This window comes from Geminicoccus sp. (assembly GCF_036263595.1).
Classification (GTDB): Bacteria; Pseudomonadota; Alphaproteobacteria; order Geminicoccales; family Geminicoccaceae; genus Geminicoccus.
This window is the reverse complement of the sequence record NZ_DATAGQ010000070.1, coordinates 1-40786: the sequence shown is the minus strand read 5'-3', so window position 1 is coordinate 40786 and position 40786 is coordinate 1. Positions and strand designations below refer to the sequence as shown.

Annotated in this window: 39 protein-coding genes; 26 read left to right on the top strand and 13 right to left on the bottom strand. The window is 66.5% G+C overall.

Annotated elements, in window-relative coordinates; genetic code table 11:
* From VHL31_RS06085 to VHL31_RS06060, 6 genes are all read right to left on the bottom strand, one after another.
* The coding region (locus tag VHL31_RS06085; RefSeq protein WP_329660316.1) for a hypothetical protein at nucleotides 1-245 on the bottom strand (245 nt) is incomplete at its 3' end.
* Complete coding sequence (locus tag VHL31_RS06080; RefSeq protein WP_329660315.1) at nucleotides 242-469, bottom strand: hypothetical protein; 228 nt, start codon at nucleotides 467-469, stop codon at nucleotides 242-244. The genes VHL31_RS06085 and VHL31_RS06080, both read right to left, overlap by 4 nt.
* Nucleotides 466-876 carry a hypothetical protein gene (locus VHL31_RS06075; RefSeq protein ID WP_329660314.1) on the bottom strand — a complete coding sequence of 137 codons (411 nt, stop codon included), beginning with the start codon at nucleotides 874-876 and terminating at the stop codon, nucleotides 466-468. The genes VHL31_RS06080 and VHL31_RS06075 overlap by 4 nt, the downstream gene beginning before the upstream one ends.
* The gene (locus VHL31_RS06070) at nucleotides 873-1073 is read right to left on the bottom strand and encodes a hypothetical protein (protein WP_329660313.1); all 201 of its coding nucleotides are present in this window, start codon (nucleotides 1071-1073) and stop codon (nucleotides 873-875) included. The genes VHL31_RS06075 and VHL31_RS06070 overlap by 4 nt, the downstream gene beginning before the upstream one ends.
* A gap of 199 nt (nucleotides 1074-1272) precedes the next feature.
* A complete protein-coding gene (locus VHL31_RS06065; RefSeq protein ID WP_329660312.1) occupies nucleotides 1273-2505 on the bottom strand; it encodes an AAA family ATPase in 1233 nt (410 codons plus the stop codon).
* Nucleotides 2502-3524 carry a hypothetical protein gene (locus VHL31_RS06060; RefSeq protein WP_329660311.1) on the bottom strand — a complete coding sequence of 341 codons (1023 nt, stop codon included), beginning with the start codon at nucleotides 3522-3524 and terminating at the stop codon, nucleotides 2502-2504. Before VHL31_RS06060 ends, VHL31_RS06065 begins: the two co-directional genes overlap by 4 nt.
* 131 nt (nucleotides 3525-3655) lie before the next feature.
* Between VHL31_RS06060 and VHL31_RS06055 the strand changes: the two genes are divergently transcribed.
* The gene (locus tag VHL31_RS06055; RefSeq protein ID WP_329660310.1) at nucleotides 3656-4087 is read left to right on the top strand and encodes a hypothetical protein; all 432 of its coding nucleotides are present in this window, start codon (nucleotides 3656-3658) and stop codon (nucleotides 4085-4087) included.
* Between the two features lie 142 nt (nucleotides 4088-4229).
* Here the strand turns inward: VHL31_RS06055 and VHL31_RS06050 are convergent, their stop codons facing one another.
* Both VHL31_RS06050 and VHL31_RS06045 read right to left on the bottom strand, forming a co-directional pair.
* Nucleotides 4230-4892, bottom strand: coding sequence for a hypothetical protein (locus tag VHL31_RS06050; protein WP_329660309.1), 663 nt, complete (start codon nucleotides 4890-4892; stop codon nucleotides 4230-4232).
* Nucleotides 4889-6151 carry a tyrosine-type recombinase/integrase gene (locus VHL31_RS06045; protein ID WP_329660308.1) on the bottom strand — a complete coding sequence of 421 codons (1263 nt, stop codon included), beginning with the start codon at nucleotides 6149-6151 and terminating at the stop codon, nucleotides 4889-4891. The genes VHL31_RS06050 and VHL31_RS06045 overlap by 4 nt, the downstream gene beginning before the upstream one ends.
* Nucleotides 6152-6286: 135 nt before the next feature.
* On the opposite strand from VHL31_RS06045, the gene VHL31_RS06040 reads away from it, so the two are divergent.
* The 10 genes from VHL31_RS06040 to VHL31_RS05995 all read left to right on the top strand — a co-directional run bounded on the left by VHL31_RS06040 (nucleotide 6287) and on the right by VHL31_RS05995 (nucleotide 16349).
* Nucleotides 6287-7369: a flagellar basal body P-ring protein FlgI gene (locus VHL31_RS06040; RefSeq protein WP_349262371.1), complete on the top strand. Its 1083-nt coding sequence runs from the start codon at nucleotides 6287-6289 to the stop codon at nucleotides 7367-7369.
* Complete coding sequence (locus VHL31_RS06035; RefSeq protein WP_329660306.1) at nucleotides 7369-7686, top strand: rod-binding protein; 318 nt, start codon at nucleotides 7369-7371, stop codon at nucleotides 7684-7686. Before VHL31_RS06040 ends, VHL31_RS06035 begins: the two co-directional genes overlap by 1 nt.
* Nucleotides 7683-8117, top strand: coding sequence for a hypothetical protein (locus VHL31_RS06030; RefSeq protein ID WP_329660305.1), 435 nt, complete (start codon nucleotides 7683-7685; stop codon nucleotides 8115-8117). The genes VHL31_RS06035 and VHL31_RS06030 overlap by 4 nt, the downstream gene beginning before the upstream one ends.
* Before the next feature lie 3 nt (nucleotides 8118-8120).
* The gene (gene flgK, locus VHL31_RS06025; RefSeq protein WP_329660304.1) at nucleotides 8121-9989 is read left to right on the top strand and encodes a flagellar hook-associated protein FlgK; all 1869 of its coding nucleotides are present in this window, start codon (nucleotides 8121-8123) and stop codon (nucleotides 9987-9989) included.
* A 14-nt stretch (nucleotides 9990-10003) separates the two neighbouring features.
* The gene (locus tag VHL31_RS06020) at nucleotides 10004-10903 is read left to right on the top strand and encodes a flagellin (protein ID WP_329660303.1); all 900 of its coding nucleotides are present in this window, start codon (nucleotides 10004-10006) and stop codon (nucleotides 10901-10903) included.
* 71 nt (nucleotides 10904-10974) lie between these two features.
* Nucleotides 10975-11472, top strand: coding sequence for a flagellar assembly protein FliW (fliW, locus tag VHL31_RS06015; protein ID WP_329660302.1), 498 nt, complete (start codon nucleotides 10975-10977; stop codon nucleotides 11470-11472).
* Between the two features lie 14 nt (nucleotides 11473-11486).
* Entirely contained in the window at nucleotides 11487-13637 is a 2151-nt protein-coding gene (locus tag VHL31_RS06010; RefSeq protein WP_329660301.1) for a tetratricopeptide repeat protein, read from the top strand.
* Nucleotides 13638-13651: 14 nt separating this feature from the next.
* On the top strand, nucleotides 13652-14263 hold the full coding sequence (locus VHL31_RS06005) for a class I SAM-dependent methyltransferase (protein WP_329660300.1): 612 nt from the start codon (nucleotides 13652-13654) through the stop codon (nucleotides 14261-14263).
* A 128-nt stretch (nucleotides 14264-14391) separates the two neighbouring features.
* Nucleotides 14392-15543, top strand: a complete 1152-nt coding sequence (locus VHL31_RS06000; RefSeq protein ID WP_329660299.1) for a flagellin — start codon at nucleotides 14392-14394, stop codon at nucleotides 15541-15543.
* 77 nt (nucleotides 15544-15620) lie between these two features.
* Entirely contained in the window at nucleotides 15621-16349 is a 729-nt protein-coding gene (locus VHL31_RS05995; protein ID WP_329660298.1) for an OmpA family protein, read from the top strand.
* 25 nt (nucleotides 16350-16374) lie between these two features.
* Here the strand turns inward: VHL31_RS05995 and zwf are convergent, their stop codons facing one another.
* The gene (gene zwf, locus VHL31_RS05990) at nucleotides 16375-17919 is read right to left on the bottom strand and encodes a glucose-6-phosphate dehydrogenase (RefSeq protein WP_329660297.1); all 1545 of its coding nucleotides are present in this window, start codon (nucleotides 17917-17919) and stop codon (nucleotides 16375-16377) included.
* A gap of 924 nt (nucleotides 17920-18843) precedes the next feature.
* Nucleotides 18844-19329, bottom strand: coding sequence for a hypothetical protein (locus tag VHL31_RS05985; RefSeq protein WP_329660296.1), 486 nt, complete (start codon nucleotides 19327-19329; stop codon nucleotides 18844-18846).
* A gap of 990 nt (nucleotides 19330-20319) precedes the next feature.
* Here VHL31_RS05985 and VHL31_RS05980 point away from each other — a divergent pair.
* A complete protein-coding gene (locus VHL31_RS05980) occupies nucleotides 20320-21987 on the top strand; it encodes a bifunctional metallophosphatase/5'-nucleotidase (protein WP_329660295.1) in 1668 nt (555 codons plus the stop codon).
* 532 nt (nucleotides 21988-22519) lie between these two features.
* On the opposite strand, the gene VHL31_RS05975 is transcribed toward VHL31_RS05980, so the two are convergent.
* Both VHL31_RS05975 and VHL31_RS05970 read right to left on the bottom strand, forming a co-directional pair.
* A complete protein-coding gene (locus VHL31_RS05975; RefSeq protein WP_329660294.1) occupies nucleotides 22520-24130 on the bottom strand; it encodes a methyl-accepting chemotaxis protein in 1611 nt (536 codons plus the stop codon).
* A gap of 134 nt (nucleotides 24131-24264) precedes the next feature.
* On the bottom strand, nucleotides 24265-24486 hold the full coding sequence (locus VHL31_RS05970; RefSeq protein WP_329660293.1) for a hypothetical protein: 222 nt from the start codon (nucleotides 24484-24486) through the stop codon (nucleotides 24265-24267).
* A gap of 409 nt (nucleotides 24487-24895) precedes the next feature.
* Here VHL31_RS05970 and VHL31_RS05965 point away from each other — a divergent pair, with 409 nt between their 5' ends.
* The 3 genes from VHL31_RS05965 to VHL31_RS05955 are packed head-to-tail and all read left to right on the top strand — an operon-like array spanning nucleotide 24896 to nucleotide 27938.
* A complete protein-coding gene (locus VHL31_RS05965) occupies nucleotides 24896-25927 on the top strand; it encodes a hypothetical protein (RefSeq protein WP_329660292.1) in 1032 nt (343 codons plus the stop codon).
* Nucleotides 25927-26313 carry a phage holin family protein gene (locus VHL31_RS05960; protein ID WP_329660317.1) on the top strand — a complete coding sequence of 129 codons (387 nt, stop codon included), beginning with the start codon at nucleotides 25927-25929 and terminating at the stop codon, nucleotides 26311-26313. The genes VHL31_RS05965 and VHL31_RS05960 overlap by 1 nt, the downstream gene beginning before the upstream one ends.
* Complete coding sequence (locus VHL31_RS05955) at nucleotides 26310-27938, top strand: DUF3618 domain-containing protein (protein ID WP_329660291.1); 1629 nt, start codon at nucleotides 26310-26312, stop codon at nucleotides 27936-27938. The genes VHL31_RS05960 and VHL31_RS05955 overlap by 4 nt, the downstream gene beginning before the upstream one ends.
* A 65-nt stretch (nucleotides 27939-28003) precedes the next feature.
* Here the strand turns inward: VHL31_RS05955 and VHL31_RS05950 are convergent, their stop codons facing one another.
* On the bottom strand, nucleotides 28004-28903 hold the full coding sequence (locus VHL31_RS05950) for an MBL fold metallo-hydrolase (RefSeq protein WP_329660290.1): 900 nt from the start codon (nucleotides 28901-28903) through the stop codon (nucleotides 28004-28006).
* A 254-nt stretch (nucleotides 28904-29157) separates the two neighbouring features.
* Between VHL31_RS05950 and VHL31_RS05945 the strand changes: the two genes are divergently transcribed.
* The 11 genes from VHL31_RS05945 to VHL31_RS05895 form a co-directional block, all read left to right on the top strand.
* Nucleotides 29158-30258, top strand: coding sequence for a catalase family protein (locus tag VHL31_RS05945; protein ID WP_329660289.1), 1101 nt, complete (start codon nucleotides 29158-29160; stop codon nucleotides 30256-30258).
* 41 nt (nucleotides 30259-30299) lie between these two features.
* Nucleotides 30300-31088, top strand: coding sequence for an SDR family NAD(P)-dependent oxidoreductase (locus tag VHL31_RS05940; RefSeq protein WP_329660288.1), 789 nt, complete (start codon nucleotides 30300-30302; stop codon nucleotides 31086-31088).
* 8 nt (nucleotides 31089-31096) lie between these two features.
* A complete protein-coding gene (locus VHL31_RS05935) occupies nucleotides 31097-31855 on the top strand; it encodes a histidine phosphatase family protein (protein WP_329660287.1) in 759 nt (252 codons plus the stop codon).
* Nucleotides 31852-32757: an NAD(P)H-hydrate dehydratase gene (locus VHL31_RS05930; protein WP_329660286.1), complete on the top strand. Its 906-nt coding sequence runs from the start codon at nucleotides 31852-31854 to the stop codon at nucleotides 32755-32757. The genes VHL31_RS05935 and VHL31_RS05930 overlap by 4 nt, the downstream gene beginning before the upstream one ends.
* A gap of 38 nt (nucleotides 32758-32795) precedes the next feature.
* A complete protein-coding gene (locus VHL31_RS05925; RefSeq protein ID WP_414653648.1) occupies nucleotides 32796-33299 on the top strand; it encodes a DUF1003 domain-containing protein in 504 nt (167 codons plus the stop codon).
* Between the two features lie 188 nt (nucleotides 33300-33487).
* Nucleotides 33488-34594 carry an NAD-dependent epimerase/dehydratase family protein gene (locus tag VHL31_RS05920; RefSeq protein WP_329660284.1) on the top strand — a complete coding sequence of 369 codons (1107 nt, stop codon included), beginning with the start codon at nucleotides 33488-33490 and terminating at the stop codon, nucleotides 34592-34594.
* A gap of 11 nt (nucleotides 34595-34605) precedes the next feature.
* Nucleotides 34606-36630: an NAD-dependent epimerase/dehydratase family protein gene (locus VHL31_RS05915; protein ID WP_329660283.1), complete on the top strand. Its 2025-nt coding sequence runs from the start codon at nucleotides 34606-34608 to the stop codon at nucleotides 36628-36630.
* Complete coding sequence (locus tag VHL31_RS05910) at nucleotides 36627-37748, top strand: glycosyltransferase family 4 protein (RefSeq protein WP_329660282.1); 1122 nt, start codon at nucleotides 36627-36629, stop codon at nucleotides 37746-37748. Before VHL31_RS05915 ends, VHL31_RS05910 begins: the two co-directional genes overlap by 4 nt.
* A 1-nt stretch (nucleotide 37749) precedes the next feature.
* Nucleotides 37750-38877, top strand: coding sequence for a CgeB family protein (locus VHL31_RS05905; RefSeq protein WP_329660281.1), 1128 nt, complete (start codon nucleotides 37750-37752; stop codon nucleotides 38875-38877).
* Complete coding sequence (locus tag VHL31_RS05900; protein ID WP_349262372.1) at nucleotides 38877-39971, top strand: CgeB family protein; 1095 nt, start codon at nucleotides 38877-38879, stop codon at nucleotides 39969-39971. The genes VHL31_RS05905 and VHL31_RS05900 overlap by 1 nt, the downstream gene beginning before the upstream one ends.
* On the top strand, nucleotides 39968-40786 hold an 819-nt coding region (locus tag VHL31_RS05895), incomplete at its 3' end, for a CgeB family protein (protein ID WP_329660279.1). The genes VHL31_RS05900 and VHL31_RS05895, both read left to right, overlap by 4 nt.

The following is a 40786-nucleotide window of genomic DNA, read 5'->3' as shown; positions in this document are numbered from 1 at the left end:
CATGATCGGTATCCGATGTGAAGGGGCCTGCTAGGGCGTGGTGAGTAGAGGCTGCTGTGGCGCCGGCGCTGTTGAGGCGAGCCGCGCACGGGTGGCAGCGAGCCTTGCCGGAGCAGGATGCCCAACAGGCGCCGCGCCTGGCGCTGGTCGGCACCGGCAGCAGCCAGCAGGGCCAGGCCGATGGTAAGAAAGGCGATGCCTAGTAGGGCCATCGGCGCCGGTAGGCGGTTCTGGCGCGTGCTCATGGCAGATCGTCCGGTGCCGAGAGCCGCTTGCGACCATGGCGGAATGGATCCCATGGCGGATCGATCATCGTTTCTAGCCGGTCCACCTGGCCCAGGGCTTGGCGCAGATAGGCGCGCAGGTGCCGGAGCGTCTGGAGGGCCTCGTCGAGCTCGCCGGCCTCCAGCTCTTCCCTCAGGCGCTGCTCGACATAGCGGGTTGCGTGGAGGCGTCGTTGCAGCTTCATGTCGTGTCTCCCTGCAGCAGGGTGGGATCTGTCGGCCGCTCTGCTGGCTCCAGCGCGTCGAAGAGCTTCCGCCAGTTCTGGGGGGTGAGCAGGACGCGCCCCTCGCTGATGGCAGCGATGTCAGCGGGACGCACACGCAGCACCCTGGCGGCTTCCGCCTGCAGTTCCGGACGGGCAGCCAGCAGATGCCTGAGGCGCCCGGCTCGCTGCATCGCCATGGCAGCACCAGTGAGTGGCCTGACCGGATGGCGGACAGGAGCCGCTACCTTGGCCTTGGCGACATACTCACCAAGCTCGGTCACCACCGTCCCTAAGGCACTGGCAGCCATGCTCGTGCGGCCCCGGCTGAGCAGGTTGCCGTTCCCCTGCAGCCGGCCCAGCAGGCAGCTCGCGCACTGGCAGGTCATGGCAGGATCTCGTGAAGGAGGTGGGAGAGGCCCGGGCTGAACTGCAGCAGCCGATCCACCAGTGCCGGGCTCAGGCTCGCCACCGGTGCCAGCAGCATGGGCTGCCCGCCAAGCAGGAAGAGGGACCAGCCGCGGAGCTTGGCTTCGGCCAGAGCGTCGCGTGCAGCCTCGATCGAGGCACGCGAGGGCCGACTCATGGTTGGCCTCCAGCGCACTGAAGCTCGGAGGTTCGGTGCAGTGCACCTCCGCACCGCACCTGACCTAGGGCTAAAGCCCATAGCCCAAGTGCGGTGCAGGTTGCGGTGGTCTGCACCGAAGCAGGTTGGGTGCAAAAGTGAGGTTCGGTGCAAGGTTGGGTGCGAGGTTTGGTGCAGCCACACCGCGAGTTAACGCTGCTCATTCTGCTGCCTCCGAGTAGTCGTTGAGGTCGATGCCTGCGTCCTCAGGCTTGTCCTCGCTGCCGGTGTCCTCAGGCTTCACCACCCGAGCGATGCCAGTGATCACCCCGCGATTGGCCTTCCTGCCTACCTCGGCATTGGCCCGGATGACCCCATCGGCGAAGAGCGCCTCCATAGCCTTCTCGAGGTTCTTCAACGTGCTGCCCTCAGCGAGCCCAGAAGCAGCCATTGCCTTGGGCGCGTAGTTCGGGGCGAACTTGGAGTGGGAAACGGCGCGGTTCTGCTCGGTCAGCCGATCGAGTACTGCCAGAAACACCTTCTTGTGCTTGGCCAACTCCTGATAGGCGCCGATCTTCTCGGCCATCGTCTCGGGAGGATGCTCGGCAAGGTGCGATACCCCGTAGTCGTCGACGACGATCTCGTGCTCGAACTTCGGGGCGTAGTTGGCCTTGGCCAGCTTCAGGTAGCGGCGGGTGAGCCCGTCATCGTCCTTCTCGTGCAGGAGGATGCGGGCCCGGACGGTGCCGTCCCACCCCGTCGAGCCCGAGTACTCAGCCTCGTTCTTCGGTGGGTGGGCCAGCAGGAGCACGCAGCCGTTCAGGTCGAGCGCCAGCCCAGCCAGCAGGTTCACGTAGGCTGTGACCTGCGCCCGGTCGTTCTCCGAGCCGGGGAACGTCTGGGCCACCGTGTCGATGATGACCAGCCTTGCGGCGGTCTCGATCGCGGTTGCTCGCAAGGTGGCAAAGGACTGCGTCATGGTGGCGATACCAGTCCCGGTATCGAGCGCCATCAGCGCGTTGCTGGCGCCGACCCTGGGCGCGAAGAGGAGCCGCCCAGGCGGCTGAGCATGGGTGCCGAGGCTGCGTTGCATCTGGGCGCGGCGCCGGTGGAGCTCCTCGCCGTCGTCTTCGCAGGAGTAGACGAGCACCGTGCAGGCATGGGTCTTCATCCCGAGGAAGGGGTGCCCGCGCCGGATCGTCTCCCCTAGCTGGAGCGCGAGCCGAGACTTCCCGACCCCGCCCTTGCCGGTGAACAACGCCACGGTCTTGGCCGCCAGGAAGCCCTCCACGAGCCATTCCCGCGGCGGCGGATCGAGGCCGTCCAGGTCATCCGCGTCGATCAGCGCCAAGAGGTCTGGCTTGGGAGGCTCCCGCTTCGCCGGCTCTTCATCGCGCACGAAGGCGTCGTAGGCGTCATCAAGGTCGCCGTAGTAGTCAGCCTGGTCGGTCATGCCGCACCGCCCCCAGCCCGCTCCAAGCCGCACTTGATGATTCGGGCAAGTTCCTCAGGTGGGTCAGCGAGGCCGGCATCCTTCGCAGCCTTCCCGAGCACCCAGAAGATCTCGTGGGCGGTCGCTTGCCCTGCATGGATCAGGTCACCTGCACGCCAGGCGCAGCCATGCAGCTTCTTGTGCCGCTGACCTTCATCCGCCCGAGCGACGATCCGAGCCAGAGCGCCAAGGGGGATCAGCTCGTCATGACAGCGAGAGGGGGATCCGGACAGCGCTGCATACTGGATCTGCCGCACCGGCCTGGCCGGCTCGGGCGGCACCTCCAGCGCGACCAGATCCCGATCAAGCCAGGCGAAGTGGACGCGCTTAGCCACCGGGTCAGACATCCCGACGAAGCCGGGTGCGGCCGTGTAGATGATCTGGACAGGCCGCAGGGTGCACTCGTCGATCGGTGCCCCTGCCATGGCCCGCTTGATCTCGTGCCCGTAGAGCGGCCGGTCCAGCAGGAACCACAGCCGCATCTTCGCGCCAGGCTTGACCGCGGCGGATGCGCTGGCGACCACGACGAAGCCGGCACCGTGGAAGGCAGCCGGGAATGTGCGCTCGACCAGATAACGGGTGAAGTCGACGACCCGGTGCGGCCGGTACCAGCCTTCAGGCGCTGGCACGTTGTCGATGTCGAACGCGACCCATTCCCGAGGCACGTCGGTCATCGTCGCCTCAAGAACCGCTCCGTCGCGAGCCCGCTTGTTCAGCACGCGGCGCGCCATGGTGCGATGGTCGATCCCCGGCTTTACGGCAGCCCGGACGACACAGCACCATGGCTGAGCCTGGAGGTAACGCTGAACCTCCGCCAAGTGGTGCAGATCCCTGATCCGCGCAGACCTGGCGCTGAAGGTGGCGGCGTGATCGTAGTTCTTCGGCTTGTCCTGGCCTGCCGTCCAGACCTTGCGGAGGTCGCGACGGCAGCTGGTCAGGATCGTCAGGTCGCGCGGGTGCATGCCCGCAGGTGCTGTCATGCTCATGGCAGCGCCCGCTGATCACGACCGCGACAGACGCCGAAGCTGAAGCCGCCTGCCTCACCGCAGCCGCGGCAGTTCCAGCTCGTCGAGGCGCCAGTGACCACCACCAGCATGGTAGCAGTACGACGGTGGCTCTGGCACTGCCGACAGGAGAAGCTGTGTCGGCCAGTGCTGAGCTTCCTGAGATCAACACCGAGGTCGGCAAGAGACGCCGCGAGCGGCTTGCGAGACTTCTTGCGCCGGTGCTTTGGAAGTTGGGGATGCAAATGGGCGAGGATTGCGCTATACACGCGCTTGCCATCGCCATGGTCGGTCAGGCTACCACCCCTGGCCGACCGATGCGCCATCGCCTTCATCGATCACGCGGCCTTCTGGCCGGTCTTGCCGATGAACCTCGGCAAGCTCTGGATGAGCGACTTCAGGCTCTCGTAATCGACGAGGGTCTTCGAGCCTGCCTTGATGAAGATGAGATCACCGCGGGCATTTGCGCGGTAGAGCGACGTGCGGCTTTGGCCGCTGATGCGCTGTGCATCAGGAAGTGGAACAGCCAGCGGTTCTAGTTCGCTGCTCTTCCCATCTGGCCTGTAACGAAGAAAGTGGTGCATCTATCCGGTCCTTCGCCGTGGTGCGGCTAGGTGTTCCCGGACGTAGCATTAGCTTGAAGGACTTCGTGGAAACGACCCTTAGCCACTAACAAACGTGCTAAAGGCCGATCTCTTTGAGCCAGGGATTGATGGTGTGCCTCGAGATCCCGAAATGGGACCCGACTTCATCGGCTAAACGATTACGGGTGTAGGTGGGATGCTTTAGCTTCAGGGCTCTAGCTGCCTCACATACCTTTGACTTCGTATCCAGCCCCCGCTTTCTTGTATTTTTCTTGCCATTGTCACGGCCGTCAAAGCGTAACTTAGCGCCAGCCGCAGCATCCACGGCAGCTATAAGCCAGTACGCAATACGACTTATGCCAGTTCCAATTGCCATTGCGCGACTGACTACATTGTCATTTCTCCCTGCAGCGAGAGATTCCTCCAGTTCTACTATCATTTTTTGCAGCCATCGCAGCTGATCCCTGAGATCAGGCCAGTGGTAAGGACCACGGGGATTATCAAGATAATTTTTTAACAGTTTTTCGACAATAGTCTTTACTACAACGATGGATTTTTCTCCGGCAGTTCCGTTAAATCTATTGCTGCCTACAATAATTATAGGAACACCAGCCTCTGCTCTTCCTAGAAAGTAGAGATCTTCTCTATCAAGGGCAGATCGTAGTTCTTCCACCTCAGCGCGAACAAGTTTAGTACGATCATTGTAAATGTTCTCTTGCGCCTTGAGCGCCTCGACTAGCTCAGGTCGACGAAACATCATGAGCCTCCTGGCAACGGCATCACCTCAGGCGCTGTTTTCGCGCGTACGTGCTCAGTCCATGCCTCCATCAGCACCCGTCGTCGGTCGAGCAGGTCGCCACGCGCATAAGCTGCCTCAGCCCTATCCTTGATTGTGTGCGCTAGCGCCGCCTCGATGACCTCGCGCGGAAATTCGGTGGCGTCGCCCGCCCAGGTACGGAAGGACGCGCGGAAGCCATGGGCGGTAATGGGGCGGCCATCTTGGTCCACCCATCGGGGGGACTTCTCCTTTCCTTCGCCCGCTCCCATTCCCTGCATACGGCTGATCAGCATCAGGAATGCCATCGACGAGAGCGGCGAGATTGGCCTTGGGCCAGGAAAGACATGATCGTCCGGCTTGCGCCGAAGTGGCGACATCTCCTGCAGAATGGTCATGGCGGCCGGCGACAGCGGCACACGATGAGCCTTGTCGCCCTTCATGCGCTTGGCGGGCACCGTCCAGATGGCATGCTCTTCGTCGATCTCCCGCCAGGTTGCACCCATGACCTCGCTAGTCCGCGCGGCAGTCAGGATCAGGAACTCCAGCGCTCTAGCCGCCGTGGCACGTCGCTTCCGCAACTCCGTCACGAAGGTCGGCAACTGGCGCCACGGCAGCGCCGGCTGGTTTTCTACAGGCTTCAGCTTCCTGGCCGCCGGCAGGTCGTGCCGCAGGTCCCGCCAGCGTGCAGGATTGCCAGCTGAGCGCAGCCCTTTGGCTGAGGCATAATCGAAAATCGTCTCGATCCGCCCCCGCAGGCGGCTAGCTGTCTCCGGCGCCCGCGTCCAAACCGGCTCTAGCACCGCCAGCACGTCGTTGCGGTCGATTGCCGCTACGTCCATCCCGCCAATCCTGGGGTAGGCATAGGTCGCCAGCGTGTTCTTCCATTGCTGGCGGTGTATGCGGTGGCGCCAAGTCGGCTCATGCTTGGCGATGTAGCGCTCGGCCAGCACCCGGAACGCGCGCTGGTCAGCGTCCTCAACCTTGCGCACAAGCGCGGCTCGCTCTGCCTTACGTGCGGTGATTGGGTCATCACCAGCGCGCAGACGCTCACGTGCACCTGCGGCCGCTTGACGAGCCGACGCCAAAGAGACTTCGGGGAAGCTGCCGAGGCCCATGTCGCGCTGCTTGCTCCCGAGCCGGTAGCGAAGGATCCAGCCTTTGCGGCCATCCGGGCGCACCAAGAGATAGAGGCCAGCACCATCGTTGTAGCGACCTGGTCGCGCCTCTGTCTTGGCTCTCACAGCCGATAGCTTCATACTGAAGAATCTCCGTCAAACCGTTTTGAACCCTACTCTGGCCCCAACATACCGGCTTGAATAGAGAGAAACAAGGAGACATGCACAGGATAACTTGTGGACGTAAGTCGCTGCTCAACAATGACTTTGACATCACTGATGCTCTGCCCAGAAACAGCTAGAAACAGCAGCTTTAAGGATGTGGCCGACTTCGAAGGCGTTCGCGACAACATGCTGGTCGGCTACGGCCTCGTGGTCGGGCTGAACGGCAGCGGCGACACGCTGCGCAACTCCGCCTTCACCCAGGAAAGCCTCACGGCGATGCTGGACCGGCTGGGCGTCGCGACGCGCGGCGGCAAGCTGAACACCAAGAACGTCGCGGCGGTGATGGTGACGGCCACCCTGCCGCCTTTCGCCCGCCAGGGCAGCCGCCTGGACGTGTCGGTCAGCGCCCTTGGCGATGCCAAGTCCCTGAACGGCGGCACGCTGCTGGTGACCCCGCTGATGGGCGCGGACGGCGAGATCTATGCCGTGTCACAAGGAGCGCTCTCCACGGGCGGCTTCGAGGCCGGCGGGCAGGCTGAGAAGGTCACCCGCGGCGTGCCGACCACCGCCAGGATCCCTTCCGGCGCCATCGTCGAGCGGGAAGTCGAGTTCGCGCTGGCCCAGCTGGAGAACGTGAAGCTGGCCCTGCGCAACCCCGACTTCACCACCGCGAACCGGATCGCGGCGGCGATCAACAAATGGTCCAAGGGTGCCGGCGCGCAGGCGACCGACCCGGCCACCGTGGTGCTGAGCATTCCCGGCCACTACCGCGAGCGCATCGCGCTCCTGATGAGCGAGATCGAGCAGCTGCGGATCGACCCCGACCAGCCCGCCCGGATCCTGGTGGACGAGACCAAGGGGATCATCGTGATCGGCGAGAACGTGCGCATCAGCACGGTCGCCATCGCACAAGGCAACCTGACCGTACGCGTCACGGAGACCCCGCAGGTGAGCCAGCCGAACCCCCTTGCCAACGGCGAGACGGTGGTGACGCCACAGACCAACGTCCAGGTCGACGAGGAGAGTGGCCGCCGCATGGCCGTCCTGAGTGGTGCAGTCACCCTGCAGGATCTGGTGGACGGTCTGAACGCCATGGGGGTCGGACCGCGCGACATGATCGGCATCATCCAGGCCATCAAGGCCGCGGGTGCCCTGCAGGCTGAAATCGAGGTGATGTGATGGCTGACACGTTATTCATGCTGCCCCAGTCCACCGGCCCTGCCCGGGCGGCCGAGGCCGCGACCCAGAAGCAGGGTCCGCGAGATCTGGCCGCAGCGGAGGAAGCGGCACAAGCGTTCGAGAGCGTCTTCCTCGCGAAGATGCTGGAAGGCATGAGCACCGGCCTTTCCGGATCGGTGATGTCCGGTGGCCAGGCCGAAGACACCTGGCGGTCGTTCATGAACGACGAGTACGCAAAACTGGTCAGCCGCTCCGGTGGCGTCGGCGTGGCCGATGCGGTCCTGAAGGCGATGCTAGATGCGCAGGAGGTCGGATGATGGAAGCGCTGGAACGGGTGGCGGTGATCATGACCCTGATGCGCCAGCTGGAACAGGTGATGGAACAGGAGATCCAGATCCTGCGCGGCATGCGTCTGGACCGGCTTCAGGACATCGTCATGGAAAAGACGACGCTCTGCCATGCCTATGAGGCGGAGCTGCGGGCCCTGCGGCGTCAGCCGGAGCTGATGGCGCTGCTCGACCCGGAGGTCCGCCGTTCCCTGGAACAGGCAACGAGGATCTTCCAGGCGAAGGCGGCGGACAATCTTCGGTCGCTGGAGGCAGCACGGACCGTGGTCGAACGGGTGATGCGTCATATCGGCAGCAGCCTGGAGGCCGGCCCGGCCAAACCGAAACTCTACCCCCAGCAGCGGACGGGCAACGCGATGCGCGGCCAAGTCATCGCGCTGGCCTTCGATCGGCAGATCTGACCCATGTCGCTCACCAGCACGCTCAACAATGCGCTGTCCGGCCTGGCCGCCGCCCAGAACGCCCTGGCAAACACCGCCAACAACGTCGCGAACGTCAACACCCCCGGCTACTCGCGCAAGGTCATCCAGCAGGAGACCCGTGTCATCGCGGGCGAGGGTGCCGGGGTCCGGTCGCTCGACGTCACCCGCGTGGCCGACCAGTTCATCGCCACCGAGGCACGCGAACAGGCGGTCCGACTGGGCCGCAGCGAAGCGATCGCGGCCATCCATCAGCGGGTCCAGGACACGATCTACGGCGAAGCCGGGGACAGCACCCGCGGCATCCCGAGCAGGCTGACCGAACTTTTGACTTCGCTGGATGCACTGACCGCCACGCCCGAGCTGGCAGCCTCGCGCCACGAGGTGCTGAGCAGGATTGACGACGTCCTTCGCACGATCGACGGCGACACGAGCGCGATCCAGACCCTGCGCCACGATACCGACCAGACGATCGGCCAGACCATCGCGTCGATCAACGTGGATCTCGTGGAGCTTGCAGCCGTGAACGACCAGTTCACGCGCGGCAACGGCACCGCCGAGATGCAGGATCGGCGCGACAACCTCCTGCACGCCCTGGCCGGCAAGATCGACATCCAGGTCGGCTGGCACGAAGACGGCCATGTCGATCTGGTCACCCGCGCCGGCACCGTCCTCCTGGACGGCGAGCCCAAGGTCCTTGTCTACGAGCCAGCCTCGTCCGTGGCGAGCGACGCCTCGTTCGGCGCGATCACCGTGGTCGCAGCCAGGGATATCGATCGCGCCACCGGCAAGCCGGTGGCGGGGGCGAGGTCCGAGGATCTGGTCAGTGCCGGCACCCGCACGGTACCGACACCGGAACTGGTGGCAGCCGGTGCCGATCCGATCGTGTCCCGCCTGCGCGGCGGCAAGCTGCAGGGTCTGGTCGAGGCCCGGGACCGCATCCTGCCCGAGCTGGCCGACCAGCTGGGCGAGTTGGCCTCGATGCTGCGCTTTTCTCTCAATGCCGCCCACAATGGCGGAGCGGCCAATCCGCCGCCGGCAACGCTGCAGGGAACGAAAGTGGGGCAGGCCGCCGCTTCCCCGTTCACCGGGACCGGCACGGCCACCATTGCGGTCGTGGACCGCACCAGCGGCGTCACCGCAGCGGCGTTCCAGCTGGACCTTGCCAGCTTCGCCACCGTGGGGGACGTGACGACGGCGATCGTGGCGGCGTCGGGCGGCGCGGTCACCGCGACGCTGGACGCCAGCGGCCGGCTTGTACTCGGTGCGGTCGATCCTGCCCACGGCATCGCGATCGACGAGGGCAGCAGCGCCGTACCGGTCAGCGACGCGGCCGGCCACGCCAGGAGCTATGGCTTCTCCCACTATTTCGGCCTGAACGATCTGGTCGTCGCCGGTAGCGGGGCCAGTGCTGGCCACTTACGGGCCGATATTGCAGCCAACGGCTTCCAGCTCGCCGCCGGCAAGCTGGACGTCACGACAGGCCCGCCCTTGGTGGCGAGGCTGGGCGGGGTAGGCGACCAGCGCGGGGCTGCAGCCCTGGCGGCGGCGCTGACCACACCCACTGTCACGGTCGCGCGCGGAGCCCTGCCTGCCTACGCCCAGACACCGGGCGGCTATGCAGCCGACATGGCAAGCCTGTCTGCGGCGCTAGCCGCAGAGGCGCAGCGGACCGAGGCAGGTGACAAGGCGCTGGCGGACGATCTGGCGAGCCGGATCGGCACGATTGGCGGCGTCAACCTCGACGAGGAACTGTCGCGGCTCGTGCTCTATCAGCAGGCCTACACCGTCTCCGCCCGGATCATCTCGATCACCGACGACCTGTTCGGCGAACTCCTGCGGATCGGCAACTGAACGGAACCTCCCTCATGACTACCCGTATCGGCGATCTCAGCCACCAGACCCGTCTGGCCGACGTGATGGGCAGCACCCGCTCGCGGGTCCGCGATCTCGAGACCGACGTCGCGACCGGCAAGCAGGTGCGACGCTACGCGGAGATCCCGCAGGAGACGGCGCTCCTCCTTCGTACGCGCGACCAGATTGCGACCAACGGAAACTTCCTTGCCCAGAACGAGCGGCTGAACGACGAGTTGCAGGCGATGGACGGCGCGCTCGGCAGCATCGTCTCGGTCGCCGAGCGGCTGCGTACGCTGCTCGTTCAGCGCCTGAACGATCCCAGCGGCGACGACATGCCCCTTGGGATCGAGAGCGCGACGCTGACCGAGGAGGTGGCGGCACAGTTGAACGCCACCTCGCATGACCGTTACCTGTTCTCCGGGACCAGCACCGATACCAAGCCTGTCATCCTGCCCGCCGGGCCGATCACGACCGCCGATCCCGGCCTCTACTACCAGGGCGACGACTTGAACCGCTCGGGCTGGCTGGAACGCGACGTGAAGGTGGACGTCCTGGTGCGTGCGGACGATCCTGCGTTCGCCGACCTCTTCGCCGCGCTCGGCATGACGCTGACCGGCCACCAGGCCAACAGCCGCCCGATGCTCGAAAATGCCCTGGCCAAGGCCGATCAGGCGCTGGCGGGCGTGATCGAGCTGCGCAGCACGGTGGGCGCCACGGCGGCCCGCGTGCAGGACGTGGCCGAGGTTCAAAGATCGGCCGCCCTTTATCTGGACGAGACCCGGGGCCGCATCGAAGACACCGACACCTCCGCGGCCATGACCCGGATGGCGCAGGACAAGGTCGCGATCGAGGCCTCCTACCTGATCGTCAGCCAGATCAGCAATCTCTCCCTGGCGGACTATCTGCGGTGAGCATCAACTCTTTCTTAACCAAGCCGACGTAAGTTTGCGGTCACGGAGTATTTCATCGAGGAACGATGAGCGTGACCGCTGCAGCAGCCTTGCCCGAACCGGCGATGACACCGACCCAGCATCCCTTTGCGGATCCGGAAGGTACCATGCTGGCGACCAGGTTCGGGATGATCCGAATGGACCCGGAGCGACTGCTCTCGTTCCCGTCGGGATTACCGGGCTTCCCCGGGTCTCACCGCTTCCAGCTGGAACGGATCACCGGCAGTCCGGTGCTGCTGCTCCAGTCGCTCGACGATGGCGCCGTCGCCTTCTTCGTGATGCCGATCCCGCGCGAATCGGACCTGGTGAGGTCGGCTGACCGCAGCGCCACCTGCCATGTCCTGGCACTCGACCCGGACCATGCCGACTACCTCGCGGTCGTCACGGCGCGCCAGGGCAGCGAAGGGCTGGAGCTGTTCGCCAATCTTCGTGCACCCATCGTGATCGACACGCAGCGGCGCATCGGCACCCAGATCGTACTGGCTGACAGCAGCTATTCGCTGCGCCACCGCGTCCTGCCGTCGAACTGAACCGGAGCAGCGAGATGATGGGCGGCATCAGCAGCGTCGCGTTGAACGCGCGTGCGCAATCCACCAGGCTTCAGCCGGATCAACGGCGTGCCGGCGCTCAGGCCATGCTGCTTGCAGCCGCCGCTCGGCACCGGGCAAAAGACTACCGGGGTGCCTGCGAACTCTACCGCGAGGTGCTGCGCCGCGATCCGCGCCAGCCGGATGCCGTGCATCTGCAGGGCATGGCGCTGGCGGCGCTGGGCGAGGCCGAGGAAGGCGAACGCCTCGTCCGCCACTCCCTCAGCCTGCGACCGGACTGTGCCCATTTCTGGTCCAACCTCGGGAACCTGCTCAATCGCTCGGACCGAAAGGCGGAAGCCATCCAGGCGTACGAGCGGGCGATTGCGCTGGACGGGCGGTTCGCCGACGCCAGGGCGAATCTTGCCGGCGCACTGGCCTCGCTGGAACACTTCGAAGCGGCCGAGGAAGCCGCGAGGGCAGCCCTGGAGCTGGCACCTGACCATGTGACGGCGCTGGCCAACCTCGCCGGTGCTCTGATCGGCCGCCATCGCTTCGCCGAGGCCGAGCCGCCCCTGCAACAGGCACTGGCCCAGGATCCGGCGAACTACGACGTCTGGTACAACATGGGCCATCTCGCTATGGCACGCGGGCGAGCCGACGAATCGGAGCAGGCATTCCGTCGCGCCCTGGAGCTCGATCCGGGTGCGCTCGAGGCGATCCGCTGGCTGGGCTATGCCTGCGTACGTACCCGCAAGGGCGAGGAAGCTGAGCGGCATCTCAACCGCTTTTTGGAAGCGCGTCCCGAACCGTCCAACGCCCACTCGATCCTGGGGCATCTCTGCATCCAGCGCGGGCTGTTCGAGGAGGGCCTGGCCCTGCTGCGCAAGGGCGTGGCGCGTCCGTCCGCGCAGTCCGCCGAGCATTCCACCCTCGTGTTCGACCTGAACTACCTGGCAGGTGCGGATCCGATCGAGGTTCGCGCCGAGCATGAGCGTTGGGCCAAGCGGTTCGCGCTTCCGCACGTGCTGCACTGCGCCCCGGCCCGTACCGACCTCGACCCGGACCGCCGCCTGCGCGTCGGGTTCATCTCCCCGGACTTTCGCGGCCATTCCGTCAGCTTCTTCTTCCTGCCGGTGCTGCAGCATCTGGATCGTACGGCGGTCGAGACGTTCTGCTACGCCTATGTCGATCGTCCCGACGACATGACGAACATGCTGCGCGCGACCTCCGATCACTGGCGGGATGTCGCGTCCATGCCGGACGACGAGATCGCCCGGCAGGTCAGGGCCGACCGCATCGACATCCTGGTCGATCTGGCAGGGCACACTTCGGACAATCGCCTACTCGTGCTGGCGCGCCGCCCGGCGCCGGTGCAGGCCACCTATCTTAGCTACCCCAACACCACCGGCACCACGGCAGTGGATTGGCGCATCGTCGACCGGGCCACCGATCCGGCGCATGCCGACGCCTATGCCGTCGAGCGGCTGATGCGGCTCGACCGTTGCTTCCTGGCCTATCGCCCGATCGACTATCCGGAGGTGCTGGATCCGCCCTGCCTCGCCAACGGTCACGTGACGTTCGGCTCGTTCAACAATGTCGCAAAGCTCAACGACACCGTGTTCGAGGCTTGGGCCGCCATCCTCCATGATGTGCCCGGGTCAAGGCTGCTCCTGAAGCACGACATGAGCCATGACCCGGTCGTCCGGGACCGGATCGCCGATGCCTTCGGCCGGCGCGGGATCGCCACGGACCGCATCGAGCTGATCCAGCGCACGCGCGGCCGGGCCGATCATCTCGCCACCTACGGACGGGTCGACATCGCGCTGGATACCTTCCCCTACAACGGCACCACCACGACCTGCGAGGCACTCTGGATGGGCGTCCCGGTCGTCACCTTGGCCGGCGCCGTTCATGCCGGACGGGTCGGCGTCTCGCTCCTGCAGACCCTGGGCCTCGCCTCCTGCATCGCTCAAGATCCCAAGGAGTATGTCCTGACCGCTGTTCAGCTAGCGGGATCTGCGGGGCTGCTGTCCAGCCTGCGGCGCATGCTCCGCGCCGAGATGGCGGCTTCTCCGCTCATGGACGAGGCGGGACTCGGCGCCAGCCTGACCGCCGCCTTCCGCGCCATGTGGCAGGACCGCTGCCAGCGGGGAGCGAGGCAATGAAAGGAGCAGCGGCCATGCCCATAGACCAGGCCGAGGGGACGACGCTGGCCATGATGGAAGAACCGGCGGTCCGAACCGCGCCCGCACCCGAGCGTGCGCAGGAGACCGACGAACTGAGGTTGCACATCGGGGGAATCCAGCCACGGGCTGGATGGAAGATCCTGAACGTGCAGCCCGGGCCGAACGTCGACTTCATCGGCAACTGCACCGACCTCAGCCAATTCGGGGACGGGTCCGTCGCAGAGGTCTATGCCTCCCATGTCCTCGAGCATCTGGGCTATCAGCACGAGCTGCATGCCGTGCTGGCGGGGGTGCGGCGGATCCTGAAGCCCAACGGGTGCCTGCGCATCAGCGTTCCGGACCTGGACGTGCTGTGCCGGATGTTCATCCACCCGCAACTGCCACCCGAGGCCCGCTTCCATCTGATGCGCGTCATCTATGGCGGGCAGACGGACGAGCATGACTTCCACAAGGTCGGCTTCACCTTCGACCTGCTCGGCCATTTCCTGGCCAGGAACGGCTTTCGCGAGTTCCGGCGGGTGGAAGGTCACGAGCTGTTCGACGACACGAGCCGCCTCATGCTGTTCGGGCATCCGATCAGCCTGAACGTGGTGGCGACCATCTGAACCATTCCTGCGCCCGGCGCTGTCGCGGCAGCGCCCGTTAACCACGCCGATCCATCAACCTTTCAGACCAGATAACCTTAACGCCCAGCCCGACTGGATCGGTCGGATCACGGGCAGGAGACTTGTCCATGCCGCTTACTGGAACGACCAACACCTCCGCCAACACGGCACTGCGCTACCTGACCACCAATACCGCGCAGGCCAGCAGTTCGCTGGCGAAGCTTTCCAGCGGGTCCCGGATCGTGAAGGCCTCCGACGATGCGGCATCGCTCGCGGTCGGCACCGAGATCCGGGCCGACGTCTCGGCGCTCAGGCAGGCTTCGGTCAACACCGCCCAGGCGTCCAGCCTGCTCCAGGTTGCAGATGGCGGCCTTGCCAAGATTTCGGACATCCTGCTGCGCATGAAGGCCCTGGCCGTGCAGTCGCAGTCCGGCTCGCTGACGGATGGCGAACGCTCGTTCCTGGACCTGGAGTACCAGGAACTGGTGGGTGAGGTCGGCAATATCACCAACCAGACCAAGTTCAACGGTGCACAGCTGTTGAACGGCGCGTCCGGCAAGTCGATCGATCTGAGCGCATCCACCGATACGATCTTCAACCACGACAGCACCTATGCTAACGGCGTGACTGCGCGCCTGTCCGGCAATGCCAATGCTGGCACCTGGCAGCTAGCCTACAACTATACGGCCGGCTCCAGCCTCGGCGAGTTCACCTTGTCGAACGGTACCATCGCTGACACGGTGCAGTTCACCCATGCCGGAAGTGCAGTGGTCTACGAAGGCCGGATCTCCTTCCAGCATGCGGGGCTCGAGCTTTCCTTGAGCAACTTCGACTTCACCTCGACCTTTGCAGCAGGTGCGGCCAGCCAGCTCGAGGTGGCCGGTGGTGCCAGCCTGACCTTCCAGGTCGGGGTCTCCTCCGGCGATACGATTGCCGTCAACATCAGCGACGTCCGGCCGGCCGCCTTGGGCTTGACCGGGACCAGCGTGAACAACAACGCATCCGCAGTGACGGCGGGCGACGCTCTGGACAGTGCGATCGCCGGCATGAACGAGGCGCGCGCGAACATGGGTGCGCTGATGTCGCGCTTCGAGTTCGCTTCCGCCAATCTCGCCACCAGTGTCGAGAACCTGGACGCGGCGCGCTCGACCCTGCTGGACGTCGACATGGCTGCGGAGATGACCAAGTTCACCTCGATGCAGGTACTGACCCAGGCCGGCGTGTCCATGCTGGCGCAGGCAAACCAGATGCCCCAGAACCTATTGAAACTGCTGCAATGATGAGCTGCTCGATATGCGCCGGTGGGGCGTCTCCACGCCTCTGGCCGGCGCTTGCGGGAGCGGATAGGAATGGCGCCGTGGATCGGGTGCCGACGGTGATCGTGGGCGGCAGGATGGCAAGGATGGAGTGGATAGGGGTGAGGAAGCTGGCGATCGGGGTCGTGGTGCTGGCACTTGGCGGCGTCGGCGGCTGCACGCAGAGCCCTGACGGACCGGCCCAGCCGGGTGCCAAGACGGCCACCGGCGCCGTCGCCGGCGCAGTGATCGGCGGCGTTCTCGGCAACATCCTGGGCCACAAGGGCGTCAAGGGCGAAGGAACGGCCATCGGCGCCGCGATCGGTGCGGCGGTGGGCGGCGGTATCGGCTATGCCTTCGACAGCCAGGAGCAGCAGTTTCGCAAGGAGCTCGCCTACGAGACCCAGTCTCGCCAGCTGGAGATCGAGCGGGTCCGCCAGGATGCGCTGAAGCTGGTCATGCCGTCCGAGGTCATGTTTCCCTTCGACAGTGCGGTGCTGCAGCCGGGCTACGCGACCACCATGGCCAAGATTGCGGAGGTCCTGAACGCCTACCCCCAATCGCGCGCGACGATCACTGGCTACACCGACAGCCAGGGCTCCGAGGCCTATAACCTCGACCTCTCGAACCGGCGGGCCGAGGCCGTGCGGACCGCACTGATCAGCCACGGTGTCGCCGCAGGCCGGCTCACTGCCCTGGGCCGCGGTAAGGCGGATCCAATCGGCGACAACAGCACGGCTGCGGGCCGCCAGATGAACCGCAGGGTCGAGATCCTCGTGCAGGGGGGCTGACGGCAGCCTTATCCCCACGCTGCTTCTACAGCTTCCGCCAGGCCCTGCCGTCACGCTTGAGCAGGGCGTCTGCCGCAGCCGGGCCGTCCGAGCCGGCGGCATAGTTGGGAAAGTCCGGCGGCGTGTTCGACCAGTATTCCAGGATCGGCTGGACCACGCGCCAGCCGGCCTCGACGAAGTCCGCGCGCTGGAACAGCGTGCCGTCGCCCGTCATGCAGTCGTAGAGCAGGATCTCGTACCCGGTACCAGGCGTCTCCCTGAAGAAATCCCGGTAGCGGAAGTCCATCCGCACCTCGTCCGAATGAACCTCGGGCCCCGGGACCTTGGCGTTGAAGTGGAACGAGATCCCCGCATCCGGCTGGATGTGAAGCACCAGCTTGTTGGTCGCCAGTTCATCGACCGGCGTGGTCCGGAACATGGTGAAGGGCGGTCGGCGGAGGTGGACCACGATCTCGGTGTCGCGCCGCTTCATCCGCTTGCCGGTCCGCAGGTAGAAGGGAACGCCGGCCCAGCGCCAGTTGTCCACGAACAGCTTCAAGGCGACATAGGTCTCGACGGGCGACTCCGGTGCCACGCTCGGATCCTGCCGATAGCCCGGCACGCTCTTGCCGTCCATCACGCCCGGGCCGTACTGCCCGCGAACAGCGCAGGCCCCGAAGTCGCAGGTCGGGATCTCCACCGCGTCCAGGACCTTGGCCTTCTCGGTGAGCACGGGGCCGGGGTCGAAGGAATTTGGCGGCTCCATTGCGGTGACGGCCAGGAGTTGGAACAGATGGTTGGGGATCATGTCGCGCAGGGCGCCGGCATGCTCGTAGAACCTGCCACGCCCCTCCACGCCCACCGTTTCCGCGGCGGTGATCTCCACATGGGTGATGTTCTGCCGGTTCCAGAGCGCCTCGAACGCTCCGTTGCCGAACCGCAGCATCATGATGTTCTGGACCGTCTCCTTGCCGAGGAAATGGTCCATCCGGAAGATCTGGTCTTCGCGCAGCACATTGAGGATCTGCCGGTTCAAGGCGAGGGCAGAGGGCAGATCGTGGCCGAATGGCTTTTCGATCACCACCCGACGCCAGGCGGGCTGTCCATCCCTGCCCTCTACGGTCAGGCCGGCCGCCCCCAGTCGCTCCACGATGGGCCCGAAGAACCGCTCGGCGACGGCCAAATAGAAGAGCACATTGGTGCCGGGACGGTCGATCTCGGCCTTGAGCGCCTGGAATGTTGCGGGGTCGCCGAAATCGCCGCGGCGATAGTGGAGGCGCTGCACCAACCAGGTCCAGACAGCATCGTTGAACGCAGGCGCATTTGCCTCGCCGACATGGCCCGCGACGAAGCCATGGATCTTGGACGACAGATGCTCGCGCCAGCCGGCATCGTCGAGGTCGGCGAGATCGAGGCCGATTACCCTGAACCCGTCGGCAAGCATGCCGGCCTCGGCCAGGTTGTAGAGTGCCGGTGCGATCAGCCTGCTGGTGAGGTCGCCCCCCGCCCCGAAGATGACCATGGTGCAAGCTGGCGCGGGCTGGTAGCGATGCTTGCGATCTTCCGCGGCACGGGCGTTGAGGATGTCCATCGTCGGAGGAGCCTTCCTTCACGAGCAGCCATGGCTGCAGCAGCGGTCGAGGTGCGTCCATCGACCTGTCCAGGTCAAGCCGTGGGCATTCACTCGGCCAAGCCCCGTAGAGCTGGCATGGAGAGGCCTTCCTGTCGACGTGCATCGCGTGACTGCCGGCTTCTGGTCGGATCCGCCTGATCGAGACCGGAGGCGCCGGGCCGACTGCGCGACCGCACTGCAAGAGCCAGGCCCTCTACCTTGGATCTGTCGCTGGCATGCGCCGAATTCGGAGAGGTAGAACGGTGCGATCCGGCCTGAGCCGGTTGATGATCGTCATGACCCAGCCCAGGCGAGAGGCAGACAGGCGGTAGCGGCCGGTTCAGGAGCGGGGCATGCGCCTGAATTCCATGTCCATTGCGCTACTTGAGCAAGTGGGCCTCCACTTCCGACAGAAGCTGCTCTGGCGCAGGACAATATTGACGCTGCCAAGCCTGATCGCCCGGCTGCGCTGCGCCTGCGATCAGCGGACCGCGTCGGCTTCCTGGAACGGACGACTGGTCTGCTAAGGGAGCAAGGACGAGGCGGGGCCCCTGATCTGCAGACCCTCCCGCCTGGAGGTTCCGGGCCGCGGTTTCTGGCGAAGCCCCACGGTGGCAGGCATGGTCTGCGGCTGACGCCGGACCAGCTTGGTTGCAGCGTTCTAGCTGGATGGCCCCAGCATGTCGTGGCGGATACTCCCATGCATATCGAGGAGGATGCCGGACGGCAGCAGGTCTCGACGCCTCAGACCACGCGACGGCGCGCGTACGGGCCGAGTGCCAAAGGCTGCATGACGGCTGCCCGACGCATGCTGAACGACCCATTGGGCCGCCCTGTTCGCGGCGGAGGCGATCGATCTTCGGTCCGTCGCCGCACGCTGTTGCTGCGGGGTGACGTCCTGATCTAGTTGCGCGAGGCGATCCCCAAGCTCAGCCTCGGCGACTTGCACCGCCGCTTCATGCTTCGTGACATCTCAGGGCTGCCCATGGACGAGGAGAAGTCTTCCCGGCGCCAGTACCTTGCCTGGGTGTGATCGGCCACGTCCACATCGACATGTTCAGGCAGTACCGGGCGCAGGACGGCCCATGTCCCTCCGCGCCAGGTTCGCACCGCACTATCCACGATCCGATTCCTTTCTGGAAGGACACCGTCAGGGGACAGCAGCAACATGTTATTGGCGCGGCAGGCCGGAGAACCGCGGTCGCCAGCCAGCGGATCGAGGCCTTCTTCGGCGGCCACGAGTTCGACGAGGTCCGCGGCAGGCACGGTAGCCGGCGCCGGTCCACCAGCCTCTGCTAGCCGCCGTGCAGCTTGCAGCCTGCGGTCCTTCCAGCTGAGCTGATCGAGGGCCACGCAGAGAATGGGACGATCGAGGCGGCTGCCCATCAACGCGGTCAGCGATCCCGATCCCCAACGTGCTGCGGTGGTGGGCGCACTTCCGGACCATCATGGTGGAGGAAAAGGCCGAACCGGCAGCCTTCAGGCTCGAACCGGCCTTCCCGGCCACGCCTCCTGGCTTGATCGGCAGTGGCGATGGATGGTCTGTCGGCCGACGAAGCATGGACCAGACTTGTCGGGAGACGAAGGGTCGGCTGCTGCCGAACTTTCGAGAGTTTCCTCTACAGCCCGAGGGTCGACCTCGTCCGTCGGCAAGACCGGGCGACCCGCAAGACGGTACGCCGCGATCTGTCCGCGGCCGTCAAAGGCTGCGACAGGCTGCGACAGGCTGCGACAGGCTGCAGTGTCTTCATCTCGCCCCCGAGCATGTCAAGCTCGGACAGGCAGAATTCTGAATGGCATGCCTACGTCCATCGGACGGGAGATGATCATGGGCGTTGGTCACCTTGCGGGGGCCTGGCAACATCACCGGCATCCCCATGGCCATGCCGCCACCCCATGCGGTGCCGTCACTCGGTCGCCTAGATGGCTCTCGATGCCCGCAGCCGGCGTCTCTGGCCCGATGCCGGCGCATCAGGATGGTCGTCTCATCGACCACCAGCTGGGCCACTCCCGATCCTCCCGGTCCGAGCGCGCATGCCCGACGCAACGTAGCCAAGCGCTGGTTCTGCCGACTGACGAACTCACGACGCATTGCCACTCGCCGCCACCATCTCGCCCGGAAACTAGCTGGAGACCACTACGCGGGCGCGGCCTCATCGGTCTCCCGGCTCAATGTGCTGATCAGGTCGAGAAGCCAGCGCAGCTTCCGCTCGGCAGATACTCGATAGGTGACGGCCGTACGTCCTGCGCGAGGAGTCTCTGCCAACCAACCGAAGGCGTCCGCCTTGTTCTGGCCCATGCTTGGCTGTCCTTGTCGCTATGGCAGGGCATGCTAGGAAGCAGCAGGATCGGTCCGCGGCGCGTCGAAAGGAATGCTTCATGGGACGCAGGTTGTTCGGGATTGCGGCCCTGTCAGTAGCATCGCTTTGGGTCGCGCTGCCGGCGACGTGCCAGAAGGCCGCTACTCCCATCGAGGTGAAGATCTTCGCGATCAACGACTTCCACGGCAATCTCCTGCCGCCGGGCGGCGGCATCAAGATCACCGATCCCGATGATGCGTCGGCGACGATCGCCGTGCCGGCCGGGGGCTCGGAGGCGATGGCGACTCTGATCAAGCAATTGCGGAGCGCTGGGCCCAACTCCATCTTCGTGGCCGCTGGCGACCTGATCGGTGCAAGCCCGCTGCTCTCCGGTATCCTGCACGACGAGCCAACGGTCGAAGCACTCTCCCTGATGGGGCTGGAGGCGAGCGCGGTCGGCAATCATGAATTTGACGATGGCCTGGCCGAGCTGTTGAGGATGCAGCACGGCGGCTGCCATCCAGACGATCATTGCCGTGAAGGACAGACGTTCAAGGGGGCCAGGTTCCAGTACCTCGCCGCCAGCACGATCGACGAAGCGACCGGCCAGACGGTCCTGCCGCCCTACTATGTGAAGACGTTCGAAGGTGTCCCGATGGCCTTCATCGGGCTTACCCTTAAAGGGACATCCGGCATCGTCATGCCGACCGGCGTGGCCGGCCTGAGCTTTCGCGACGAAGCGGAGACGGTCAATGCGCTGGTGCCTGAGCTGCGGTCCGACGGGATCGAGGCGATCGTGGTACTAATCCACGAGGGCGGGTTTCCTACCGGCGGCTACGACGAATGCCCTGCCATCTCCGGCCCGATCGTGGATATCGTGTCCAAACTTGACAAGGCGGTCGACATCGTGGTGAGCGGCCACACGCACAAGGCGTACAACTGCATGATCGACCGTCGACTGGTCACGAGCGCCGACAAGTTCGGCACCCTCGTGACCCAGATCGACGTTCAGGTCGACCGCGGCACGCACGACATCGTCTCGGCACGCGCCGAGAACCTGATTGTCCGCACCGAGACCCACGCCAAGGATCCCGAGCAGACCGCACTGATCGAAAAGTACCAGAAGATCGTGGAACCGCGCGCCAACAGGATCGTGGGTCGGCTGTCAGCCTCGCTGACGAAGGCGGAGAGCCCCGCTGGTGAGTTCACCCTCGGCAACCTGATCGCGGATGCGCAGCTCTCGGCCACGAAGGCTGCGGGCACAAGTGGTGCCGAGATCGCGTTCACCAATCCGGGTGGCGTGCGCACCGACCTGCTGATGGAGAACGGCAACGTCACCTACGCCGATGTCTTCGCGGTCCAGCCGTTCGGTAACTCGCTGGTGACGATGGACCTGACTGGCGCGCAGATCACTCGCATGCTGGAGCAGCAGTGGCTGGATCAGCCAAAGCCAAGGATCCTCCAGGTATCGCGCGGCTTCACCTATAGCTGGTCAGCGGAGAAGCCGCCGGGCGAACGCGTCGTTCCGGGGAGCATATCGTTGAACGGCAAGCCGATCGATCCCGTGGCAACCTATCGGGTAACGGTCAACAATTACCTGGCCGATGGGGGCGACGGCTTCACTGTGCTGAGGGATGGGGTGAACCGGGTTACCGGTGCCTATGATGTCGACGTGCTGGCTGGCTATCTCGGCAGCATGCAGGTCGTCTCTCCTGGACCGCTGGGGAGGATCGTACGGGTCGACTGAGGTTGCTCCTGCCTGATCGGTGGCTGCCAGACACCAAAACCATCAGGTTTTACGCCACGGAACCGCTTGCTGGCAGCTCTCCGCTGCTCAACACGACGCTTCTCCGCCACGTGCAATCTTGTTCTTCATGGCAGCGGCCGCCCTCGCTCGACCAACCTTTGAGGAAGCCGCCCGTGCCGGCACACGTCGATTGAACAGCCTTTTGAGCGAACACCTGCGTCGGCATCGGGACCGCTTTGTCCACATGCAATTGTTCACGGCGCGTGCCAGGCGCGCCGGTCGCCGCCGGTACCGGCCCATGAAACGGAGATTGCCGGTGCCGACCGGCGATTGCTGGAGCGACAATCTAGATGGATCGGGTCGGTTCAGGTGGCCACCAGAGCGGAACGTCAATCGATCCCTTCCATTGGTCCTGTCCTGCCTGCCGCGCGAAGATGCCGCCTTCATGCGGGCAGGATCACCTTCGGGGAATACTCGCCCTGCCGCCCCCGCACGATCGAGGTGAGAAAGCAGAACAAGGTGTAGCAGCTGGTCAGGCGGCGCGCACTTCGGCCAGGAACTGCCGGATGGTGTCCTGGACCTTGCTGGTACGGCCGGCCATGGCATGGTTGCTGCCGCGCACGGTCGTGGTCACCTCCTGGGTCTCCTGGGCGACCCGTTCGATGCTCTGTGCGATCGCACCAGTGGCGGCCTGCTGCTGCTCCACGGTGGCGGCGACGCTACCCGCGGCCCGGCCGATCTGGCCCACCGCGTCGAACAGGGTCCGGATCGCATCGGCCGAGGCATGGCTGGCTGCCCGGATCCGCTCGAGCTCGCCCGCCACGTCGTCAGTGGCCTTGCGGGTCTGCTCGGCCAGCGTCTTCACCTCGCCCGCCACCACCGCAAAGCCCTTGCCCGCTTCCCCGGCGCGCGCCGCCTCGATCGTGGCGTTGAGCGCCAGAAGGTTGGTGTTCTCGGCGATCGCCCGGATCAGCGCCACGACGCCGCCTGCCTTGTCCGCGGCCTCGCGCAGCTTGGCCACATCGGCCACCGCGCCTTCGGCCGCGGCCACCGTCTGGTTGGACTGGCGCCGCGACTGCTCTGCTGCGGCCGACACTTCCAGGATGGAAACCGTCAGATCGGCGGCCGATTTGCCAACCGCCCGGACGTTGCCGAGCGTCGCATCGGCGGCCGCCAGCGCTGCTTGGCCACTCTGCTCCAGCTCCACCGCCATCTCACCCAGATGCGCCTCGATTGAGCGCTCGAACGAGCTCACTGCCGCCTCCAGCCGTGCCGACCGTGCCCGAGCTGCCGACTGAGTCGCCGCCTCGGCCTGTTGCAGCAGACGTGCCTCGGCTGCCTTGTCCCGCAACTTGACCAGCGACCTGGCGAGATCACCGATCTCGTCCTTCCGGTCGGCCTGAGGCAGTACGACATCCAGTTGCCCATCTGCGATCGCGGAGGTGATCCGTTGGAACCCATGCAACGGACGCACGATCGCCCGCCAAGCCGTGACGACGGTCAGGAACACGGTCAGCACGAAGGCGACGGCGCAGGTGCCAACCAGAATGGCGACGACGTCGCGGTTAAGACTCTCGGCGCGGGCATTGAGCAGATCAGTTTCGTTGCCGACTGCCCCGCTCAGCTCGACCAGTGCCTTGTTGAGCGCCTGGCGGGTCGAGCGGTTCGCGTCGTTGTCGCCAATGACCCGGGCGGCAGCCGATCCTTCACGGCGACCAGTGGCCACCAGCGACCGGCGAAGATCAAGGAATTGCTGGATCTGGTGAACCGCCACCATCTCCGTTGCCTGGACGTCGGGCAACGGGCTTCCCTGCAGTTCTGGCAACGACGCCTCGATGGCAACCAGATGCTTTTCGAGGCTGTCCGCGAACTTGCCGAGCGCCTTGGCGTCGTTGGCCATGTAGATCCCGCGGCTCTCCGCCACCACAGCATAGACGAGGCCATTCACTCGCTCGACCGCTGCCTGGCGGCGACCGACCTCGGCCGTGTTGCCCAGAACGTCCTTTGCCTCGTGCAGAGCCCAGATGGCGGCCCCGGAAATGACGGCAATGGCCACAAGAGGCACCACCATCAGCATGAACAGCTTGGTCGACACCCGAAGGTCAGCGAACTTCTGGTCCATCCTGGACAAGATCAACGACATGGGCCCTGCGCTCCTCAGGCAGCCGACTGGCACTGATTTCCAGTTCCGACTGCCTATCTACGGGCGCAATCGTTGACGTTTCGTTACCGTCCGCGAGGAAGAATCGTGATGGCTCGTTCCGACGGCGAGCCGGTTCAGGTCCGGTCGCTGCCCCGAAGGGGCGTATCGCCGGGCTCGGGCTTGCGCTGGTCGATGGCCTTGCGCACCTGCTGGCTGAGCGGGTTCTCGGCGAAGCCTTGAGGCAGCTCTTCCGCGTCGGGCACGGCCGCGTCGACTGAACGCTGCAGATCCTGCTGCGCCTTGTCATGGCTATCCTTGGGCGGCGCTGCTGCCCGTCCAGTTTCGTTCGCCGTCATGATGCTCTCCCTGTTGCCTCGCACCCTTCTTCGTGAAGGGCTGGCGGGGCTGCCATCCGGTTCATCCGGGCCGCAGACCGCCGCAAAGCACCGCCTGGTGCCCGGCCGCCTCGGCCCACCCGAGGCAACGCCCCGTCTCCAGTCAGGCCGTTCTGCCTCCATGCGCCAACGCTCTTCCGGTGGCCTTGGTTCCAGCCGGCAGTCGCGGCCGCGTCTGGCCCATCAGAACTCTGCCGAACGCGATGTGGAACTTTGCATGCCACCGCCTTGTTCTGAGGGCTCAGGCTTGATGACGCGGTCTCCATTCGGGCGTGCGCCGCTTCGGACGCGCCGGCATCCGGACCGACCGGCGCCGGCAGTGTCGGGGGCGGGTCAGAGGGCCAAGGAGTGCAATGACAGAGGTATGGCCATGACGACGGGCTCGACAGACTATCGTTCCAATCCAACCCAATCCGGTTCATCGGGTGTCGGCGGCAGCGCAGGTGCTGGCGGTGGTGTCGGCGGCGTGAAGGATGCGGCCAAGCACTCATATGAAGCGGCCCGGCAGGAAGCAGCAGGCCTCGGCGAGGAACTGAGGCACCAGGGATCCGAACTGGTCGGGGCCGCCCGGGCTCGCGCCCAGGGGCTCGCGGAAGAGCAGAAGGCGTTTGGCGCCGACCAGATCGACGGGATCGCCCGTGCCGCGACCAAGGCGGCCGACGAACTGGAACAGGCTTCGCCGCAGCTGGCCCGCTACGTCCGTGATGCGGCGTCGGCGGCGGACAACTTCTCAAGCTCGCTGCGCGATCGCAGCGTCGGCGACCTACTGCAGAGCGTGACGAACTTCGCGCGACGCGAGCCGGTGATGTTCTTCGGCCTGACGGTTGCCGCCGGCTTCGCGCTGTCGCGGTTCCTCAGAAGCTCTGCCTCGCATGCCGACCAGGGATCCTACCGCGTGGCGGGTTCCGACTACCGGTCGCCCTATGGCGGATCGCCGGGCAGTGACAGCATGTATCGTGGTTCGTCCTACGAGGGCCGCTCGCATGCCGGGCATGATGCCGATTTCGGCCAGCCCCATACCCCGGTAGCGGCCACCCATGCGACCCCGGCCGAGTTCCCGACCGGCAAGACGACCACCACGGACCCGATGAGGTCGGGCAGCGCCCACCAAACCGGTGGCACCGGTGGCAGCACGGGCTCGTCTGGCATCGGCACGGTTGGTTCCGGCATTGGGACGGGCGGCGCCTCGTCCTCGACCTTCCCGGGTGGCTCGGCGTCCTCCCCAGGCTCCGCCACGAGCCCGTCCATGACGGACAACAAGCCGTCCAGCGGAACGACGGCCATCGGCGCCTCCGCGTCACCTACCCGGACCACCTTCCCCAGCGGGACGTCGTCCAGCGGGACGTCCGGCGGCACCGGCTCCGCGACGACGCCCAAGAGCAGCGGAGGGCCCAAGGCGTGATGAACCAGGACCGCTCGGTTCCCGCCCTGTTCGCCGACCTGATCGACAACGTCACGACCTTGTTCCGCAAGGAAGTGCAACTCGCCAAGACCGAGCTGTCGGAGAAGGCTGGCCAGGCGGCGACGGCATCCGCTTCGATCGCGATCGGTGGCGTGGTGCTGCTGTCAGCCCTGATCATCTTCCTGCATGCGGTCGTCGCCTGGCTCGCTTATGCCGGGCTGCCGTCGCATTGGGGCTATCTGATCGTGGCCGTGGTCGTCGGCATCGGCGGCTACGTGGCCCTGCAGAAGGGGCTCAATAATCTGAAGGCCACGCGTCTGATGCCGACGCGTACCGTAGAGCAGCTGCAGCGGGACGCTGCGGTGGCAAAGGAGCAGGTGCGATGAGGAGCATCGACGAAAAGTCGAGCGACGAGATCGAGCGCGAAGTCGAATCCAGCCGTGCGAACGTCCAGAACACCCTGCGCGAGCTGAGCGACCGCATGTCGCCAGGCCAGCTGGTGGACCAGGCGTTCGGCTACATGAAGACCTCGGGCGGCGCCGAGTTCGCCAACAATCTCGGCCGCTCCGTCCGTGACAACCCGCTCCCGCTCCTGCTGATCGGTGCCGGCATCGGCTGGCTCATGATGGGCGGGCAGCCAGCGATCCGGCGGACCTCTCACCATCACGACGACGCGTATCGCGGCCGCCACGACCTTGGTGCACCGGTGGGGGCGTTCGGCGACGGCGTCCACCGTTACGACGATCGTCCGGGTGGCTACCTGCAAGAAGCGCCGGCGCACTACCAGACAGGTGGCAGCACCCATGGCAGCGGACCGTCGATGACGGATCGGCTTTCTGGCGCCGCCGGGGCGGTGGGTGGTGCCGCCAGGACCACCGGCAGCACCGTCACCGGGGCAGCCCGCTCGACAGGCCATGCCGTCGGCGGTGCCGTCAGCTCGGTCGGCCACGCCGTCGGAACGGTCGGCAGCTCGGTCGGGCATGCTGTAGGGTCGGTGGGCAGCGCGGTCGGCAGCGCCGCCGGTGCTGTCTCCTCCGCGGTCAGCGGCGCCGCTGATGTCGTGTCCAGCGCAGCCGGGGTCGTGTCGAGCGTCGCCGCGACGGCGGCCGGTGCGGTATCCAGCGCCGCCCATACCGCTTCTCACGCCCTCGATCAGGCGGCCCATGTCGCCTCGTCCGGTTATGGCAGCGCCACGCGCCACGCGCATGACGCCCGCCATTCGCTGAGCGGGGCGGCCAGCGGGCTGGCGGATCAGGCCGGCACCTACTATGGCGGCATCCGCTCCCAGGGTGTGCGGGCCAGTGGCTATGCCCAGCAGCGGTTGTCGCGGGTCATCGAGGACCAGCCGCTCGTGCTGGGCGGCGTTGGCCTCGCGATCGGAGCGGCGCTGGGTGCCATGCTGCCGACGACGCGCGTCGAGGACGAGCTGGTCGGCGAGACGAGCGACCGGATCAAGGCCCAGGTCGCCGAGGCGGCCCAGGAGCAGTACGAGCACGCCAAGCATGTAGCTGGCGAAACCTACCAGGAAGTGGCCGACAGCCTGAACGAGAGCGGGATCAAGGAACAGCTGGCCGGGACCGTGCAGACGGCGGCCGAGAAGTTCCGCGAGACTGCTCACACCGCGGCCGACCAGGCCAAGGAACGGATCGGCGCCATCTCCGAAAGCGCCAAGCATCGGATCGGCGGCGAGCAGCAGACCAACGATGGCGAGAGCGGCGGCAGCGCTGGTGGCCGCAGCACCAGTGGGACCACTGGCAGCGGCACGTCCGTCGGCAGCGGCTCGAGTGTCGGCAGCACCGCCAGCGGCAGCAGCACGACGGCGACGCCAACCAGCGTCGGCAGTTCGGCCACCGGCAGCACCCAGAAGAGCGATACTGATTCGACCAGCACGCCTCTGACGAGTGGGTCCGGCTCGGGCAGCACGAGCGGCCTTGGCTCGACCAGCGCCAGCGGCTCGGCCGTGCCGACGTCGAGCAAGCCCGCCTTGGGTGACCTCGACAAGAAGATCTGATCCGCCCAGCGGATCGGGATTAAAAGGGGCCGCGGCATGCCATGCTGCGGCCCCTTTTCGATTCGTCAGGGTGCGCCGTAGGCGGTGCCGTCCTCGGCACGTGCCGGCTCGCGCAGGTAGCGCCCCTGTCGCGGCTGGGCGATCGTCTCGAATTCGGCGGCAAGCCGGTGCAAGGCCGATCGCATCTCCGGGCCATGCATCGCTTCGCCGTGCCCAGTGACGACAAGGTCGGGCTCCAGGCCCGCCAGCAGCCGGACCGAGGCCGCCGCCTTGTCCCATTCGACGGTGTAGTACATGGGCGGCCCGTGCATCTCCGCCTTCTGCACCGCGACCGCATAGGCGGATTCCTGGCGGGTCGTGACGAAGGCATCGCCTGCGACCATCGTCCGGTCCGCCTCCCGCCAGAGCGATACATGGCCGACGCTGTGGCCGGGCGTGTGAAGCCAGCGCCAGCCCGGCATGAACGGCACGTTGCCATCTGCCGGCAGGACATCCAGGCGTGGCCCCACGTCGACCGGGCTGCGGGGATAGAAGCGGGCGAGCGCCGCCATGGCACCACCGCCGACGCTGGGATCACCCGGCGGATAGGAAGCGCTGCCGTTCAGGTAGGGCAGTTCCAGTCGATGGGCATAGACGGGAGCGTCCCATTCCTCTGCCAGATCGACCAGCGCGCCCACATGATCGAAATGGCCGTGGGTCATCACGATCGCCGCCGGACGGGCGTTTTCCCCAAAGCGCTCGGCAGCGGCCGACTTGATCAGGTCCTTGGTGCCCGTCAGGCCGGCATCGATCAGCACCCATTGCCGGTCACCCGCAGATGGCTGGCCGTAGAACACGACATTGACGATCCCGAGCCGCCGGTAGGAAAGGTCCGGGGCGATCTCGTGGGTATGGTCGTTCCGCGCGGCATCCAGTTCCGCGTCGACGGCACTCGCCTCGTCGCTCAATGGTATCTGCTCGGCCATCGTTGATGCCCTCCTCTGCCACCTGCGGCGATGAAGCTCATCGCCAGACAGGGACCGAACGAGCAGTGCGGAGGATCCGTTCCCGCAGGCCTGCCAAGCCACGCCCACTCGGCAGGGCTGATCTTCAACCATGAACCACAGCTCACGTTCGGACTTCATCTGCTGCTTCATTTATCGGTAGCTTGCCGGAACTGGGCAATCACTTCCGGTTTAACTGCATGTCCGGCAGTCGGCATGGGTTCAGGAGCGTCCAGGTGCATGGCTTCAAGCGGAACTACGTTCGCTTCGACGAGAGCATCGAGACGATCGCCCCGGATGAGCAGGATGTATTCGACCGCATCGTCGGCGTGATGACCAAGGGTGGCCGCCTGATGCGCGAGCGCTATGGGCGACAGGTCCGGACCTCGCACGCCAAGCATCATGGCCTCCTCAAGGGACGGCTCGAAATTCTGGAGGGCCTGCCGGATGAGCTCAGGCAGGGCCTGTTCGCGGAGCCGCGCACCTATCCGGTCGTCGTCCGCCTGGCCCAGGTGCCGGGCGAGATCCTGGACGACCGGAGCGTGTCGACGCCCAGGGGCATGGCCATCAAGGTCCTTGACGTACCGGGCCAGAAGCTCGCTGTTCATGACGGCGAACTGACCCAGGACTTCGTCCTCGATACCGGCAAGGTGTTCATCGCACCGACCGCCAAGGCCTTTCTCGCCGCGATCAGCCTGACCGAGGCGGCCGCCCCCCTGCCCGAAGCCGTGAAGGGCGCGGTTTCAGCGACGTCGCGCGCTGCCAATGCCGTGCTCGGCGCCGTCGGCCTGGGCAGCGCCAATCTCGATTTCTTCGGTCATCCGGTACGGCATCCGCTGGCCGAGCCCTACTTCACCCAGGCCCCCATCCGGTATGGCGAGTATGTGGCGAAGCTCGGCGTCTGGCCGGCCCAGGCATCGCTCCACGCGTTGGCGGAGCGGCCGTTCCAGGTGACGGACGAGAACGGACTGCTCACGGCCGTATCAGACTATTTTCGCGATCATCCTGCCGAATACGAGGTTCGCGTTCAGTTATGCACCGACCTCGAACGAATGCCCGTCGAGGATGCGAGCACCGAATGGCCCGAAGACGAGAGCCCTTACCAGACGGTGGCACGGATGATCCTGCCGCCGCAGAACGCCGATGCGCCAGCCAGGCGCGCCCATGTGGAGGACGTTCTTTCTTTTTGTCCGGCGCACAGCCTGGCGGCGCATCGGCCGCTCGGCTCGATCATGCGCGCCCGGATGCGGGCCTACGAGACCCTCGGCACCGCGCGCCGCCTGCAGAACGGCATGCCGGCGCGTGAACCTCGCGGCGCCGAGGACGTGCCGGACTGACCGTCTCACCCATCGTCGTCACCTCTTCTCGGAGAACATGTATGCAGAGCGACACCCGTCCCCTCGCCCTCGTGACCGGTGCCTCCACCGGCATCGGCTTCGAGCTGGCCAAGTGCTGCGCGCAGAACGGGTTCGATCTCCTGATCGTCGCCGACGAGCCGCAGATCGAGGCTGCCGCCCAGGAACTGCGCCAGCATGGTGGAACGGTCGATGCCGTCCAGGCCGACCTCTCCACGATCGAGGGGGTCGACAAGGTGTATGACGCCCGGCTGGGCCGGCCGGTGGATGCGCTGCTCGCCAATGCCGGACGCGGGCTCGGCAACGCGTTTCTCGACCAGGATTTCCACGACATCCGCCACGTGATCGACACGAACGTCACCGGCACCGTCTACCTCCTGCACAAGGTGGGCCGCGACATGCGGACGCGCGGCCGGGGCCGTATCCTGATCACCGGCTCGATCGCCGGCTTCATGCCAGGCACGTTCCAGGCCATCTACAACGCCAGCAAGGCCTTCCTGGATTCGTTTTCCTTCGCGCTCCGGGCGGAGCTGAGCGAAACCGAGATCACGGTGACCTGCCTGATGCCCGGTGCCACCGAGACCGACTTCTTCGAGCGCGCGGACATGCTCGACACCAAGATCGGCCAGTCGAAGAAGGACGACCCGGCCATGGTCGCGAAGACCGGCTTTGATGCCATGATGAAGGGCGAGGGCGACGTGGTCACGGGCTGGCACAACAAGCTGCAGTCGGCGATCGCCACGGTCACGCCGTCCGGCATGCTGGCCAGGATGCACGCGAAGATGGCGGCACCCGGCACTGGCCAGTCCTGAGCCCGTCCATGCAGCAGCGTTGGCCCGACCGGCTCTGGATCGTGCGGCACGGCGAGAGCGCCGGCAATGTCGCACGCGATGCGGCTCTCCAGGCAAGGCAGGCGGTGATCGACATCGAACATCGCGATGTCGACGTGCCGCTCAGCGCGCTCGGCGAGGAACAGTCCCGCGCGGTCGGCCGCTGGTTCGCGGGCCTGCCGCATGACGAACGTCCGGACGTGGTGCTGACGTCGCCTTATCTGCGCGCGCGGCGCACCGCCGAGCTGATCCATGCCGCCGGCGGCCTGCGGTCGACCGTCGAGGATTTCCTCGTCGACGAGCGCCTGCGGGAGAAGGAATTCGGCGTCCTGGACCGGCTCACCCGCTACGGCATCCAGGAGCATCATCCCGAGCAGGCGGAGTTCCGCCGGATCCTTGGCAAGTTCTACCACCGCCCGCCGGGCGGGGAGAGCTGGTGCGACGTGATCCTGCGCCTGCGCAGCGCGCTTGACACCATCAGCCTGCATCATGGCGGCCGCCGGGTCCTGATCGTCGGCCATCAGGTCGTGGTGCTCTGCTTTCGCTATCTGTTGGAGAACATGACGGAAGACCAGATCCTCGCGATCGACCGGGAAGGCGACGTCGCGAACTGTTCGGTGACCGAATATGGCTTCGACCCGGCCGTGGGCGGACGCGGTGGCTTGGTCAACAAGCGCTACAACTTCGTGGCGCCGCTCGAGCAGGCCGGCACGGAAGTCACCGCCGAACCACCGGTCGCTGCCCGATGAGCAGTGAGACGGTCGTCGATGCCGGGCTCCTGCGTGGCATGAAGCTGCCGGCCCATGAGGAAGGCGGCGACAAGGACGTGCGCGGCAGCGTGCTGGCGATCGGCGGCAGCCGGCGGGTGCCGGGCGCCATCATGCTGTCCGCCGTGGCCGCCTTGCGCGCGGGCGCTGGCCGGCTGGGCATCGGGACCTGCCAGACGACAGCGGTCCAGCTGGGCCTAGCCATCCCGGAATCGATGGTGATGGGACTGCCGGAAACCGAGGGCGGCGACATTGCGCCTGAGGCTGCCGCCTTGCTGATGGAGCGGGCCAGTCGCAGCGATGCGATCCTGATCGGGCCTGGCATGACCGACCGCAAAACCGGCTGCCAACTGACGGCGGCCCTGCTGGCCGAGCTTGAGGGTCCGGCCTTCGTCCTGGACGCGGGTGCCATGCGTGGCATCCTGGAGCATCGCGACGTCATGCGCCGGCACGCAGGGCGCGTGGTGATCACACCCCATGCCGGAGAGATGGCCTCGCTCCTGGACATGTCGCGCGACGACGTGCTGGCCGATCCCCTGGCGGCCGCGCGCCGGGCGGCATCGCAGCTTCAGGTCGTCGTGGCGATGAAGGGCCGCTGCACCCGGATCGTCACGCCCGAGGGACGCGCCTGGGCCAGCAGCCAGGGCAATGTCGGACTGGCGACGTCCGGGTCGGGCGACGTGCTGGCCGGGATCATCGCCGGGCTGATGGCGCGCGGTGCTCCACCCCTGCATGCCACCGTCTGGGGCGTGTTCACCCATGGCGAAGCCGGCCGCCGGCTGGCACTCGAGGTCGGCCCCGTGGGCTACCTTGCGCGCGAGCTCCTGGACGGCATCCCGACGATCCTGGCGGACCTTGGCGGACAGATGGAGCCAAGCTCGTGAGCGGCCGCCTGCCACAGGCTGAAGCGGGCAGCCCCGGCATGTCGTCCGTGCTGGCTCGCAACATCCGTGCGATGACGGAGCAGCGGGAGCGCAAGCAGCGTCGGCGCGGCCTTCAGGAGCGCGCGGCCGACGCCATCACCCGCTTCTCCGGCAGCATACCGTTCGTCTACCTCCATCTCCTGATCTTCGGCTTCTGGATCCTCGCCAATCTCGGCTTCATCCCCTTCGTCGAGCCTTGGGACCCGTCCCTCGTGGTGCTGGCCATGGCGGCGTCGGTGGAAGCCATCTTCCTGTCGACCTTCGTCCTGATCAGCCAGAACCGCATGGCTGCGCTGGCCGAGCAGCGGGCGGAGTTGGACCTGCAGATCAACCTTCTCTCCGAGCACGAAATCACCCGTCTGGTGCAGATCGTGGCGTCGATCGCGGAGAAGCTGCAGGTGCCGTTGCCGGCCGAATCCGACCTGCACGAGATCAAGCAGGACGTCCGTCCGGAGGCGGTCCTGGAGGAGATCGAGCCGCTGACGCAGAGCGCCCAGAAGTGAGAGGACGGTTCAGGGGGCGCGGCCCTGGAAATTCTGTCGAAAAATCAATGATCCAATAGCTGCTGGTGATGGCAAGATGCAACCATCATCATCTTCAATGTCATCTTTATCTTCATCCGTGGGAACAACCACGCGCGTAGGCTGTTGATCTGCCACTGCGACGGCAGTGACAGGCAGTGGAGACACGCATGGCGGCCCTTTTTCTCGTCACCGGCGGCGCCGGCTTTATCGGCCGCTATCTTTGCGAGGAACTCCTCCAGCAGGGATCGCGCGTCAGGGTCGTCGACAGCCTGGTCCCGCAGGTCCATGGCGACAGCGAGCCGCTGCTGCCTAGGGAGGTCGAGTTCCTCGAGGGCGACGTCCGCGATCCCGAGCTGATCCGCCGGGCACTGGCCGGGGTTGACGGCGTGTTCCATCTGGCGGCCGAGGTCGGTGTCGGCCAGAGCATGTACGAGATCTCGCGCTATGTCGGCGGTAACGACCTTGCCACCGCCGTGCTGCTGGAGAACATGATCGACGAGCCGGGCCGCCGCCTCGTGGTCGCCTCGTCGATGAGCGTGTATGGCGAAGGATTGTACCAGACGGCCGACGGAACGCGGGCCGGTGCGGTGCGCCGCAAGCTGCGCGAAGGCTCCACGGCCTGGGATCCCGTGGCGGACGATGGCAGCACGCTGACGCCGATCGCCACCGACGAGACCAAGCAGGTCGACCTGGCCTCCATCTATGCGCTCACCAAGTATGCTCAGGAGCGCGCCTGCCTGATCACCGGCGGCGCCTATGCGATCGACACCGTCGCGCTCAGGCTCTTCAATGTGTTCGGCCCAGGCCAGGCCCTGTCCAACCCCTATACCGGCGTGCTCGCCAATTTCGGCGCACGCCTGCTGAATGGCCAGTCGCCGATTATCTTCGAGGACGGTCAGCAAAAGCGCGACTTCGTCCATGTCCGCGACGTCGCGCGCGCCTTCCGGCTGGCCATGCAGAGCAAGGAAGCGGCCGGCCACGTCATCAACATCGGCAGCGGCCGCGCCTATACCATCGCGACCGTGGCCGAGATCCTGGCCGAGGCGATGGGCGTGCCGAAGCTCAGGCCGCAGTTCCTGCACAAGGCCCGGGCCGGCGACATCCGCCACTGCTTCGCTGACATCAGCAAGGCGCGCGAGCTGCTGGGCTTCAACCCGACCGGCTACCTGGAAGACCGGGTGGGCGAGCTTGCCGACTGGATCCATGCCCAGGACGCCCAGGACCGGGGCGAAGACGCCAAGCGCCAGCTCGAAGCCCGCGGTCTGGTGGCATGACGATCCGCTTCATGCCGCAGCGTCCGCCCACCGCCTATGGCTTCGTCGAGTGGTTCCGGCATGGCGAGTACGATCGGGTCCAGGAAGCCGTCGCGGGCATGCGGGCGGCCGGGGCGACCTATCTCAGGACCCATCTGTCCTGGGCGGAGTACCATGTCCCGGGTGGCGAAGCCTGGTATGACTGGCTGATCCCCACGCTCGGGCGGGAGTTCGACCTCCTGCCCTGCGTGCACTACACGCCCCCGTCACTGTCCCGCACCGGCCACTCCTCCGGCCCGCCAAGGCGCCTCAAGGACTACGCCGATTTCATCGACCACGTGCTCACCCGCTACGGGGAGCACTTCACCCATGTCGAGATCTGGAACGAGCCGAACAACCTTCTGGACTGGGACTGGCGCGAGGACCACGACTGGCTGCTCTTTTGCGAGATGGCCGGTGCGGCGGCCTGGTGGATCCGCGAGCGCGGCTGGAAGCCGGTCCTGTGCGGTCCCTCCCCCTTCGACCCGCACTGGCTGGACCTGATCGGCCAGCGCGGCCTGCTCTCGCTCGTATCAGCCGTGGGATTCCACGGCTTTCCCGGCACCTGGGACAGCGAGGTCGCGAGCTGGCGGGGCTACGAAGCGCATCTCCAGGAGATGCGCGAGGTCCTGGACCGCTACAATCCTGCTGCCGAGATCTGGATCACCGAAGCCGGCTACGCGACCTGGCGCCACGACGAGGCCGAGCAGGTGGAGCGTTTTCGCCATGTGATGGCGGCCCCGGCCGCCAGGGTCTACTGGTATGGCTGGCAGGACGTGCCGCGCAAGGTGCCGGTCCAGGAAGGCGTCTATTTCGACCCGCGCCACTACCACCTCGGCGTGACCGATGCGGAGGGGAGGCCCAAGCTCTTGCGACGACTCCTGGAAACCCAAGGCGCGGACGCGCTCCAGTCCCTGCCGGACCAGATCCATTCACCGAATGTGGCCCGTCCGGCCGAGCCCGTGGTGGTAATTGGCGGCGCCGGCTTCATCGGCTCGAACCTGGCCGACGAGCTCCTGCGCGACGGCGAGGAAGTGATCGTCTTCGACAGCCTGAGCCGTCCCGGCGTCGAGCGGAACCTCGCCTGGCTGCAGCGCAGCCACAATTCCCGACTGCACGGCTGCATCGGCGATATCCGCGATGCCAGTCTGGTCGGCGAGGTCGTGAAGGGTGCGAAGGCGGTGTTCCACCTGGCAGCGCAGGTCGCCGTGACTTCGAGCCTCGTGGACCCGGTGCATGACTTCGCGGTGAACGCGCAAGGTACGCTCACCGTGCTGGAAGCCCTGCGCAACCACGCGCCCACGACGCCCCTCGTCTTCGCCAGCACCAACAAGGTGTATGGTGCTCTGGCCGACATCCCCGTCGCCGAGCATGGCGGGCGCTACCTGCCGTCCGATTCGTCGCTCCGGGCCCATGGCGTCGACGAGACCCGCCCGCTCGATTTCTGCACACCCTATGGCTGCTCCAAGGGTGCCGCCGACCAGTATGTCCTGGACTACGGCCACAGCTTCGGCCTGCGCACCGCCGTCCTGCGGATGAGCTGCATCTACGGCCCCCGCCAGTTCGGCACCGAGGACCAGGGCTGGGTCGCGCACTTCCTGATCAAGGCGATGAAGGGCGAGTCGATCACCGTCTACGGCGACGGCAAGCAGGTCCGCGACATCCTCCACGTCAAGGACGCGGTGGCCGCGTATCGCGGCGTGCTGGCCGACATCGACAAGGTCGGCGGCCGCGCCTTCAACCTGGGCGGCGGGCCGTTCAACGCCGTCAGCCTGCAGGCGGTGCTGGCGGAGATCGGCATGCTCATCGGCAAGGACGTTCCGTTCGGCCGCGAGGACTGGCGCACCGGTGACCAGTTCTATTTCGTGGCGGACACGCGGCGGCTGACCGAGGCGGTCGGCTGGCACGCCCGGATCGGCTGGCGCGACGGGCTGCGCGATCTGGCGCAATGGGTGAGCGAGGAGATGGGCCTGCCCCTGCCCGAGGAGCCCGTCCGCCCGCGGAGGATGCGCGCGTGACGGCGACCGCGCAGGACGGGTCGCCGCAGCGGGTCATGATCACGCTGGATGCGGTAGGCGGCGTCTGGCGCTATGCCCTGGATCTGGCGAGCGCCCTGCACCAGGAGGGCATCAGGTGCCTCCTGGTCGGCTCGGGTCCGGCACCGGAGGAAAGGCACTGGGCGGAATGCAGGCGAGCCCATGCCGAGCTGGTCTGGACCGGCGAGCCCTTGGACTGGCTGGCGAAGGACGAAAGCGAGCTGGAACCCGTAGCAGGCTGCCTGGCTCAGATCGCCGCGGACCGTCAGATCGATCTGGTCCACCTGAACCTTCCCTCGCAGGCCGTCGGCTTCCCGGCCGGCCTGCCGCTCGTGGTGGCGTCCCATTCCTGCGTGGGGACCTGGTGGGAGGCGGTGCGGGGCGACGAGCTGCCGCAGGCCTGGCAGTGGCAGCGCCGGCGCAACCAGGCGGGCCTTGAGCGCGCCGATCTGGTCCTGACGCCCAGCCAGAGCCATGCGGATGCCCTGGCCCGCATCCATGGCCCGATCCCGAACCTGAAGGTCGTGCACAACGCGACCAGCCTGCCCAATACGGTCGAAGCCAAAGCCGACATGGTGCTCTCTGCCGGCCGGTGGTGGGACGAGGGCAAGAACGGGCGCGTGCTGGACCAGGCCGCGGCACGGTCGCCCTGGCCGGTCGTGATGCCAGGTGCGCTCACGGGGCCAAACGGCCAGTCCATGGCCTTTGAGCATGCCGCAGCCCCTGGCGAGGTGCCGGCCGCCACCATGCGGACGATGATGCGGCGCACGGCGATCTTCGCTGCACCTTCCCTCTACGAGCCGTTCGGCCTCGCGGTGCTGGAGGCGGCAGCCAGCGGCGCTGCCCTGATCCTGTCGGACATTCCGACCTTTCGCGAGCTCTGGAGCGACGCCGCGCTCTTCGTGTCGCCGCACGACCCGGATGGCTGGAGCGACGCCATCCGATCGCTGGCCACCGATGCAACCGCGCGCTGGAGCTTGGCCGAACGGGCACGTAACCGTGCCCGTCTCTACTCCAGCCAGCGGCAGGTCAGCGGGATCCTGGATGCCTACCGCCTGGCCATGCAGCGGCACGCATTCGTCGACATGGCAGCGAGGTGAGATGAAGTTCGTCCTCTACACGCACTCGCTCGTGTCCGACTGGAACCACGGCAATGCCCACTTCCTGCGTGGCGTCCTCACCGAGCTGCAGGCGCGCGGCCACGAGACGCTGGCGCTGGAGCCAGACGATGGCTGGAGCCGGAAGAACCTCCTGGCCGACCAGGGCCAGCCGGCGCTGGACCGCTTCACGCACGACTTTCCGGACCTGACATCGCAGGCCTACGGCGCCGGCTTCGACCATGCCAATGCCGTGGCCGATGCCGACGTGGTGATCGTCCATGAATGGACGGAGCCTGCCCTGGTGGCCCGTCTCGGCCAGATCCGCCGCCAGGGGGGCAGCTTCACGCTCCTGTTCCACGATACCCACCATCGCGGCGTGTCCGACGCCAAGGCCATCGCCGACCTGGCGCTTGCCGACTACGACGTGGTGCTGGCGTTCGGCGAGACGCTGCGCGAGCGCTATGTCCGGCAAGGCTGGGGCCGCCAGGTGTTCACCTGGCACGAAGCGGCCGACATCCGCCTGTTCCATCCCCACCCGGAGATCGCCAGGGAAGCCGACCTGGTCTGGATCGGCAACTGGGGCGACGGGGAGCGTGAGCGGGAGCTGGCCGAGTTCCTGATCGAGCCCGCCACGCGCCTGGGCCTTGGCGGCAGCGTGCATGGCGTGCGCTATCCGGACGCGGCGTTGGCCGTCCTGCGCCGCTCCCCGCTCCGCTACCAGGGCTGGATCGCCAATGCGGACGTGCCCAAGGAGTTCGCCCGCCACCGGATGACCATGCACGTCCCGCGCCGGCCCTATGTCGAGGCGCTGCCGGGCATCCCGACCATCCGGATGTTCGAGGCGCTGGCCTGCGGCATCCCGCTGGTCAGTGCGTCCTGGAACGACGCCGAGGGGCTGTTCCGCCCCGACCGCGACTACCTGCGCGCCCGGGACGGCCAGGAGATGGCCCGCCATCTGGACGCGCTCCGCCACGACCCCGCGCTTGCGGCCTCGGTCGCCGAGAGCGGCATGGAGACCATCCGCCAGCGCCACACCTGCGCGCACCGTGTCGACGAGCTGCTGGGGATCCTGGCAGCCCGCGGCACGGCCCGCGTCCAGAAGGCCCTGGCTTCCCGGGAAGCCGCATGATGAAGATCGCGTTCTACGGGTCCAGCATCCTGTCCTCCTACTGGAACGGTGCGGCCACCTATTATCGCGGCATCCTGAAGGCGCTGGCCGAGCATGGCTACGACATCACCTTCTTCGAGCCCGACGCCTACGACCGGCAGAGCCATCGCGACATCGAGCCGCCATCCTGGTGCCGCGTCGTGGTCTATCCGGCGACCGCCGAAGGGCTGCATGGCGTCGTCCGGCAGGCCTCCGCCGCCGACGTGGTGGTGAAGGCCAGCGGCGTGGGCTTCGCCGACGACGAGCTGCTGGCCGGGACGATGGCCGCCGCGCGCGACGATGCGGTGCGGATCTGGTGGGACGTCGACGCACCGGCGACCCTGGCCGAGCTGCATGCCGGCCCTGCCCATCCCCTTCGCCGCGCCCTGCCGGAACTGGACCTGGTCCTCACCTATGGCGGCGGCGAGCCGGTGATCCAGGCCTACCGCCAGCTCGGCGCCTCGGACTGCATCCCGATCTACAACGCGCTGGATCCCTCGACCCACCACCCGGTCCCGCATGATCCGCGCTTCGACGCCGAGCTGGGCTTTCTCGGCAACCGCCTCCCCGACCGGGAAGCGCGGGTCGAGGAGTTCTTCCTCCGCCCGGCCTCCCTCCTGCCCGACCGCCGCTTCATCCTGGGCGGCTCCGGCTGGGCCGACAAAGCCTGCCCGGCGAACGTCGCCAGGATCGGCCATGTTTCCACCGAGGCGCACAACGCCTTCAACTGCAGCCCACGCGCCGTGCTCAACATCAACCGGGACAGCATGGCCTCCACCGGCTTCTCCCCGCCGACCCGCGTGTTCGAGGCAGCGGGTGCCGGCGCTTGCCTGATCACCGACTTCTGGGCCGGCATCGAGATGTTCCTTCAGCCCGGCACGGAGGTGCTCGTGGTCCGCGACGGTGCCGATGTCGCCGAGCTGCTCCGCTCGCTTGATGCGGACCAGGCGGCACGCATCGGCCAGGCGGCCCTGCGGCGCGTTCTGGCCGAGCACACCTACGACCGGCGCGCGGTCCAGCTCGACCGGGTGCTGAAGGCCACCTTGGATGCGAAGCGCAAGGAGCTCGCTGCATGACGGCTCGTCCGCTCGACCTCGTCTTTGTCGGCCTGTCGCTATCGTCGTCCTGGGGCAACGGCCATGCCACTACCTACCGCGCTCTGCTGCGCGGCCTGGCCGCCCGCGGCCACAAGCTCCTGTTTCTCGAGCGCGACGTGCCCTGGTACGCGGACAACCGCGACCTGCCCGACCCCGACTTTTGCGAGCTCGCCCTCTACGGCAGCCTGGACGACCTGACGACGCGTTTTGCCCGGCGCATCGCAGCGGCCGATGCCGTCGTCGTCGGGTCCTACGTCCCGGACGGCATCGCGGTCCTGGACTGGGTGCTGGACAAGGCGAACGGCGTGCGCGCCTTCTACGACATCGACACGCCGGTTACCCTGGCCGCCCTGGAACGCGGCAAGATCGACTATCTGAAGCCAGAGCAGATCGGCCGGCTCGACCTCTATCTGTCCTTCTCGGGCGGCCCGATCCTGGAGCGGCTGGCCCGCAACTACCATGCGCGGCGCGCGGAAGCCTTCTACTGCGCCGTCGACGAGGCACGGTACCGGCCGTCGGACGAGCCGGTCACCTGGGATCTGGGCTATCTCGGCACCTACAGCCCGGATCGCCAGCCCACCCTGGAGCGCCTGCTGATCGAGCCGGCCCGCCGCCTGCCCGACCGCCGCTTCGTCGTGGCCGGGCCGCAATATCCCGCCGACATCGACTGGCCTGCCAATGTCGAGCGGATCGAGCATCTGGCGCCGAGCGAGCACGCCGCCTTCTACGGCCGCCAGCGCTTCACCCTGAACGTGACCCGCGCCGACATGATCGCCGCCGGCTGGTCGCCGAGC

Coding starts and splice junctions, on each gene's coding strand:
- VHL31_RS06080 (WP_329660315.1), bottom strand. CDS start 469: ATGAAGCTGCAACGACGCCTCCACGCAACCCGCTATGTCGAGCAGCGC.
- VHL31_RS06075 (WP_329660314.1), bottom strand. CDS start 876: ATGACCTGCCAGTGCGCGAGCTGCCTGCTGGGCCGGCTGCAGGGGAAC.
- VHL31_RS06070 (WP_329660313.1), bottom strand. CDS start 1,073: ATGAGTCGGCCCTCGCGTGCCTCGATCGAGGCTGCACGCGACGCTCTG.
- VHL31_RS06065 (WP_329660312.1), bottom strand. CDS start 2,505: ATGACCGACCAGGCTGACTACTACGGCGACCTTGATGACGCCTACGAC.
- VHL31_RS06060 (WP_329660311.1), bottom strand. CDS start 3,524: ATGACAGCACCTGCGGGCATGCACCCGCGCGACCTGACGATCCTGACC.
- VHL31_RS06050 (WP_329660309.1), bottom strand. CDS start 4,892: ATGATGTTTCGTCGACCTGAGCTAGTCGAGGCGCTCAAGGCGCAAGAG.
- VHL31_RS06040 (WP_349262371.1), top strand. CDS start 6,287: ATGACTTTGACATCACTGATGCTCTGCCCAGAAACAGCTAGAAACAGC.
- VHL31_RS06035 (WP_329660306.1), top strand. CDS start 7,369: ATGGCTGACACGTTATTCATGCTGCCCCAGTCCACCGGCCCTGCCCGG.
- VHL31_RS06030 (WP_329660305.1), top strand. CDS start 7,683: ATGATGGAAGCGCTGGAACGGGTGGCGGTGATCATGACCCTGATGCGC.
- flgK (WP_329660304.1), top strand. CDS start 8,121: ATGTCGCTCACCAGCACGCTCAACAATGCGCTGTCCGGCCTGGCCGCC.
- VHL31_RS06020 (WP_329660303.1), top strand. CDS start 10,004: ATGACTACCCGTATCGGCGATCTCAGCCACCAGACCCGTCTGGCCGAC.
- VHL31_RS06010 (WP_329660301.1), top strand. CDS start 11,487: ATGATGGGCGGCATCAGCAGCGTCGCGTTGAACGCGCGTGCGCAATCC.
- VHL31_RS06005 (WP_329660300.1), top strand. CDS start 13,652: ATGCCCATAGACCAGGCCGAGGGGACGACGCTGGCCATGATGGAAGAA.
- VHL31_RS06000 (WP_329660299.1), top strand. CDS start 14,392: ATGCCGCTTACTGGAACGACCAACACCTCCGCCAACACGGCACTGCGC.
- zwf (WP_329660297.1), bottom strand. CDS start 17,919: ATGGACATCCTCAACGCCCGTGCCGCGGAAGATCGCAAGCATCGCTAC.
- VHL31_RS05980 (WP_329660295.1), top strand. CDS start 20,320: ATGGGACGCAGGTTGTTCGGGATTGCGGCCCTGTCAGTAGCATCGCTT.
- VHL31_RS05975 (WP_329660294.1), bottom strand. CDS start 24,130: ATGTCGTTGATCTTGTCCAGGATGGACCAGAAGTTCGCTGACCTTCGG.
- VHL31_RS05970 (WP_329660293.1), bottom strand. CDS start 24,486: ATGACGGCGAACGAAACTGGACGGGCAGCAGCGCCGCCCAAGGATAGC.
- VHL31_RS05965 (WP_329660292.1), top strand. CDS start 24,896: ATGACGACGGGCTCGACAGACTATCGTTCCAATCCAACCCAATCCGGT.
- VHL31_RS05960 (WP_329660317.1), top strand. CDS start 25,927: ATGAACCAGGACCGCTCGGTTCCCGCCCTGTTCGCCGACCTGATCGAC.
- VHL31_RS05955 (WP_329660291.1), top strand. CDS start 26,310: ATGAGGAGCATCGACGAAAAGTCGAGCGACGAGATCGAGCGCGAAGTC.
- VHL31_RS05950 (WP_329660290.1), bottom strand. CDS start 28,903: ATGGCCGAGCAGATACCATTGAGCGACGAGGCGAGTGCCGTCGACGCG.
- VHL31_RS05940 (WP_329660288.1), top strand. CDS start 30,300: ATGCAGAGCGACACCCGTCCCCTCGCCCTCGTGACCGGTGCCTCCACC.
- VHL31_RS05935 (WP_329660287.1), top strand. CDS start 31,097: ATGCAGCAGCGTTGGCCCGACCGGCTCTGGATCGTGCGGCACGGCGAG.
- VHL31_RS05930 (WP_329660286.1), top strand. CDS start 31,852: ATGAGCAGTGAGACGGTCGTCGATGCCGGGCTCCTGCGTGGCATGAAG.
- VHL31_RS05925 (WP_414653648.1), top strand. CDS start 32,796: ATGTCGTCCGTGCTGGCTCGCAACATCCGTGCGATGACGGAGCAGCGG.
- VHL31_RS05920 (WP_329660284.1), top strand. CDS start 33,488: ATGGCGGCCCTTTTTCTCGTCACCGGCGGCGCCGGCTTTATCGGCCGC.
- VHL31_RS05915 (WP_329660283.1), top strand. CDS start 34,606: ATGCCGCAGCGTCCGCCCACCGCCTATGGCTTCGTCGAGTGGTTCCGG.
- VHL31_RS05905 (WP_329660281.1), top strand. CDS start 37,750: ATGAAGTTCGTCCTCTACACGCACTCGCTCGTGTCCGACTGGAACCAC.
- VHL31_RS05900 (WP_349262372.1), top strand. CDS start 38,877: ATGAAGATCGCGTTCTACGGGTCCAGCATCCTGTCCTCCTACTGGAAC.